The sequence below is a fragment of the Saccharothrix syringae genome, assembly GCF_009498035.1.
Classification (GTDB): domain Bacteria; phylum Actinomycetota; class Actinomycetes; order Mycobacteriales; family Pseudonocardiaceae; genus Actinosynnema; species Actinosynnema syringae.
Map to the genome: position 1 here is coordinate 7337232 of NZ_CP034550.1, position 57671 is coordinate 7394902.

General features: G+C 74.9%; 51 protein-coding genes (2 of these 51 cut by a window edge). 15 read left to right on the forward strand and 36 right to left on the reverse strand.

Going from position 1 to position 57671, the window contains the following annotated elements; translation table 11 throughout:
- From EKG83_RS31005 to EKG83_RS31070, 14 genes are all read right to left on the reverse strand, one after another.
- Positions 1-727, reverse strand: the 5' portion of a protein-coding gene (locus EKG83_RS31005) for an alpha/beta hydrolase (RefSeq protein WP_033432133.1). Its footprint begins 218 nt before the window's first position; 727 of the gene's 945 nt are visible here — the first part of the coding sequence; the start codon lies at positions 725-727; its stop codon lies beyond the left edge, outside the window.
- 14 nt (positions 728-741) lie between these two features.
- Complete coding sequence (locus EKG83_RS31010) at positions 742-1710, reverse strand: alpha-ketoacid dehydrogenase subunit beta (RefSeq protein ID WP_033432057.1); 969 nt, start codon at positions 1708-1710, stop codon at positions 742-744.
- Complete coding sequence (locus tag EKG83_RS31015; RefSeq protein WP_033432134.1) at positions 1710-2696, reverse strand: thiamine pyrophosphate-dependent dehydrogenase E1 component subunit alpha; 987 nt, start codon at positions 2694-2696, stop codon at positions 1710-1712. The genes EKG83_RS31010 and EKG83_RS31015 overlap by 1 nt, the downstream gene beginning before the upstream one ends.
- Positions 2697-2716: 20 nt before the next feature.
- Positions 2717-3625 carry a phytanoyl-CoA dioxygenase family protein gene (locus EKG83_RS31020; protein WP_033432058.1) on the reverse strand — a complete coding sequence of 303 codons (909 nt, stop codon included), beginning with the start codon at positions 3623-3625 and terminating at the stop codon, positions 2717-2719.
- Complete coding sequence (hppD, locus tag EKG83_RS31025) at positions 3622-4707, reverse strand: 4-hydroxyphenylpyruvate dioxygenase (RefSeq protein WP_033432059.1); 1086 nt, start codon at positions 4705-4707, stop codon at positions 3622-3624. The genes EKG83_RS31020 and hppD overlap by 4 nt, the downstream gene beginning before the upstream one ends.
- The gene (locus tag EKG83_RS31030; protein WP_228122283.1) at positions 4707-4982 is read right to left on the reverse strand and encodes a hypothetical protein; all 276 of its coding nucleotides are present in this window, start codon (positions 4980-4982) and stop codon (positions 4707-4709) included. Before EKG83_RS31030 ends, hppD begins: the two co-directional genes overlap by 1 nt.
- A gap of 7 nt (positions 4983-4989) precedes the next feature.
- Positions 4990-6396, reverse strand: a complete 1407-nt coding sequence (locus tag EKG83_RS31035; RefSeq protein ID WP_051766209.1) for a class I adenylate-forming enzyme family protein — start codon at positions 6394-6396, stop codon at positions 4990-4992.
- A gap of 85 nt (positions 6397-6481) precedes the next feature.
- A complete protein-coding gene (locus tag EKG83_RS31040) occupies positions 6482-7846 on the reverse strand; it encodes an aminotransferase-like domain-containing protein (protein ID WP_063741362.1) in 1365 nt (454 codons plus the stop codon).
- Between the two features lie 16 nt (positions 7847-7862).
- Positions 7863-10784 carry a condensation domain-containing protein gene (locus tag EKG83_RS31045; RefSeq protein ID WP_033432061.1) on the reverse strand — a complete coding sequence of 974 codons (2922 nt, stop codon included), beginning with the start codon at positions 10782-10784 and terminating at the stop codon, positions 7863-7865.
- A 3-nt stretch (positions 10785-10787) separates the two neighbouring features.
- Positions 10788-12434 (reverse strand): class I adenylate-forming enzyme family protein, encoded by a 1647-nt coding sequence (locus EKG83_RS31050; RefSeq protein WP_033432062.1) that lies wholly within the window; start codon positions 12432-12434, stop codon positions 10788-10790.
- Positions 12431-13195, reverse strand: coding sequence for an ABC transporter permease (locus EKG83_RS31055; protein ID WP_033432063.1), 765 nt, complete (start codon positions 13193-13195; stop codon positions 12431-12433). Before EKG83_RS31055 ends, EKG83_RS31050 begins: the two co-directional genes overlap by 4 nt.
- A gap of 13 nt (positions 13196-13208) precedes the next feature.
- Entirely contained in the window at positions 13209-14186 is a 978-nt protein-coding gene (locus EKG83_RS31060) for a daunorubicin resistance protein DrrA family ABC transporter ATP-binding protein (protein ID WP_033432137.1), read from the reverse strand.
- Positions 14187-14343: 157 nt separating this feature from the next.
- Positions 14344-15228, reverse strand: coding sequence for an alpha/beta fold hydrolase (locus tag EKG83_RS31065; protein ID WP_033432064.1), 885 nt, complete (start codon positions 15226-15228; stop codon positions 14344-14346).
- Between the two features lie 80 nt (positions 15229-15308).
- Positions 15309-16451 carry a glycosyltransferase gene (locus tag EKG83_RS31070; protein WP_033432065.1) on the reverse strand — a complete coding sequence of 381 codons (1143 nt, stop codon included), beginning with the start codon at positions 16449-16451 and terminating at the stop codon, positions 15309-15311.
- A gap of 57 nt (positions 16452-16508) precedes the next feature.
- Here EKG83_RS31070 and EKG83_RS31075 point away from each other — a divergent pair, with 57 nt between their 5' ends.
- Genes EKG83_RS31075 through EKG83_RS31090 form a run of 4 tightly spaced genes read left to right on the forward strand, consistent with a single transcriptional unit; the run spans position 16509 to position 19692 of the window.
- Positions 16509-17438, forward strand: coding sequence for a 3-oxoacyl-[acyl-carrier-protein] synthase III C-terminal domain-containing protein (locus EKG83_RS31075; RefSeq protein WP_033432066.1), 930 nt, complete (start codon positions 16509-16511; stop codon positions 17436-17438).
- A gap of 30 nt (positions 17439-17468) precedes the next feature.
- On the forward strand, positions 17469-17750 hold the full coding sequence (locus EKG83_RS31080) for a phosphopantetheine-binding protein (protein ID WP_033432067.1): 282 nt from the start codon (positions 17469-17471) through the stop codon (positions 17748-17750).
- A gap of 6 nt (positions 17751-17756) precedes the next feature.
- A complete protein-coding gene (locus EKG83_RS31085; protein WP_051766193.1) occupies positions 17757-18542 on the forward strand; it encodes a hypothetical protein in 786 nt (261 codons plus the stop codon).
- A gap of 31 nt (positions 18543-18573) precedes the next feature.
- Positions 18574-19692, forward strand: coding sequence for a DegT/DnrJ/EryC1/StrS family aminotransferase (locus EKG83_RS31090; RefSeq protein ID WP_033432068.1), 1119 nt, complete (start codon positions 18574-18576; stop codon positions 19690-19692).
- Positions 19693-19728: 36 nt separating this feature from the next.
- Here the strand turns inward: EKG83_RS31090 and EKG83_RS31095 are convergent, their stop codons facing one another.
- The 6 genes from EKG83_RS31095 to EKG83_RS31120 all read right to left on the reverse strand — a co-directional run bounded on the left by EKG83_RS31095 (position 19729) and on the right by EKG83_RS31120 (position 26827).
- Positions 19729-20736, reverse strand: a complete 1008-nt coding sequence (locus tag EKG83_RS31095) for a histidinol-phosphate transaminase (RefSeq protein ID WP_033432069.1) — start codon at positions 20734-20736, stop codon at positions 19729-19731.
- A 6-nt stretch (positions 20737-20742) separates the two neighbouring features.
- Positions 20743-22020 carry an FAD-dependent oxidoreductase gene (locus EKG83_RS31100; protein ID WP_051766194.1) on the reverse strand — a complete coding sequence of 426 codons (1278 nt, stop codon included), beginning with the start codon at positions 22018-22020 and terminating at the stop codon, positions 20743-20745.
- Positions 22020-23720 (reverse strand): prenyltransferase/squalene oxidase repeat-containing protein, encoded by a 1701-nt coding sequence (locus EKG83_RS31105; RefSeq protein WP_033432070.1) that lies wholly within the window; start codon positions 23718-23720, stop codon positions 22020-22022. The genes EKG83_RS31100 and EKG83_RS31105 overlap by 1 nt, the downstream gene beginning before the upstream one ends.
- Positions 23717-24736 (reverse strand): UbiA family prenyltransferase, encoded by a 1020-nt coding sequence (locus EKG83_RS31110; protein WP_033432071.1) that lies wholly within the window; start codon positions 24734-24736, stop codon positions 23717-23719. The genes EKG83_RS31105 and EKG83_RS31110 overlap by 4 nt, the downstream gene beginning before the upstream one ends.
- The gene (locus tag EKG83_RS31115; protein WP_033432072.1) at positions 24733-25749 is read right to left on the reverse strand and encodes a polyprenyl synthetase family protein; all 1017 of its coding nucleotides are present in this window, start codon (positions 25747-25749) and stop codon (positions 24733-24735) included. The genes EKG83_RS31110 and EKG83_RS31115 overlap by 4 nt, the downstream gene beginning before the upstream one ends.
- A 109-nt stretch (positions 25750-25858) precedes the next feature.
- Positions 25859-26827, reverse strand: coding sequence for a methyltransferase (locus tag EKG83_RS31120; protein WP_228122284.1), 969 nt, complete (start codon positions 26825-26827; stop codon positions 25859-25861).
- 137 nt (positions 26828-26964) lie between these two features.
- On the opposite strand from EKG83_RS31120, the gene EKG83_RS31125 reads away from it, so the two are divergent.
- Positions 26965-27843 (forward strand): TauD/TfdA dioxygenase family protein, encoded by an 879-nt coding sequence (locus EKG83_RS31125; protein WP_211269148.1) that lies wholly within the window; start codon positions 26965-26967, stop codon positions 27841-27843.
- Here the strand turns inward: EKG83_RS31125 and EKG83_RS31130 are convergent.
- Positions 27837-29003: a cytochrome P450 gene (locus tag EKG83_RS31130; protein WP_051766196.1), complete on the reverse strand. Its 1167-nt coding sequence runs from the start codon at positions 29001-29003 to the stop codon at positions 27837-27839. The genes EKG83_RS31125 and EKG83_RS31130 overlap by 7 nt on opposite strands.
- A gap of 88 nt (positions 29004-29091) precedes the next feature.
- Between EKG83_RS31130 and EKG83_RS31135 the strand changes: the two genes are divergently transcribed.
- Both EKG83_RS31135 and EKG83_RS31140 read left to right on the forward strand, forming a co-directional pair.
- Positions 29092-30237 (forward strand): nucleotide disphospho-sugar-binding domain-containing protein, encoded by a 1146-nt coding sequence (locus tag EKG83_RS31135; protein ID WP_033432074.1) that lies wholly within the window; start codon positions 29092-29094, stop codon positions 30235-30237.
- A gap of 212 nt (positions 30238-30449) precedes the next feature.
- On the forward strand, positions 30450-31553 hold the full coding sequence (locus tag EKG83_RS31140) for a cytochrome P450 (protein ID WP_084716615.1): 1104 nt from the start codon (positions 30450-30452) through the stop codon (positions 31551-31553).
- Between the two features lie 28 nt (positions 31554-31581).
- Here the strand turns inward: EKG83_RS31140 and EKG83_RS31145 are convergent, their stop codons facing one another.
- The 3 genes from EKG83_RS31145 to EKG83_RS31155 are packed head-to-tail and all read right to left on the reverse strand — an operon-like array spanning position 31582 to position 34470.
- Positions 31582-32985, reverse strand: coding sequence for a condensation domain-containing protein (locus EKG83_RS31145; protein ID WP_033432075.1), 1404 nt, complete (start codon positions 32983-32985; stop codon positions 31582-31584).
- Positions 32978-34213, reverse strand: a complete 1236-nt coding sequence (locus EKG83_RS31150) for a beta-ketoacyl-[acyl-carrier-protein] synthase family protein (protein WP_033432076.1) — start codon at positions 34211-34213, stop codon at positions 32978-32980. Before EKG83_RS31150 ends, EKG83_RS31145 begins: the two co-directional genes overlap by 8 nt.
- Entirely contained in the window at positions 34210-34470 is a 261-nt protein-coding gene (locus EKG83_RS31155) for an acyl carrier protein (RefSeq protein WP_033432077.1), read from the reverse strand. Before EKG83_RS31155 ends, EKG83_RS31150 begins: the two co-directional genes overlap by 4 nt.
- A gap of 138 nt (positions 34471-34608) precedes the next feature.
- Between EKG83_RS31155 and EKG83_RS31160 the strand changes: the two genes are divergently transcribed.
- From EKG83_RS31160 to EKG83_RS31185, 6 genes are read left to right on the forward strand one after another with little or no spacing between them, the layout of a single operon-like run.
- The gene (locus EKG83_RS31160) at positions 34609-36054 is read left to right on the forward strand and encodes an AMP-binding protein (RefSeq protein WP_051766197.1); all 1446 of its coding nucleotides are present in this window, start codon (positions 34609-34611) and stop codon (positions 36052-36054) included.
- On the forward strand, positions 36045-36821 hold the full coding sequence (locus tag EKG83_RS31165) for a hypothetical protein (protein WP_033432078.1): 777 nt from the start codon (positions 36045-36047) through the stop codon (positions 36819-36821). The genes EKG83_RS31160 and EKG83_RS31165 overlap by 10 nt, the downstream gene beginning before the upstream one ends.
- A complete protein-coding gene (locus EKG83_RS31170; RefSeq protein WP_033432079.1) occupies positions 36815-37324 on the forward strand; it encodes a phosphopantetheine-binding protein in 510 nt (169 codons plus the stop codon). Before EKG83_RS31165 ends, EKG83_RS31170 begins: the two co-directional genes overlap by 7 nt.
- A 2-nt stretch (positions 37325-37326) precedes the next feature.
- Positions 37327-38781: an AMP-binding protein gene (locus tag EKG83_RS31175; RefSeq protein ID WP_051766198.1), complete on the forward strand. Its 1455-nt coding sequence runs from the start codon at positions 37327-37329 to the stop codon at positions 38779-38781.
- A complete protein-coding gene (locus EKG83_RS31180; RefSeq protein ID WP_033432080.1) occupies positions 38778-39695 on the forward strand; it encodes a thioesterase domain-containing protein in 918 nt (305 codons plus the stop codon). The genes EKG83_RS31175 and EKG83_RS31180 overlap by 4 nt, the downstream gene beginning before the upstream one ends.
- Positions 39692-41452 (forward strand): condensation domain-containing protein, encoded by a 1761-nt coding sequence (locus EKG83_RS31185; protein ID WP_033432081.1) that lies wholly within the window; start codon positions 39692-39694, stop codon positions 41450-41452. Before EKG83_RS31180 ends, EKG83_RS31185 begins: the two co-directional genes overlap by 4 nt.
- 6 nt (positions 41453-41458) lie before the next feature.
- Here EKG83_RS31185 and EKG83_RS31190 read toward each other — a convergent pair whose 3' ends face one another.
- Positions 41459-41770, reverse strand: coding sequence for a hypothetical protein (locus tag EKG83_RS31190; protein ID WP_033432082.1), 312 nt, complete (start codon positions 41768-41770; stop codon positions 41459-41461).
- A 164-nt stretch (positions 41771-41934) separates the two neighbouring features.
- Between EKG83_RS31190 and EKG83_RS31195 the strand changes: the two genes are divergently transcribed.
- Entirely contained in the window at positions 41935-42840 is a 906-nt protein-coding gene (locus EKG83_RS31195; protein WP_033432083.1) for a trypsin-like serine peptidase, read from the forward strand.
- Positions 42841-42885: 45 nt separating this feature from the next.
- Here the strand turns inward: EKG83_RS31195 and argG are convergent, their stop codons facing one another.
- Both argG and EKG83_RS31205 read right to left on the reverse strand, forming a co-directional pair.
- A complete protein-coding gene (argG, locus tag EKG83_RS31200; protein WP_033432084.1) occupies positions 42886-44331 on the reverse strand; it encodes an argininosuccinate synthase in 1446 nt (481 codons plus the stop codon).
- Between the two features lie 183 nt (positions 44332-44514).
- Entirely contained in the window at positions 44515-45678 is a 1164-nt protein-coding gene (locus EKG83_RS31205) for a trypsin-like serine peptidase (RefSeq protein ID WP_153278560.1), read from the reverse strand.
- A gap of 164 nt (positions 45679-45842) precedes the next feature.
- Here EKG83_RS31205 and EKG83_RS49225 point away from each other — a divergent pair, with 164 nt between their 5' ends.
- The gene (locus EKG83_RS49225) at positions 45843-49250 is read left to right on the forward strand and encodes a BTAD domain-containing putative transcriptional regulator (RefSeq protein ID WP_153278561.1); all 3408 of its coding nucleotides are present in this window, start codon (positions 45843-45845) and stop codon (positions 49248-49250) included.
- Between the two features lie 30 nt (positions 49251-49280).
- Here the strand turns inward: EKG83_RS49225 and EKG83_RS31215 are convergent, their stop codons facing one another.
- The 9 genes from EKG83_RS31215 to EKG83_RS31255 all read right to left on the reverse strand — a co-directional run.
- Entirely contained in the window at positions 49281-50099 is an 819-nt protein-coding gene (locus tag EKG83_RS31215) for a hypothetical protein (RefSeq protein WP_153278562.1), read from the reverse strand.
- 156 nt (positions 50100-50255) lie between these two features.
- Positions 50256-50936: a glycoside hydrolase family 11 protein gene (locus EKG83_RS31220; RefSeq protein WP_033429329.1), complete on the reverse strand. Its 681-nt coding sequence runs from the start codon at positions 50934-50936 to the stop codon at positions 50256-50258.
- A 300-nt stretch (positions 50937-51236) separates the two neighbouring features.
- Positions 51237-52499: a hypothetical protein gene (locus tag EKG83_RS31225; RefSeq protein WP_033429328.1), complete on the reverse strand. Its 1263-nt coding sequence runs from the start codon at positions 52497-52499 to the stop codon at positions 51237-51239.
- 79 nt (positions 52500-52578) lie between these two features.
- On the reverse strand, positions 52579-55725 hold the full coding sequence (locus tag EKG83_RS31230) for a S8 family serine peptidase (RefSeq protein WP_051765021.1): 3147 nt from the start codon (positions 55723-55725) through the stop codon (positions 52579-52581).
- A 51-nt stretch (positions 55726-55776) separates the two neighbouring features.
- Positions 55777-56319 carry a hypothetical protein gene (locus EKG83_RS31235; protein ID WP_033429326.1) on the reverse strand — a complete coding sequence of 181 codons (543 nt, stop codon included), beginning with the start codon at positions 56317-56319 and terminating at the stop codon, positions 55777-55779.
- Positions 56320-56337: 18 nt separating this feature from the next.
- On the reverse strand, positions 56338-56478 hold the full coding sequence (locus EKG83_RS31240; RefSeq protein ID WP_153278563.1) for a hypothetical protein: 141 nt from the start codon (positions 56476-56478) through the stop codon (positions 56338-56340).
- Positions 56475-57014 carry a hypothetical protein gene (locus EKG83_RS31245; RefSeq protein ID WP_051765034.1) on the reverse strand — a complete coding sequence of 180 codons (540 nt, stop codon included), beginning with the start codon at positions 57012-57014 and terminating at the stop codon, positions 56475-56477. The genes EKG83_RS31240 and EKG83_RS31245 overlap by 4 nt, the downstream gene beginning before the upstream one ends.
- The gene (locus EKG83_RS31250) at positions 56989-57456 is read right to left on the reverse strand and encodes a hypothetical protein (protein ID WP_033429324.1); all 468 of its coding nucleotides are present in this window, start codon (positions 57454-57456) and stop codon (positions 56989-56991) included. The genes EKG83_RS31245 and EKG83_RS31250 overlap by 26 nt, the downstream gene beginning before the upstream one ends.
- Positions 57453-57671 carry the 3' portion of a hypothetical protein gene (locus EKG83_RS31255; RefSeq protein ID WP_033429323.1) on the reverse strand. Its footprint extends 489 nt past the window's final position, so only the last 219 of its 708 coding nucleotides appear in the window; its start codon lies off the right edge, out of view; it ends in the stop codon at positions 57453-57455. The genes EKG83_RS31250 and EKG83_RS31255 overlap by 4 nt, the downstream gene beginning before the upstream one ends.

Sequence of the window (57671 nt, forward strand, 5' to 3'; positions counted from 1 at the left end):
GCAGCCCGCTCAGATCCTCGGCCAGCAGCGGTGACACCAGGGGGTTGCGACCGTCCTCCGGGTCGGCCAGGTAGTGGGCCCAGTACCAGGCCACCGACCGGTTGTTGAACAGCGCCGGGTCGTCATTGGCGCGCATCGACCCGGTCTCGCCCCGGTAGTCGGTGTTGGGGTAGACCAGCACCTGGGCGACGAGCGCCGGCCCGCCGCGCTCGCGGGCCAGCAGGGTGACCGCGGCGGCCAGGTTGCCGCCCGCGCTGTCACCGGCGATCGCGAGCCGGCCGGGGTCGACGCCCAGCTCCGCGGCGTTCGCCGCGATCCAGGACACCGCCGCGTAGCAGTCGTGGACGGCGGCCGGGAACCGGTGCTCGGGCGCCAGGCGGTAGCCGACGGTGATCACCTGGCACGGCACGGCGTTGGCCAGCGCGCGGCAGATGCCGTCGGAGGTGTCGACGCTGCCCAGCGCCCAGCCGCCGCCGAAGAGGTAGACCAGGGTGGGCAGCGGGTCGGTGCCGTCGGTGGGGCGGTAGACGCGGACCGGCAGGTCGCCGTCCGGGCCGGGGACGTGGCGGTCGGTGACGTGGCGCACCGGCTCGCCCGTGCCGGCCGCGGCCCGGACGGCCGCGAGGTCGGCGGCCCGCGCCTCCTCCACGGACAGCGTGTAGAGCGGCGGCGTGCCTGCGGCGATCACGCGCTCGCGCATCGCGCGCACCTGGGGGTCGAGCGGCATGTCCGCCTCCATAGTCAGTGCCTCAACACCTTCTGCACCGCGGTCGCCAGCTGGAGGCGGTCGGGTTGCACGGCCCGGTCGAGCGCCGGGGCGAACGGGACCACCGCGCCGTCCGGCCTGGTCACCCTGGCCGGCGGGGCGAGCAGGGTGAACCGCTCGGCCGCGGTGGCCAGCACCTCGGCGCCGATGCCGCACGTGCGGTTCGAGTCGTCCACCACGACCAGGCGACCGGTCTTCGCCACCGAGGCGGCCAGGCCCTCCCAGTCGAACGGGTACACCGTGCGCGGGTCGAACACCTCGACCGAGACGTCGTCGGCCAGCTCGTCGGCGACCGCGAGCGCGTCGTGCACCAGGTGCCCGACCGCCACCACCGTGACGTCCTCCCCCGCCCGGTGCACCCGGCCGACGCCGAGCGGCACCGGGCCGAGTTCGGCGTGGTCGACGTCGACGCGCACGCCGAGCGCCGCCGCCGGCGCGAACACCACCACCGGGTCGTCGTCCCGGATCGCGGTGACCAGCAGGCCGTAGGCGTCCGCGGGCGTGGCCGGCACCGCGGTCTTGACCCCGGCGTGGGCGAACAGGCTGTACGGGTGGTCCGAGTGCTGCCCGGCCCAGCCGGTCCGCGAGCCCGAGCCGGTCACCAGGTAGGTCACCGGCACGCGGGCCTGGCCGCCGGTCATCAGGGAGAACTTGTGCGCCTGGTTGACGATCTGCTCGAACACCAGGAACAGCAGCGACGGGACCTGGAACTCGACCACCGGCCGCAGGCCGGCCAGCGCGGCGCCGGTGGCGAAGCCGGTGAACGCCTGCTCCGACAGCGGCGCGTCCAGCACCCGGTCGGGCCCGAACCGGCCGACCAGGCCCGCGGTCACGTGCGACACGGCCACCCGGACGTCCTCGCCGAGCACGAACACCGCCGGGTCGCGGGCCAGCTCGTCGCCCAGCGCCCGGTTGAGCGCCTTCTGGTAGGACAGCCACGGCATCAGCAACCACTCCCCGGCCGGGGGCGGGTCCCGTCGGCGTACAGGTGCTCCAGGGCGTCGGCCGGGTCCGGGTGCGGGCTGCCCAACGCGAAAGCCACCGCGGCATCCAATGTGGACTCGATTTCGGCGTCGACCAGGGTGCGGTCCGCACCGGTCAACCGGGAACCCTGGATCTCCACCGGGTCCCGCGACCGTCCACTGCGGACCTCCTCGTCGTCGCGGTAGCGGACCCGGGCCCGGTGCTCCCAGGTGTGGTGCGCGTCGAACCGGTAGGTCAGGCACTCCAGCAGCGACGGCCCGCCGCCGGCGCGGGCGCGGTCCACCGCGGTCCGCGCCGCCCCCAGCACGGCCACCGGGTCCATCCCGTCCACCGTCACCGACGGCACGCCGAACGCCTCGCCCCGACCGGGGATCGTGCCGGCCACCGCGTCGGCGACGGGCAGGGTCGTGGCGTACCCGTTGTTCTCGCAGACGAACAGCACCGGCAGCCGCCACAGCGCGGCGAGGTTCAGCGACTCCAGCAGCACGCCCTGGTTGACCGCGCCGTCGCCGAAGAAGCTCACCGCCACCCGGTCGGCGCCCGCCCGCTTGGCCGCCCACGCCGCGCCGACGGTGATCGGCGCGTTCGCCCCGACGATCGCGTTCGCGCCGAGGATGCCCAGCCGGAAGTCCGCGGCGTGCATCGACCCGCCGCGGCCCCGGTTCAGCCCGGTGGCGCGACCGGCCAGCTCCGCGAGCACCCGGGCCGGGTCGGCGCCCTTGGCGAGCACGTGCCCGTGCCCGCGGTGGGTGCTGGTGATCACGTCGTCGGCGCGCAGCGCGGCGCACACCCCGGCGGCGACGGCCTCCTGCCCGGTGCAGGGGTGGATGCCGCCGACGATGTCGCCGGTGCGCACCAGCTCGACCGCCCGCTCCTCGAACCGGCGGATCAGCCGCACCACCCGGTAGAGGCCGACGTGGCCGTCCGGCCCGTGGGTGCCCGCCATGCGCCGCGTCCCGCCGGCCGTCAGGAGCGCCACAGGGTGGGGCAGAACTCCGGGTCGGCGTAGTCCGGCCTGCCGTCCGGGGTGCGGCGCACCAGGGAGTCGTGGTTGTAGAAGGCCAGGCTGCCGTCGGACAGCGGGAACTCGCGGTAGGCGTTGTCGCCGTCCTGGAGGTGCAGGGAGATGGCCTGGCGCGGCCGGTCCGCGCGGTTGGGCCCGCTGCCGTGGTAGGTGCGGCAGTGGTGGAAGCTCATGTGCCCCTTCGGGATGACCATGGGCACCCTGGTGACCTCGGCGCCGTTGTGCGCGGCGTTGGCGGCCAGCAGGTCGTCGAGGTGCCCGGGTTCGCGGTCGGCGAAGTGCCGGGTGGTGCTGTCGTCGCCGCCGACCTCCTCCCACCGGTGGCTGCCGTCGACCATGGTGATGGTGCCCAGCCGCTCGTCGCAGTCGTGGAACGGGATGAACGCGGTGAGCATCCGCTCCGAGGACGACGACGACCAGTAGTGCTTGTCGAAGTGCCAGGGCACCACGTTGGACGGTTCGTCGGCCACCGGCGGCTTGAGGATCAGGGTCGACTGGAACACCCGGATCTCCGCGGCCCGCGCCAACCGCGCGGCCACCGCGCCGATCAGCGGCTTGAGCAGCACCTTGGCGATCGCGTCGCTCTCGTAGTGCACGTAGTCGTTGTGGCGCTGCACCTCGCCGTGGGACGGCTCCCAGTAGGCCAGCCGCGGCGGGCGCGCCGGCAGCAGGCGGCTGCGCTCGCCCTCGTAGTACCGCTCGGCCGCCGCGGTCAGCTCGTCGACCTCGTCGTCGGAGAGCAGCTTCCCGGACAGGTACCAGCCGTGCTCGGCGAAGAACCGCACGTCGTCGTCGGTCGGCAGCAGGGCCCGCTCCTGCTCGGTCAGCGTGAACCGGTTCACCCTGGTCACTTCCCCTTCCCCACGGCCGCCCGGTCCGCCAGCTCGCCGCGCTTGGCCTCGTACAACGCCTTGATGTTCCCGCTGCCGAAGGTCAGCGCGCCCCGCCGCTCGATGATCTCCAGGAAGAGCGTGCGGCGGACGTGCATGGACTCGGTGAAGATCTGGAGCAGCTGCCCCCAGTGGTCCCGGTCGACCAGCACGCCGAGCCGGCGCAGCTCGTCCACCGGCGCGTCCAGGTGCCCGACCCGCTCCTCCAGGGAGTCGTAGTAGCCCGCCGGCGTGCCGAGGAACCGGACGCCGTGGTCGGCCAGCGTGGTGACCGCCTTGACGATGTCGTCGGTGCCGAACGCGACGTGCTGCACGCCGGCGCCGGCGTGCCAGGTCAGGAAGTTGTCGATCTGGCCCGGCTGGCGCTCGGGGTCCGGTTCGATCAGGGTGAAGGTGACGTGCCCCGACGGGCTCTGCACCACCTTGGAGTCCATGCCCTGGCCGCCGACCTCCACGTACTCCTCGAAGATCTGCTCGAACCCGAACACGTCCACGTAGTACCGGGCGGTCGGGGCGAGACCGCCCGCGGGCACGCAGATCGCGATGTGGTCGATGGTGCGCAGCAGTTTGCCGTCGCCGTGCGGGTCGGGCTCGGTGACCTCGATCGCGCCGGGCAGGAACTCGCGCCCCGGGCCGTGCCGCTCCACCAGCCGGTGCGTCACGTCGGAGAAGCCGGAGACCTCGGCGACCACGACCCGCTGGTCGTCGTCGCCGAATTGGGCGGGCGGCGCCACGGCCTCGGCGCCGCGCCCGACCAGGGTGCGGTAGGCGGCCGCGGCGTCGTCCACGCCGATGCCGATCACCGCCACGCCGTCGCCGTGCCTGCGCACGTACTCGGTCGCGGGGTGGTCGGCGACCAGCCCGGAGGTCAGCACGACCTGGATGCCGCCCTGCCGCAGCAGCAGGGAGCGGCGGCCGGGCAGGCCGGTCTCGGGGCCGCCCTGCCCGCAGACCTTGAAGCCGAACGCGGTGCAGAGGTAGAACGCCGTCTGCCGCGCGTCGCCGACGTACAGTTCGATGTGGTCGATGCCGGAGATGTCCATCAGGTCGTCCCGATCGCTTCCCGCAGCACGTCGGCGGCCCCGGACACGGTGGTCATCCGGCCGTACTGGTCCTCGTCCAGTTCCACGCGCACGCCGTAGCGCTGCTCGACCTGGTGCACGAGCCAGGCCAGCTCCATCGACTCGATCCGCTCGGGCACGTCGTCCGCCGACCTGCCGTCCAGGCCGGCCAGGATGGCCACGATGTCGTCCCGACCGGGCGTCCCGCCCTGGCCCATACCGCCACCCCGTTCCTCTTCGGCGGGTTCCGCCCTCATCGCGAGATCACTTCCCCTCCCGCGCGGCCCGGCGCAGCACCGTGGGGTCGCGGACGAGCTTCCCGGTGGTGGTGCGGGGCATCGCGGGCAGCACGTGCAGCCGGCGCGGTCGCTTGTAGGCGGCCAGCCGCTCGGTCAGGCCGGCCTCGACGGTCGCCGCGGTGGCGGGCTCGGCCAGCTCCGCGTACGCGGTGACCACCTCGTCGTGCAGCACGACCGCGGCCACCACGCCCGGCAGGCCGCCCAGCGTGGCCTCGACCTCCGTCAGGTCGACCTTCAGGCCGCCGACCGAGATCTGGGAGTCCAGCCGCCCCTTGACGGTGACCAGCCCGGTGCTCGGGTCGACCGCGCCCGCGTCCCGGGTGTGCAGCCAGCCGTCGGCCCACCGGGTCGGGTCGGCCAGGCCGACGTAGGGCGACTCGGGCCGGCTCACCAGCAGCTCGCCACCGCGCTCGACGACCTCCAGGCCGGGCGCTGGGGTGAGCGCGGGCCGGTGCTCGCCGAACAGGTCGGTGGCGATCACGCCGACCTCGGTCATGCCCCACATGTTCCCCAGCGGCACGCGGTACTTCCCGGTGAACGCGGCCGCGGTCGCGGCGGGCACCAGCTCGCCGCCGGTGGTCATCCGCTTGAGCTGCGGCAGCGCGGGCGGGTCCACGACGGACGCGAGCAGGCCGATGTGGAACGGCACGCCCAGCACGGTCGCCGGGGTGGCCTCGGCCGCCACCGCCTCCAGCACGCTGTCCCCGGTGAGCCGTTCCGGCGGCCGGACCTGCACGCCGGCGTGCAGCCCGTACAGCAGGGCGCCGACGAGCCCGAGCACGTGCACCATCGAGGCCAGCACGACGATCCGCTCACCGGGCAGCGGCACGCCGTCGATCCGGGTGTACCGGTCGATCTCGGCGACCAGGTCGGCGGCGGTGCGACCGATCACCTTGGACGGTCCGGTCGAGCCGGAGCTGAGCTGGATCACCGCGTGCGGCGTCGCCGCCGGGCGACCCGGGTGCGGCGCAACGGTTTCCTCGACCTCGGCGAAGGCCCGCAGGGGGTTGCTGCGGACCCGTCCGGGCGCGACCACCACCTGCGGTGCCAGCCGCTCCAGCGCGAGGTCGACCTCGTACGGGGTGAGGCGGTGGTCGAGCAGGACCACCTGGGCGCCCGCGCGCCACCCGGCGAGCAGGTTCGCCACGTACGCCAGGGAGGGCGGCAGCCGCAGCGCCAGGGAGCCGCCGGGGCGCAGGCCCGCGGCGGTCAACCGCTCCTGCCGCTCGGCCACCATCGACCGCAACGCGCGCCGGTCGACCGGTCCGCCGGCGTGCAGGCACACGTCCCCGTCCGCACCGCGGAGCAGGACCTCGTCCACCCATTCCGGACCCGCGACCGCTCCGCCGGTCGCCGCCAGGCCAGTGGTCATCAGCACTCCCGCCCGGTTCCGCGCCTGGAGAAATACGGTTGCCGAGCCGATACCCGCCAACGAATTGAGCGGATCGAAGCGTACGTCACGGCTCACCCGCCGCACCATCGGCCAATCGGTCGCGGTTGATTACCGCGACCGCCGGTCGACCGAGGCGGTCATTGATCAATGCCGCCACCCGGTCCAGACCGGTGTCGATCCGGTCGGGAGAAACGGTGCTGAAGGAAAGCCGGAGCGCCCGGACGGCGGTGACGTCGTCGTAGAAATGCCCCATGGGTGTCCACAGCACGCCGTAGTCGCGCGCGGAACGCGCCAGCAGGTCGTCGTCGACCGGGAACGGGACGGTGACCACGACGAAGAACCCGCCGGTCGGCGCCGTCCAGGTGACGCCGTCGGCGGCGCTCGGGAAGCGCTCGGCCAGCCCGTCCAGCACGCGCCGCAGGTTGCGGGCGTACAGCTCCCGCTCGCGCGCGTTCGCCCCGGCCAGCCGGCAGCCGCTCGCCAGCAACCGGCCGCCGACCACGGCCTGCGCGATCGGCGAGGTGTTCACCGTCAGCATGCTCTTGATCTTCGAGAGCTGGTCGGCCAGCAGCCCGACACCGCCGCAGGCGTCGCGCACCCGCTGGTCGGCGACCGCGTAGCCGACCCGCGCGCCGGGCAGCACGGACTTGGCGAACGAGCCCAGGTAGACCACGCGGCGGGAGGTGTCCAGCGCCTTGAGCGTGGGCAGCCGGTCGGCATCGCCGTGGAACAGCCCGTAGGGGTTGTCCTCGATCAGCAGCAGGTCCTCGGCCTCGGCGACGGCCAGCAGCGCGCGCCGGGTGGGCAGGTCCATGCTCAGGCCGGACGGGTTGGCGAAGTCCGGCATGACGTAGCAGGCCCGGGGCCTGCGGCCGGCCGCGCGCTCCCGCCGCACGACCGCGACCAGGTCGTCCAGGTCGATGCCGCGCGCGCCGGTCGCCACCGGCCGCACCGGCAGGTCGACCAGCCGCGCCGCGCCGGTCAGCCCGACGTAGGTGGGCGACACCGCGAGCAGCACGTCCCGCTCGTCGGCCCGCAGGGCGCGCAGGACGAGGAACATCGCCTCCTGGCAGCCCGCGGTCACCACCACCGACTCCGGGTCGACCTCGGTGCCCTCGTCCAGCCGGAGGTTCTCCGCGACGAGTTCGTGGATGATGCCCTTGGTCCGGCCGTACTGCAATACGGTGCGCCGCACGCGTTCCCCGGAGTAGCCGAGTTCGTCGGCCAGGTACCGGCAGAACAATCGCAGATATCGGTGCACGTCGGCCAGGTCGAAGAACTCCTCGGTCGGCCGCCCGGCGGCGAGTTGTATCGCGTCCGGGTAATGCAGGGCGACCTCGTTCAGGAAATTCATCGAGTTCAACGCCGGATCGTCGAGCGCGCCGAACAGCGCGCTCGTGGCCAGGTCGGCGATTTCGTCGGTCTTCACGGGTCGAGCGCAATCATCAACCGTCACCCCGGGTGCTCCGTCGGCGGTCGCGGGCGGCCAGGACCGCGCGCAGCAGGTCGTCCAGTTCCTCGTCGGACATCTCCCCCAGCTCGTCGGCCGGGTCGTCGGCCGGGTCTTCGGCCGGGGCCTGGCCCAGCTCGGCCGAGACGATCCCGGCGAACGCCGCGATCGTGGGGGTGGCCACGAGCAGGTGCACGGGCAGGTTCACGCCGTAGGTGTCGGCGACCCGCGAGGCGAACCGGATCGCGGTCAGCGACCCGGCGCCGAGGGCGAACAGGTTGTCGTGCACCCCGATCGGCTCGGTGGTGCGCAGCAGCTCGGCCCAGATCCGGGCCATCTCCTCCTCCACCGGCCCGCGCGGCGGCACCAGGTCCGCCCGCGCGGCACCCCAGTCGGGCTCGGGCAGCCCGGCCCGGGTGGGCGGCAGCTCCGGCAGCACGACGACGAGCGCGGGCACCCCCGGCTCGGGCAGGACCGCCGACAGGTGGGGCCGCAGCAGCGCGGGCAGGTCGGTCCCGGCCCGCGCGTCCGGGTCGGGCACGACGTAGGCCACCAGCGCGGTCCCGCCGTCCCTCGGCACGCCGACCACCGCCGCCCCGCGCACCGCCCGGTGCGCCAGGAGCACGGCCTCCACCTCGCCGCAGTCGACCCGGGCACCGCGCACCACGACCCGCCGGTCGGTCCGGCCGAGCAGTTCGAGGCTCCCGTCCTCGCGCCACCGGCCCAGGTCGCCGGTCGCGAACCCGCCCCGGGCCACCCCGACGCCCGACACGTGCACCTCGCCCACGGCCCCGACGGGCACCGGCACCGACCGCTCGTCCAGCACCCGCACCCGGTTGCCGTCCACGGGCACCAGCCCGTCCGTCCCGGCCGCCGCCCACACCGCCGTCTCGGGGTGGCCGTAGAGGCGCCACACCGCGACGCCCGGAGCGGTGAGCGAGTCCGCGAGTTCCCGCGACAGCCCGGTGCCCAGCCGCAGCCGCACGCCCTCGGGCACGCCTCCCCCGGACACCAGCAGCCGCCAGGTCTCCGGGGTCGCGTGCAGGGCGGTCACGGCGTCCCGCGCCAGCAGCGACCGGAGCCGACCCGCCTCCCGGGCCTCGTCGGCGGCCACCACCACCAGGTCCGCGCCGCACACCGCCGGCAGCAGCAGTTCCGGCAGGACCAGGTCGAACGAGGTGGTGGTGACGGCCGCGAACCGGTCGCCGGCGCTCAGCCCGAGGTCCCGGCGCAGCACGGCGAGCAGGTTCGCCAGCGCACCGCGCGTGACGTCCACACCGGCGGGCCCGTCCGGAGTGGACGTGAAAGCCGTGTACGCCACGGCGTCCGCGGGCACCGGCACGGGTTCCCGCGGTTCGGCCGCCTCGTCCGGCACGACCACCGCCACGTCCCCGGCAATCGAACCGGCCAGCCCGGCGTGCTCGTCGTCGGCCACCACGAGCCCGAGCCCCGCGGTGCGTGCCACGACCTCCAGCCGCCGCAGGGGCAGGTCCGGTTCCAGCGCGACCGTCGCGCCGCCCGCCCACCACACCCCGAGCAACGCGGTCAGCAGCCCGACGCCGCGACCCACGCACACCCCGACCCGCGTACCCGGCCCCACCCCGCGTTCGACGAGCACCCGGGCGAGCCTCGCGGCCCGGTCGCACACCTCGGGCACCGGCACCGCCCCGGCCCGGTCGGTGACCGTCGCCGTCGACTCGCGCAACGCCGCCACGACGTCCAGCTCCACGGGCGGCGCCCCCACCGGGAGCGGCCCCTCCCCCAGCGGCAGCTCCGCCACCGGGGTGCCCGGCGCCCGTGCGGCGTGCTCCAGCACGGTCACCAGCGAGCACAGCAGCCGGTCGGCGAACGCCGCGTCGGCGCGGTACCGCAGCGCCAGGGTGCCGTCACGGCCCACGCCCAGGTCCACATCGGCTTCGACCGACGGGGGAAGCGGAAGCCGTCCACTCACGACCGCACCCGGCAGGTCCACCGTCGCGGCCACCGAAGGCCGGGGGTCGAACCGGGCGGTGAGGTCGGCGTCGAACCCCAGCTCCTCCGCGAGCTTGGCGAGCGGCAGCTCGTCGTGCGCCAAGGCGTCCTCGGTGGCCTCGCGCACCCGGTCGAGCAGTTCGGCGAAGGTCCCGCCCACGGACAGCCGCACCGGCACCACGTCGGCGAACGGACCCACGACCGGCTCCAGCTCCGCCCGGACGCGGCCGTCCACCACGACGCCGACCACCACGTCGGACTGCCGCGCGTACCGCGACAGCACCACCGCGTACCCGGTCAGGACCGCCACGTCCGACACCGGGTCGAGCACGGCCGTGACCGTCCCGGCGGCCCCTCCGGTGGGCAGCGCGAGCCCGAAGGACGCGCCCCGCAGCGGCTCCCGCCAGTGGTCCACCTGACGCGCCAGTTCCGCGCCGCGCAACCGCTCGCGCTGCCACACCGCGAAGTCCCCGTAATCCATCCACAGCTCCGGCAGCGACGCCGCGTCGCGCCGGTACGCCGCGGACAGCTCGTCGAGCAGGACGCCCAGCGCGGCCTCGTCGAGCACGAGCCGGTGTGCCACGAGCGCGAACAGCCACCGGTCCGGGGCCACCTCCACCAGGCACGAGCGCAGCAGCGGACCGCGCGCCGGGTCGAACGGGCGCGCGGCGAGTTCCGCGACGACCGCCTCCGCCTCGGGAGCACCCGCGACGACGTGGTCGACCACCACGCGGCCCGCGTCGTCGACGACCTGCTCGGCCCCGTCGAAGGTCGAGCGCAGCACCGGGTGCCGCGTGACCACCACGTCCACCGCCCGTTGCAGGGCGACGGGGTCGAGCACGCCTTCGAGCCACCACGCGCGGGCCAGGTGCGCCGCGGGGTCGCCCGGCGCGACCCGGGAGCGGTCCCACAGCTGCTGCTGCGCGAACGAGAGCGGATACCGCACGAGCTACCTCCCGCGGGGCACGTCCGCCAACACCCGTTGCCGCATCACGAACTTGCGCACCTTCCCGGTCGGTCCGAACACCACCCCGTCGTCCGGGACGACCTCGACCCGCCGCAGGGTCCGGGCCACCGCCTCGCCGAGCGCGGCGCGGACCGCGTCGCCCCGGTCCAGGTCGGGGTCGGCGCCCTCGTGCAGCATCAGCAGCACGTCGGTCACCGGCGGCCCGTCGCCCTCCGCGGCGGCCAGCACGGTGCAGTCCCGCACGTCCGGGCAGCGGGCCAGCACGCGTTCCTCGGACAGCGCGGTGTAGAGCCAGTTCCCGCCGCCGAGGTCGACCGCGTCGTTGACCCGGTCGACGTGGTAGTAGTAGCCCTCCTCGTCCCGGTACATCAGGTCGCCGGTGAGGTAGTAGCCGTTGAGCCGGGTGCGGTAGGTCGCGGTCGAGTCGTTCCAGTAGCCCGGCGCCAGCGTGGGCGACCTGAGCCCGCACTGCCCGACCCGGCCCACCGGCACCTCCTCGCCCGTGGTCACGTCGAGCAAAGCCACCTCCGCGAACGGGTACGGCTTCCCGACGCACCGGTCGTAGCGGTCGCTGCCCGGCCGGTGGCTGATGAAGAACGCGCTGTGGCCCATCTCGGTCGAGCCGAGCATGTCGACGAACTTGGAGCCGGGCGCGTCGACCAGGCCCTCGCGGGTCCAGGTCGGGGTGCTGCCGACCGCGACGAGCCGCCGGATGTGCGTCTCGTGCGCGCAGTCGCCGGTGCTGGACCAGTTGCGCACCGAGCCGAGGTCCCGGGTGGACAGGTCGTGGCGGGCCAGCTCCGACCACGTCACCGCGAAGCCGTAGACGCCGGTCGGCCGCCACCGCTCGATGGCGTCCAGGATCACCTCGCCGCTGCGCTCGAACCGGCCGCCCTGCGCGGACAGGCACAGGATCTCGTAGCCGTTGCACAGCGCCTGGTTCACCACGATGAGCCCGGCGGCGTGCGCGGCGGGCAGCGCGGACAGCTCGCGCACCGGGCCGTGGGGCCGGGCCTCGGTGAGCCGCACGGCGCGGATCGCGGCGAACAGGCTGTGGTGCGAGTGCACGACCGGGGTGGGCGTGCGGGTGGTGCCCGAGGAGTGCGTGATCGCCACCGGGTCGTCGCCGTGGTGGCGGTAGTGGGCGGGGGCGCGGGTCGGGTCGCCGGTGCCGGTCTCCGCCGCGTCGCCCAGGACCGGCACGCCGAGGTCGTGCTCCCGCAGCGCCGCGTGGTCGGCGTCGAGCAGCACCCCGACCCCGCGCAGCCGGCGGACGAACCCGGCCGCGACCTCGATCGGCATGTTGCCGTTCATCAGCGCGGGGATCGCGCCCAGCCGGTTGAGCGCGAAGTAGTTGAGGAACACGTCGGCGGCCGAGGTCACGAAGATCGCCACCGGGTCGCGCCGCCCGATCCCCTTGCGGGCGAACCAGTCCGCCCGCGCGGCGACCCGCTCGGTCAGGTCGCGCAGGGACAGCGGCGTCCACGCCGGGATGCCGTCCACGTCCACGTCGAAGCTCAGCCGGGGCACGTCCGGGTCGGCACCGTGCTCGGTGAGCATCAGCGGCACGTTGCCCGCCCCGACCCGCATGTCCCGCGCCAGCGCGGTGCGCAGGTTCGCCGGACTCATGAGACCTCCCGGTTGAAAAGGCGGACGGACCACCCGACGCTCACCGCGCAGGCCGCGACCATGACCAGCGCGCCCTGCCAGACCGCCGGGTCGGTGAAGCCGCCGGTGAACAGGGCGCGCAGGCCGTCGGTCGCCCAGGCGAACGGGTTCCACCGCGACACGTCCTGCACCCACAGCGGGGCGAGGGCGAGCGGGATGACCGCGCCCGCGAGCAGCGACACCGGCTGGCCCACGGTGTTGATCAGGGTGCCCAGGCTGTTCTCGTTGCGCACCAGCATGGCGATGCCGTAGGAGACGGAGATGCTGAGCAGGATCACCAGGGACAGCAGCGCGTAGGAGACCGCGAGGTCCAGCGGGCTCACCCGCAGGCCCAGCGGCAGCGCCGCGAGCGTGATCACGGTGGCCTGGAACTCCAGCAGCGCCACGTGCATCAGCGCCCGGCCCAGCACCAGGCCGGTGCGGCTGACCGGGGTGACCCGGCACCGGTCGATGACGCCCGCGCGCAACGAGCTGAGCAGGCCGTAACCCGCGTACAGGCCGCCGAACAGGCCCATCGCCACGAACAGGCCCGGCACGTAGACCGCGTAGGCGTCGCCGTAGTCGTCGACGCCCCGGGTGGCCATCGCGGCCTTGAGGAACGGCGCGAAGAAGACGAGGTAGGCAATCGGCTGGGCGAGCGTCAGCGCGATCAGGCCCGGGTTGCGCGCCATCACCTCGGTCTCGTGCCGGAAGATCAGCCAGGTGTCGCGGAGCACCTTCACGCCCTCGGCTCCTCTAGTCGCGCAGGGAACGGCCGGTCTTGGCCAGGAAGACGTCGTCGAGGCTCGGCCGGCGCGACTCGATCGCACCCGCCCGGACCCCGGCGCGCAGCAGGGCGCCGATGATCGGCGGCACGGCGGTCGCCGCGCCGTCGACGTAGAGGCGCAGCGTCGTGCCGACCGCTTCCACGCCGTGCACGAAGGGCTGCCCGGTCAGCACGGCGACGGCCGCCTCGGTCGTCGCCCCGTCCACCAGCCCGGCCGTGCCCGGCGCGGCGAGGTCCACGGTGACCACGTCGCCGGAGATCTCCCGCTTGAGGTCGGCCGGCGTGCCCTCGGCGACGATGAGCCCCCGGTCGATGATCGAGATGCGGTCGCACAGCGCGTCCGCCTCGTCGAGGTAGTGCGTGGTCAGGAAGATCGTCATGCCGTTGTCCCGCAACCGCCTCACCTCGCGCCACATGCGCGCCCGGCTCTGCGGGTCGAGCCCCGCGGTCGGCTCGTCGAGGAACATCACGCCGGGTCGGTGGATCACCCCGATGGCGAAGTCGAGCCTCCGGCGCTGCCCACCGGAGTAGGTCTTGATGCGGCGGTCGGCGAACTCGGCCAGGTCGAAGGACTCGACCGCCTCCTGGGCCAGGCGCAGCGCCTCGGCCTTGCCGCGCCCGTGCATCCGCGCCTGCACGACGAGTTCCTGCCGGCCGGTGGCGTCGTCGTAGGTGCCGCTGCTCTGCGCCACGAACCCGATCGCGTCGCGCACCCGCGCCGGTGCCCGCAGCAGGTCCGCGCCGCCGATGGTGGCCCGCCCGCCGTCCGGCCGGACCAGCGTGGCCAGCATCCGCAGGGTGGTCGACTTGCCCGCGCCATTGGGCCCGAGGAAACCGAAGATCTCACCGGCGCGCACGGCGAAGTCCACGCCGCGCACCGCTTCGACCGCCTCGGCCCGGCGACCGCGCCCCCGGTAGGTCTTGCGCAGACCACTGGCCTCGATCACCAGTTCCCGCTGCGCGGGCGCGGCCGGTCCGGGCACGACGGCGTCGTGCTCCGGCACCAGCGGTCGCAGGCTCATCAGCCCAGGCTAGGTTCGCGTTTTCCACGTGGCAATCATGCTTTCGGACGCGTTCTACTTCGGTCCGCAGGCATTTTCCACCTCAGGGTCGCGCACCCAGCCGGGCGGAGATGGCGGCGCCGAACCGCGCCACCGGCTCGGGCAACAGCATGTGCTCGTGCCGGCAGTCCACCTCGACCACGTCGACCGGCCCGGCCACGTGGTCGGCCCACGACGCCAGCTTCGCCGCGGTGGTGTCCTCGGTCCGGGTCGCGGCCAGGAACAGGACCGGGGCCCGCACCCGGCCGGGCCGATGGCGTTGCGCCACCGCGATGTTGTTGCGGATGATCCGCGGCAGGGCGCGCACCCGCCGGTCCGGCCACTCGTGCAGGCCCAGCCCCGGCCGGCCCCGGACCACCTCCAGCATGCGGCCCACCGGGTCCGGGTCGTCGGGCTCGACCACCGGCTGGTAGCCGAACTCGCGGAGCACGAAGTCGCACAGCAGCCACACGTTGTCGTCGGCCACGCTGATGTTGTCCGGCAGGCCCGGGGTGGCGTCCCCGATGACGAGCGAACCGACCTCGTGGCCGCGCCCCTCCAGCTCCTCCGCGATCGCGTGGGCCATGTTGCCGCCCAACGACCAGCCGAACAGGTGGTACGGGCCGTCCGGTCGGGTCTCGGTGATCCGGTCGGCGAAGTCGCGCGCCAGCTCGGCCATGTCCACCGGCAGGGGTTCGGGTCTGCGCAGTCCCCGCGACTGGAGCGCGTACACCGGGTGCGCGGTCCCGAGGTGCGGCAGCAGCGCGAGGTAGCACCAGCCGGCACCGACCAGCGGCGGCGCGCAGAACAGGGCCGGCCCGTCACCGCCCTCCCGCAGCGGCAGCACCAGGTCGAGGATGCCCCCCGCGGCGCGGATGTCGGCCCGCCGCTGCCTGGCCCACGCGAACTCCTCGGCGGCGGGCAACGCCTTCGTCCTGGACACGTCCACGCGCCCATCCTCGCGGGCGGGTGCGGCCGGGCGCCAGCCTCCACCGCGACCGGGCAACCCCGGACCGTCCGCGCGGGCCCCTACGCGCCCGCCAGCGCCACCAGGTGCGCGGCCGCCGCCGGCGCTCCCCCGGCCGCGGCGAACTCGTCGGCCAGCCACCGGGCCCGCCCGCGGTAGCCCGGCTCGTCCAGCACGGCCCGCACCGCCGCACCGACCTCGTCCACCGAGGCGTCGGAGATCGAGATCTCGACCGCCGCGCCCGCCGCCGCGACCTGGCGGGCCAGGGCCACCTGCTCGGCCCGCACCGGCGCCACGACCATCGGGACCCCGCACGCCAGCGCCTCGTTGACCGCACCGCCCGCGTGGCACACCACCGCGTCCAAACGGGGCATCAGGTCGAGCATCGGCACCAGTTCGGCGGCGATCGCGTTGTCCGGGAAGGACTCCGCGGGCACCCCGGAGGTGACGAACACCGCCTGCACCTCATCCGCCATCGGCGCCAGCGCCGCCGCCGCCCGCCGGTAGAAGTCGCCGACCATGTGGCCCACCAGGGTGCCCACGGTCACCAGCACGTGCCGCTTGCCGGGGTCCCAGGCGTGCCACGGGAAGTCGGGCGCGTTCGGCCGCACGCCCAGCGCCGCGCCGGTGAGCACGCAGCGCGGCGGCAGCACCGCGTCCCCCATGAGCCCCTTGGTGCTCAAGGCGATCACCAGGTGCGGCGAGAACCGGGGGTCGACCGGCTCACCGGCGGGCAGGCCCGCCATCGCCACCACCCGGGCCACCCGGTCGGCCACGAAGTCGTCGAACCCGGCCAGCTCCGCGGGCGGCGCCAGCTCCAGCGCACCGGTGCACAGCGAGGCCCACGGCACGCCGCGCCGGTGGGCGACCAGCCCGCCCGCCAAGGCGTACTGCTCGGCCACCACGACGTCCGGCCGGTGCTCGGTCACGGCCGCGTCGACGGCGTCGAGCACGAAGCGGGTGAAGGGGATCAGGTAGCCGTCCCACATCGCGCGCACCCCGGCCATGCCGGTCTCGCCGTAACGGCGGTAGGCGCGTACGCCGGTGGGGTGCACCGTCGCGTCCGGACCGACCAGCGGGCGCAGGGTCCGCTCCGGACCGCACCACACGACCTCGTGGCCATTGCGGACGAGTTCCTGCCCGACGGCGAGCATGGGGAAGAGGTGGCCTTGCAGCGGCAGCACTACGAGCAGGAACCGCGACACCGCACGATCATGGCACATCGTTGACGGTGCCGGAACCGCGTGGTGAGATCCGGGATCGTGACCGCCCTCGACGCGGTGTCCGTGTACACACCGGCCCACCGCGTGCCGATCGAAAGCCTCGCCGAACCGCTGGAGCTGACCGACGTCCAGGTCCGCCTCTTCCGGCGGTTCCACGGGCTGGGCGAGGTCCGGCTGGACCCGGACCGGTCGCTGGCGGACCTGTTGCGCGCGGCCCTGGACGGGCTCGTCGAGCTGCGCGGGCGGGAGCACCGCGTCCGCTACGTCATCCACGGCCGGGCGATGCCCGTAGTGGTCCCGTACCCGCACAACCCGCTGCACGAGGTGTGCCGCGAGTTCGGTTTGGCGCACGCGCTCGCCTTCACCGCGACGCACCAGAGCTGCGCGAGCGGTCTGCTGGCGGTCGAGCTGGCGGGCCGGCTGCTCGCGGCGGACGCGGACGACGACGCGCTGGCGCTCGTCCTGGCGGGCGAGAAGGCGTTCACCCGGGATGCGCGGCTGCTGCCGGGCACCTCGATCTTCGGCGAGGGCGCGTCCGCGTGCCTGGTGAGCGCGAACGGGCGCCGCGACCGGTTGCTGTCCTACGCGTGCGACCAGCGCGGCGAGTTCGACACCGAGTTCGGCGAGCGCACCGAGCTGTTCCAGCGCGAGTACCGCCCGTCGCTGGCCGGGGTGATCCGCCGGGCGGTGGCCGACGCCGGCCTGGGGCTCGACGACATCGCCCTGGTCCTGCCGCACAACGTCAACGTCGTGACCTGGCAGCGGTTGTGCACGCTGATGGGGTTCCCGGTGCGGCGGGTGCTGCTGTGCAACGTGCCGGTCAACGGCCACTTCTTCTGCGCCGACGCGTTCGCCAACCACCGGACCGCCGTGGAGCGCGGGCTGCTGCGCGAGGGGGACCGCTACCTGGTCGCGACCGTCGGCGCCGGGGCCGGTGCGACGTTCTCCGCGATGGTGTTCGAGCACTGAACGAGATCCCGTCCCACCGAGGAGGCTGGCATGACCGCACCCGATGCCCAGGTCGACGTGGAGTTGCGGCAACGCGTGGTCGACACCCTGTCGACCGTGCTGGTGCGGCTGCTGGAACGCGACGAACCGGTCACCGAGGACATGAACATGGCCGACGAGCTGGGGGTCAGCTCGTCGCTGGGCCTGGAGCTGCTGCTGGAGGTCGAGGAGCAGTTGGGCGTCCAGATCGACGTGGAGACCATGCACACCGACGAGCTGCGGACCGTGGGCGAGCTGGCCACGTTCATCGCCGGCCACAGCCGGCCCTGGTAGTCCGGGGTGCACCTGATCCGCGCCGAGCGCGGGACCTTCGCCGGCCCGGCGGCGTTCCTCGCCGACGAGCGGCGCCGCGCCGACGTGGCCGCGTACCTCGCGGACATGGTCCGGCCGTTCGGCGCGCGACCGGGCCCCGAGCTGTCCGGCCACTCCTACGGCGAGATGGCCGCGGCGCTGGTGGCCGCGACCGTGCCGGAGGACGAACCGGTCGACCTGCTGGTGCTGGCGTTCGCCGTCCACGACATGTGGCCCGGCCGGGCCACCGCCACCTACCTCAGCCACCTCTGCCCGGGCACGCCGCTGTCGTTCGCCGTGTGCGACCAGGGCACCGCCGCGCCCTTCACCGCGCTGCGCCTCATCCGCGACCTCAAGCCCCGCAAGGGCTTGCTGATCGCCGTGGAACAGGCGATGCTGCCCTACGACTCGGCGGTCCCACCCCCGGTGGAACACCGCGGCGTCGCCGTGCTGTGCGGTGACGGCGCGGGCGCCCGGGTCACCGACCTCCGCCAGTACCCCGACGTGGCCCCGGACTCCGTGCCGGGGCAGGCTTCCCTGCGGATCGCCGAACTCACCGCCGGTCACCCCGGTGCGCGCCTCGTGCTGGGCGACGCGCTCGCCGAGGCGTGGCCGGACCACCCCGACTGCGTCCGCGTGCCGGCGGGCCGGCCCACCACGGGGGTGTGGTGGCACCTCGCCGGGGCGCTGCGCGGTCCGGCCGGTCCCGTCGTGGTCGCCGACTACGACCGGGACCTGCGCTACCTCTGCCTCGCCGCGATCGAGGTGCGCTGAACCAGCAACCCCGCACGACGAAGGAGCACCCATGATCCCCCTCTTCAAGGTCTCGATGTCGGACGCCGCACCGGCGGAGGTCGAGAAGGTGCTGCTGAGCGGCTTCGTCGGCCAGGGACCGAAGGTGGACGAGTTCGAGCGCGCCCTGGCCGCCCGGATCGGCAACCCCAGGCTGGCCACGGTGAACAGCGCCACCTCGGGCCTGCACCTCGCCCTGCACCTGGTGACCGGCGGCCCGGGCGGCCCCGGTGGCGAGGTGCTGACCACCCCGATGACGTGCTCGGCCACCAACTGGCCGATCCTGGCCAACGGCCTGAAGATCAAGTGGGTCGACGTCGACCCCGGCACCATGAACGTCGACCTGGACGACCTGGCGCGCAAGATCTCCCCCGCCACCAAGGCCATCGTGCTGGTGCACTGGTCCGGCTACCCGGTCGACCTCGCCCGGCTGCGGGCGGTCCTGGACCAGGCGGAGCAGGCGTTCGGCTTCCGGCCGGTGGTGATCGAGGACTGCGCCCACTCCTGGGGCGCGACCTTCCAGGGCGAGCCGCTGGGCAACCACGGCAACATCGCGGTGTTCAGCTTCCAGGCCATCAAGCACCTCACCTGCGGCGACGGCGGCCTCATGGTGCTGCCCGACGAGGAGCTGCGCCGCCGGGCCCGGTTACTGCGGTGGTACGGCATCGAGCGCGAGACCAACGCCAGGTTCATGTTCAAGAACGACATCCCCGAGTACGGGTTCAAGTTCCACATGAACGACATCAACGCCAGCATCGGCCTGGCCAACCTCGACCTCGCCGACGCGAACCTGCGCAGGCACCGCGAGAACGCGGCCCACTTCGACGCCCACCTGGCCGACGTGCCCGGCCTGGAGCTGACCGAGCGGTCCGCGGACCGGGAGCCGTCGTTCTGGATCTACACCGTCAAGGTCGACGACCGGGACGGGTTCATGCGCAAGATGGACGAGGCCGGCGTGATGGTGAGCCAGGTGCACGAGCGCAACGACGTCTACAGCGGCGTGCGCGAGTTCGCGACCCTGCTGCCCGGCCTGGACAGCGTCAGCGAGCGGATGGTGTCGATCCCGGTCGGCTGGTGGCTCACCGAGGACGACCGCGACCACATCGTCTCGACGATCAGGTCCGGCTGGTAGGCCGGGTGGACCGGCGGGCCCGCACCCGCCGGTCCGCTACCCGAGGTGGTCCCGCGCGAACGCCAGGAACCGGTCGTTGGCCTCGTCCGAGCCGACGGTGACCCGCACGCCCCGGCCGTCGAGGGCGGCCACCAGGATGCCGGCGGCCCGCGCCGCTCCGGCGAACGCGCCGGCCCGCTCGCCCAGCGGCAGCCACAGGAAGTTCGCCTGGCTGGGCGGCACGGCGACACCGGCCTCCCGCAGGCCGTCGGCGAGGCGGTCCCGCGCCGCCACCACCGCGGCGCAGCGCCGCTCCAGCTCCCCGGTCACGTCCGGCTCCAGCGCGCGCAGCGCCGCGGCCTGGCCCAGTGAGCCGGGGAAGAACACCATGCCGACCACGCGCACCGCCATCGCCAGCGCGGGCGGCACGACCGCGTAGCCGATCCGCAGGGCGGCCAGGCCGTACGCCTTGGAGAAGGTCCGCAGCACGCACACGTTGGGGTAGGCGCGGTAGAGGTCCATCGCGTCGGGCACGTCCGGGTCGGTGACGAAGTGCCGGTACGCCTCGTCGACGACCACCGGCACGTCGGCCGGGACGCGGTCGAGGAAGTCGACCAGCTCGGCGCGGCGCAGCGCGGCGCCGGTGGGGTTGTTCGGGTTGCACACCAGCACGCACCGGGTCCGCGCGGTCACCGCCGCCGCCATGGCGGGCAGGTCGTGGCCGTGGCCGTCCATCGGCACGGGCACGGCGGTGGCGCCCGCGTTGCGCACGATCAGCGGGTAGCCCTCGAACGACAGCGCGGCGTGCACCACCTCCGGCCGGGGCCCCAGGGCCTGCACCAGGTGCTGGCACAGGCCGGCCGAGCCGGGGCCGACCAGGATCGACCCCGGGTCGACGCCGAGTTCGCGCGCCAGGCCGGCGGTGAGCGCGCCGGCGAGGCGGTCCGGGTAGCGGTGCAGCCGCGCCGCGCCCTCCTCGACGACCCGCCGCAGGCTCGGCAGCGGCGGGTACGGCGTCTCGTTCATCGACAGGTCGTCCAGCCGGTCGGTCTCGACGGAGGTCATCGGGCCTCACTTCACTCCGGGACGGGCGCGGTCGGTGGTGCCGGCGTTGCGGTCGACGAGCAGCCCGAGCTGGTAGAGCCGGTCGACGAAGGTCAGGGGTCGCACGTCGGTCCCGGACAGGTTGCCCGCGGTCCGCCGCAGCAGCCGGGGGTTGGCCGCGGTCCGGCGCATCATCCGCGCGCCGAGCAGCCGCGGCGCGCCGGACAGCGCGGTGATCATGCGGGCGGCGTTGTGGCTGACCGTGGCGATGTGGTCGAGCCGGGGCCCGCGGGCCTCCTGGTAGGACTCCAGGGCCGCGTCCACCCCGGTTTCGCGGTCCAGCGCGGCGGCCAGCGCCTCGGCGTCGGCGAGCGAGCTGTTGACGCCCTGCGCCGCCATGGGGTGCACGGCGTGCGCCGACTCGCCGACCAGCGCGAGACCGGGCACGGCCAGCCGGTGCGCCCGCAGCCGGTGCACCGCGAACAGCTGCCTGCGGTGCAGGCTCGCCCGCAGGGGCCCGGCCAGCGGCGCGATCGCGGGCACCTGGGCCAGCAGCGCGTCGCACCACCGGTCCAGCTCCGCCGTGCCGGACGCGCGGAACTCGTCCGGGCGCACCTGGACGTAGAGCCGGCAGCGCCGCCCGGGCAGCGGGTAGACCAGGCACAGGCCCCGGCCGGTGCGGTAGGCCGACAGCTCGGCGTCGACGTCCGCCTCCGCCACGTCGAAGGCCAGCAGGCGGTGCGGGTACTCGTCGCGGTCCACGGCGATGCCCGCGTCCTTGCGCAGCGCCGAGGACATGCCGTCGGCGGCGACCACGAGCCGGGCCCGGACCTCGGCGCCGCCGTCACCCCTCCCGCCGGCCACCCGCACGCCGGCCACCCGGCCCGCGTCGTCGCGCAGCGCCCCGGTCACCCGCACGCCGTGCCGCACCTCGACGGTGCCCGGCAGGCTCCGGCCGATCGCCTCGCGCAGGTCCGCGTAGTCGGCGCAGAACACCTGCCGGTACGGGCCGGGCAGCTCGGCGTAGTCGATGGCCAGCAGCTCCGCGCCGGTGTGGTCGCGGATGGCCAGGCGGTCGACCGGTCGGGCGTCGCCGGCCCTGAGCGCGTCGAGGGCGCGCCACTCGTCGAGGACGCGGATCGACTCGGGCTGGAGGATCTCGCCCTTGGCGGTGGGCCCGGGGACGCGCTGGCGGTCCAGCACGAGCACCCGCAGGCCGGTGGCGCCCAGCGCCCTGGCGGCGGCCAGGCCGCCCGCGCCCGCACCGGAGACCACGACGTCGACCGAGGCCGGGAGGTCCGCCATCAGGCGACCATACCCGGCTCGTCGGCGACGTCGGCCGCCCTGGCGGTCCGGTACTCGGCGAGCGCCTTGAGCGCGACGCCCTGGGTGACCACGGCGTTGGCGTAGAGCATGTGGTGGCGGATGTAGTTGCAGACCCGGGTCGGCGCCCAGCCGCCCTCGGGCCGGGCCGCGGCCACCAGCCAGGCGGCGCCCCGGTCGACCGCGTGGTCGACCCCGGTGCCGCCGCCGGCGGCGAGCAGGCCCTGCACGGCCCAGCCGGTCTCCTCGGCCGAACCGGCGGTGCCGTCGCCCGGGCCCCACGAGCCGTCGGCCAGCTGCGTGTCGCACAGCCAGGTCACGGCCCGGCGCACCACGGCGTGCCGGGCGTGCCCCGCCCGGGACAGGGCGCCGACCACCACCGCGGTGCCCGAGGTGTGGTCCCGGTACCACAGGTTGTCGAACGTGCCGTCCGGGTTGGCCGCGGACAGCAGCCACCGCGCGGCGGCGGCGACGGCCGGGTGGTCGACGGGCAGGCCCGCGTCCAGCAGCGCGGTGACCGCCTGGCTGGTGATCGCCGGGCACGGCCCGTCGTTGGCCAGCCTGGTGTCGCGCACCCACAGGCTCCACGAGCCCCGCGAGTCCTGGCGGCCGACCAGCCAGTCCAGGCCGCGGCGCAGCACCGGGTCGGACCCCGCGCCCGGGAGCCCGGCCAGCGCGCTGAGGATCTCCGCGGACTCCAGGGTGGCCGGCCAACCGCGTTGGTTGGAGAAGCTCCAGCCGCCGGGCGGCACGTCCAGCACGTCGAACCGCTCGGTCTTCTGCGCGGCGTGGAAGAACCCCTTCGTCGCGGCCAGCCGGGGGTCGTCGGCGAACCCGGCCGCGACCAGGCCCGTGGCGGCGTAACCGGAGCGGGTCAGGTCCAGGTTGGTCACCGCGTCCCACGCGCCGTCCGGCCGGACCGCGCGGCGCAGCCAGCCGGCCACGTCCCGCGCCACGTCCGGTGCCTCGCCCGAGCGGGCCAGGCCGAGCAGCACCAGCGCGGCCGGCCACGGGTCCTCGCTCATCGCGCCGGTCCGGCCCTCGTGCTCGTGGACCGAGCGCAGCAGCCGCAGGGCGGCCGGCCGGGCGCGGCGCAGGGTGAAGCGGCGCAGCGGGCCGGCGGGCAGCAGGTCGGCCTGCATCAGGGCCAGGCCGACGAACGGCGTGGTGCGGAACGAGATCAGCCGGCGCCGGACCCTGTCCAGCAGCACGATCTCCAGCGGCAGCCGGCGCAGCGGGCCGGCGTCGCCGGTCAGCCCGGCCATGGTGAGGAACTGGCGGCACATCAGGGCGATCGCCCGGTCGGTCACCGCGTCCACGCCGCCGAGCGCGGCCAGCCGGGCGCGGCCCGCGTCGATGGCCTCGGCGCTGACCTCCGGCGCGGTCATGGCCAGGGCGGCGACCGCGATCGCGGTCGGCACCACCCCCACGGGCGCGCCGGTGACACCTCCCCACCCGCCGTCCGGGAGCTGGTGCGCGCGCAGCCACGCGGTGCCCGCCTCGACCAGGTCGGCGTTGCCGTCGGGGTCGGCGGCGTGCAGCGCGGCCACGGTCCCCGCCGTGCCCAGGACCGACGCCAGCGGGTCGTCGCCGAACGCGCCGTCCGGGCGTTGGCGCGCCCACAGGGCCTCGGCGCCGCGCTCCACGGCCCCGGCCACCTCGACGTCGGACACGGCTGTCATGAATCGCCCTCCCCGTGGACCCGGCGGTGGGCGGCGACCGCGACCGCCCTGGTGGTACCCAGCTCGTGCCTGGTCCGCATGGCGGTCTGCGTCCACCAGGTCAGCGCCGCCGCCGGCACCAGCAGCCCGAGCTGCCAGCCGACGCCCAGGCCCACCCCGACGGCCGCCGAGGCCAGCACGAGCCGTTCGACGACCAGCACCTCGTGGGCGCGCAGCGACAGCACGACCGGCGGGTCGGCGCGGTGCGCGACCAGCGGGGCCAGCGCGACGACGCCCAGCACCGCGGCCACGCCGACGGTGACCGGGTAGGCCGGTCGGCCACCCGCGCCGAGCAGCGCACCCGCCACGAACGCCGCGCCGATCACCGCCGCGTACAGGCCGACCGCGGTCCACACCGCGAACGGCAGGCCGCGCTGGACCGGCAGCGTGCGGAAGCCGCCCGCCCGGTCGCCCGCCACGTCGCGCAGCGTGCCCACCAGGTTCGAGGCGGTGTCGTGCAGCCAGAACACGGCGGCCAGCACCAGCAGCGGCGCCACCGCGCCGGGCGGCCACGGGCCCGCGGCGCACGCGCCGAACAGCAGCGCGACCGCGCCCAGCGCGCCCCGGACCAGGTTGCCCGCGATGCCGCGGGCCTTGAGCCAGCGGCTGTAGGCGACGATCCCGAACACCCCGAGCACCGCGGCCAGCGTGGTGCGCCAGCCGCCGGCCAGGGCCAGCCCGATCAGCACGGCGATGCAGGCGTTGCCGCACACCAGGGCGGTCCGCAGGCCCAGCCGCCCGGACGGGATCGGCCGGTGCGGCTTGCTGCCCGCGTCCAGGTCCCGGTCGAACCAGTCGCCGAGGTAGTGGCCGCCCAGCCAGGCCGCGGTGGGCGCCGCCCACGCCGCGACCAGCCGCCACGGCTCGCCGTCCGCGCCGACCAGCGCCGCGCCGCCGAGGCCGACCAGCCCCACGTACCACAGCGTGTACGGCCGCCAGGTCTCCACGTGCGCCCGCAGCGCCACCCCGATGCTCACTGCTCTTCGCTCGTGATCCAGCGGGCGATGTCGGTGAGGACGGTGGTGCTCGGCGAGGGCGCGAGCACCGCCAGCTCGGCCAGCGCGCGCCGGACGTGGGACGCGAGCTGGGCGCGCGCGCCGGCCACCGCGCCGTACTCGTCGACGAGGCGGTGCACCCAGTCCACGTCGCCGTCGCGGGCGGCGCGGCGGTCGAGCACGGCGCGCAGCTCGTCCCGCTCGGCGTCGCCCGCCGCCTGGTAGGCCAGGACCAGCGGCAGCGTCGGCCGCCCGTTGAGCAGGTCGCTCGTGCCGGGCTTGCCGGTCTGCTCCGGCGTGGCCACGAACGACAGCAGGTCGTCGCGGATCTGGAAGGCGATGCCGACGTGCTCCCCGTAGGCGGCGAGCCCGGCGCCGACGTCGGCACCCGCGCCGCCGAGCGTCGCGCCGATGCAGCAGGCGGCGCGGAACAGGGCGCCGGTCTTGAGCCGGACCACCTCCGCGTACCAGCGCGCCCCCTCCTCCAGGTCGCCGACCAGCCGGGACTCCAGGGCCTGGCCGCGGCACAGGTCCCGGCCCGCCTCGGCCAGCTCCCCGACGGCGGCCACCACGCGGGCCGGCGAGGCCACCCACGGTTCGTCCACCAAGGACTCGAAGGCGCTGAAGATCAGGTGGTCGCCCGCGACGATCGCCGTCGGGATCCCGTAGGCGGCGGGCACCGAGGGCAGGCCGCGCCGGGTGTCGTCGCCGTCGATGATGTCGTCGTGCACGAGGGTCGCGGCGTGCAGGTACTCCAGGCCCAGCACGGCGGAGATCACGTCGGACGGGTTGCCGCCCACGGCTTCCGCGGCGTGCAACGCCATCAGCGGCCGGAGCATCTTGCCCGCGGGCACCAGCACGTAGCGGTTGATGTCGGCCAGCTCGTCGGTGGTCTCCGGCCAGCGGTGGCGCAACTCCTGCCGCAGCAGGCGTCCCGACGTGCTCTGGGCCAGACCGTCGATGAAAGTCCTCTGCGGCGATCCCGAGACGGTCATGCGCGTCCCCCTCCGAGCAGGGAATTGGTCCGGCGCCTAGCGAGGAACGGTACGGCGCGGCCATTGCACCGACAAGCCGACGATCAGCCGAACAGCGGGCGCGCCGGCGTTACGGTGAACGCTGCGCGGTGAACTCCAGGAGCGCCAACCCGGCCTTGCCCGACCAGGTGCGCGCGGGCGCCAGGCCCGCCGCCGCGGCGAGCGCCACGTGCGCGTCGTGGTCGCGTTCCCGGCCACCGACCTCCACGAGCATCCTCAGGTCGTACGGGGACAGGTGGGGCACGTGGGGTTCGGTGGGCAGCACCTCGACCACCAGCACCCGCCCGGTCGGCCCGGCCGCCTCCGCGCAGCGGGCCAGCACGGCGGTCGCGGCCGCGTCGTTCCAGTCGGTCAGCGCCCGGGAGACCAGGTAGACGTCGGCCCCGGTCGGCAGGGCCCGGAAGAAGTCGCCGACCACCGCCTCCGCCCGGTCGGCCAGCCCGCGCCCGGCGAAGGCCCGCGCCGCCGTGGCCACCGGCTCCGGCCGGTCGACCAGGGTGCCGCGCAGGTGCGGGTGCGCGGTCAGCAGCTCGGCCAGCAGCGCGCCGGAACCACCGCCCACGTCGGCCACCCGGCCCACCTCGTGCCACGGGTAGAGCGCGGCCACCTGGGGCGCGGTGTCGGCCTGGAGGCTCGCCATCAGCTCGTCGAAGTGGCTTCGGTATCCCGGGTTGGCGTCGAGGTCGGCCCACAGGTCGCGGCCGTGCACCTCGGCGTAGCCGGGCCCGCCGGTGCGGACCGCGTGCGGCAGGCCGAGGATTGCGAGGTCCATCCGGGCGGCGAAGCCGTCGAGGTCCAGCCGCGTCCCGTACCCGCCGTCGGTGCGGTCGCACAGCAGCTCGCCGATCCCGGTCAGGCCGAACTCGTCGGGCGAGGACTCGGTGAAGACCCCGCGGTGCACCAGGTAGCGCAGCAACCGCCCCAGGGAGTCGCGGTCGGCCTCGCACGCCACCGCCAGGTCGTCGAGCTCCGTCGTGCCGGACGCGATCCGGTCCGGCACCCGCAACGTGACCGCCGTGCGCACCGCCAAGGGGGTCACCAGATCAGTGAGCTCGTCCAGCCGTGCGGCTGCGTTCCCGGGTACCACGTCGTCCGACACCACCGACGCAGAGTCCCGAACGGCCGCACCGCAGTCAAGCCGTGGACCTTTCCGTTGTCTTGGCGCAGACTGGGCCGATGCAGACCGGGCAGCTGACCAGTGCCACCGCGCCGGAGATCCGGCTGTCGTCGGGTGCGCTCGGCGCGGAGATCCGCGGCATCGACCTCAACGCGTTGACCGACGAGCAGTTCGAGCTGATCCACGACACCCTGCTGCGCCACCAGGTGATCTTCCTGCCCGGCCAGGGGAACCTGGAGCCCGAGGCGCACATCGCGTTCGGGCGGCGCTTCGGCGAGGTCGAGCTGCACCCGTACCTGCCCCGGCTGGAGGGGCACCCGGAGATCGTCGTCATCGACTCCGACGAGGGCGCCAAGGTCGACATCTGGCACACCGACATGACCTTCCACCAGAGCCCGCCGATCGCCTCGGTGCTGCACCTGGTCGAGCTGCCGCCCAGCGGCGGCGACACCATGTGGACCAACCAGTGCCTGGTGTACGAGTCGCTGTCGGCGCCGCTGCGCGACCTCGTGGACGGGCTGACCGCGATCCACACCATCCGGGTCGGCACCGAGTTCTCCAGCCGCGCCGAGCACCCGGTGGTGCGCGTGCACCCGGAGACCGGCCGCCGCTCGCTGTACGTCAACCGGCTCTTCACCTCGCACATCCCGCAGCTGACCCGCAACGAGAGCGACGCGCTGCTGGAGTACCTGTTCCGCTTCTCCGAGAGCCCCCAGTTCACCTGCCGCTACCGCTGGTCGCGCGGCGACGTGGCGATGTGGGACAACCGGGTCACCCAGCACTACGCCGTCAACGACTACCGGGAGCGCCGGCGCGGCCAGCGCATCACGGTCCTCGGCGACCACCCGACCGGCAACGAGCCGCGGTGGGAGCACCACGTGCCCGCGCCCGGCGACCGGTACTGGCCGGACCGGGTGAACGCGGTGGAGGGCTACTGATCGTCCCGCCACACCACGGGGAACGACTCGATGCCGCCGTTGATCCGGTCGTGCCGCCAGGGCAGCTCGTCGATCGGGACGGCGGGCGCCAGGCCGGGCAGCCGGCGCAGCAGCGTCGTGATGGACAGCTCGACCTGGAGCCTGGCCACCGCCGTGCCCAGGCAGAAGTGCGGCCCGTAGCCGAACGCCAGGTGCGGTGAGGTCGGGGTCCGGTCGATGTCGAACTCGTTGGGGTTGGGGAAGATCCGCGGGTCGCGGTTGGCCACCCACGGGATCGCCATGACGCGCTCGCCCGCCCGCAGCTCCACGCCGCCCAGCACCAGGTCCTCGGTCACCACCTGGACCCGGAACATGCTGCTGACCGCGGTGTAGCGCAGGATCTCGTCGATCGCCGCGGGCGCCTTCCCCGGGTCGCGCACCAGTTCCGCCATCTGCTCCGGGTGCAGGAACAGCGCCCGCACGCCGGCCGCGGTCGAGTTGACCTCCAACCCGCCGCGCAGCAGGCCCATCGCCAGCACGACCAGCTCCTGGTCGGTGAGCCCGTGCTCCTCCTGCCCCTCCAGCCACACCGACAACAGGTCGTCGCCCGGCGCGGCGCGCTTGGCCGCCACCTGACCGGACAGGTACACCCACAAGCCCTTGGCGGCCTCCGCCGAGTTGTAGGTGAGCACCGAGTTCAGGCCGGCCAGCCAGCCCTCGAACTGCTCGCGGTCCGGTGCGGGCACGCCCAGCAGCTCGCAGGTGACGCGCACCGGCAGCGGCGCCACCAGCGCGGCCACCAGGTCGGCCGGGCGCGGTCCGGCGACCATCGCGTCGACCAGTTCGTCGACCACGGCCTGGATTCGCGGCCGGTAGGACTCCACCCGGCGCCCGGTGAACGCCCGTCCGCCGACCCGGCGCACGGCGGCGTGCGCCGGGCCGTCCATGTTCAGGTCCCGCGGGCGGTCCGGGGTGACCGCCCCCGGCGGCAGCCGGGCGAACCGCGGGTCGGCCAGGACCGCGCAGCAGTTGGCGTAGTCCAGCACCAGCCAGGCGGGTTCGCCGTCGGGCAGCAGCACCCGGCTCACCGGGTCGGTCTCGATCATGTCGAGCAGTTCGCCGGGCAGGTCGCCGGTGAACGGCGTGAAGGGGTACCGGCGCAGCTCGGGGACGACGGCCATGGACGACAAGGCTCCGGCAGAAACCCGTTGGCGTCAACGGATTCCCCCGCACCCGTGGTCGGGGTTAGCATGCGAGGTGCGCATTCTGATGTCGACCTGGGGCTGGCGTTCGCATTTCTACAGCTTGGTGCCGCTCGCGTGGGCGTTGCGGTCCGCGGGGCACGAGGTGCTGGTGGCCGGGCACCCGTCGATGGCCCCGATCATCACCGAAGCCGGTCTCGGCGCGGTGCCGCTGGGCGAGGACATCGACTTCGAGTCGGTGTTCACCGGCCGCATCGGCAAGGTGACCCCGTCCGGTGGCGCGGGTTCCCTGGAGCCGGCGATCACCCCCGACGGCGGGGTGGTCCGCATGGCCGAGGCGCTGCTGGACGACCTGGTCGCGTTCGGACGGTCCTTCCGGCCGGACCTGGTGGTCTGGGAGCCGTTCAACCTCGCGGCCCCGGTGGCGGCGGCCGCGCTGGGCGTGCCCGGCGTGCTGTCGCTGTGGGGACCCGACCACATGTCCGAGCTGAGCCTGGACCACGAGGCCGTGGTCGGCCCGCTGGCCCGCCGGTTCGGGCTGGGCGCCGACGAGGTCTCGCTGACCGGCCGGCTGACCCTGGACCCGGTGCCGCCGCCGGTGCAGGTCCCGCTGGGCGGTCCGGTCCAGCCGATCCGCTACGTGCCCTACAACGGCGCCGCCGTCCTGCCGCGCTGGTTGCACGAACCGCCGCGGCGCCCGCGCGTCTGCGTCACCGGCGGCACGGTGGCCGGTCCCGGCCTGTCCGCCCGGACGGACCTGCCGGCGGTGGTCCGCGCGGTGGCGGAGCTGGACGTCGAGGTGGTGGTGGCCGTGATGCGGGCCCACCGCGACCTGTTCGGGTCGCTGCCGGACAACGTCCGGCTGACCGACGGCCCGCTGGCGCTGCGCCTGCTGCTGCCGTCCTGCTCGGCGTTCGTCCAGCACGGCGGCGCGGGCACGATGCTGACCGCGTTGGCCTGCGGGGTGCCGCAGCTGATCCTGCCGCAGGTCGGCGACGAGCACTTCCTCGCCGAGCGGCTGGCCGTCTCCGGTGCCGGGACGTGGCTGGACGACCCGGACGCGGCCACCGTCGGGGAGACCGTCGCCGCGCTCGCGCAGGACGGTCCCTGGCGCGCGGCGGCCCACGTCATGCGCGACCGGGTGCGGGAGATGCCGGCGCCCGCCGAGGTGGTCGGCGCGCTCGTCGCGCTCGCCGAGGGGGCCCGCACGTGACGGCACCCGACCCGGCGACCCCGGACCCGACGACCCCGGACCCGACGACCCCGAGCCCAACAACCCCGAGCCAAACAACCCCGGACCCAACAACCCCAAGCCCAACAACCCCGAGCCCAGGGCCACCGGCCCCCATCGGCTTCCCGCTCCCCCCGGCGCCCACGATCCACCACCCGTCACCGGAGTACGCCCGCCTGCGCGCGGAGGACCCGGTGCCGAGGGTGGCGCTGCCCGACGGCACGATCGCCTACCTCGCCACCCGGCACGCGGACGTGAGCCGGGTGTTCACCGACCGGCGCTTCAGCCGGGCCGCCGCGGCGGGGCCGAGGGGCCCGGAGTGGGAGCTGGGCTCGCTGGCCGACGACTCCCTGCTGGGCATGGACCCCCCACTGCACACCAGGGTCCGCCGGGTGGTGGCCAACGCCTTCACCGCGCGCCGGGTGGAGGGGATGCGCGCCGAGGTGGCCCGGCTCGTCGACGGGATGATCGACCGCCTGGAGGCCGCGGGCCCGCCCGCCGACCTGATCGAGCACGTCTCGGCGCCGCTGCCGATCCACGTCATCAGCAGGCTGTTCGGCGTGGCCGAGGAGGACCGGGACCGGGTCAGGGAGTGGTCCGACGCGCTGGTCGGCGACTGGCGCGCCGACCCCGGGCCGCCGCGGGCCGCGCTGGCCGCGTTCGGCGAGCTGGTCGAGCGGCGGCGGGCGGACCCCGGTGACGACCTGATGAGCGCGCTGGTCGCCGCGTGGGACGAGCAGGACGACCTGACCGAGCGGCAACTGGTCTCGGTCACCGCCGGCCTGCTGGCCGGGGGCCACGAGTCGACCACCAACCAGATCAACCTGTTCCTGCTCGTCCTGGCGCGCAACCCGGACCAGCTCGCCGGGCTGCGGGCCGACGACCCGGGTGCGGTCGCCCGCGCGGTGGAGGAGCTGACCCGGTACGTCCAGTTGGGATCGACCGGCATCCTGCTGCCCCGGGTGACCACCGAGGAGGTCGAGCTGGGCGGCGTGACGATCCCGGCGGGCTCGGCGGTGCTGCCCGGGGTGGTCTCGGCCAACCGGGACGCCGCCGTGTTCGACGCCCCCGACCGGCTCGACCTGGACCGGCACCCCAACCCCCACATCGGCTACGGGGTCGGTCCCCACCACTGCATCGGTGCGGCGCTGGCGCGGATGGAGCTGCAGGAGGCGCTGGGCGCCCTGCTGCGCCGGCTGCCGGGGCTGCGGCCGGCCGTGCCCGAATCGGAGCTGCGCTTCAAGCCGGGGGTGGTGGTGCGCAGCCTGGAGGAGCTGCCGGTGACCTGGGACCGGTGAGGGGGTGCTCCGCCCGCGCGGTCGGGGATCAGCCCACGACCACGCCGGGCACGTCCACGCGGGTCGGCACGCCCGCCTCGAACGCGGCCTCCACGGCCACCTCCTCCACCCCCCGGAGCACGGCCTCCACCTCCTCCGAGGTGAGCACCGCCATGTCGAACAGGCACTGGAGGTGGACGACGTCGGGCCGGTCCTCCACGCTGATGAACAGCTGGTCGGGCGCCCGGGTGTGGTCCAGGTAGCCGTCCCAGGACAGCAGCGTCTCCGGCAGCGCCGCCCGGACCGCCTCCCGCGTCACCGCCGCACCGCGCGCCGCGGCCTCCGCCCTCGGCCTGGTGCTGAACCGCCGGTCGCTGATCCGGCAGGTGACCTCGGCCGGGTACCCGCGCTCGGCGTCGAGGCGCGCGATCAGCTCATCCAGCTGGTCCGGGTCGTAGTAAGCCTGCATCCACGCGCGCGTGGTCTCCCGCCGCGCCCGCCCGACCACGTCGTCCACGGTGCCGTCGAGGTCCAGCGTCAGCACCGAGTCCTGGCTCAGCGAGGCGATCACGTCGGACAGCCCGGGGCGGAACCGGTTGCTCACGATCACGCTCGTGGTGAGCGGGGTGATGCCGGTGACGCGGCCGATGGCCGTGGCGATCACGGCCAGCAGGACGCGCGAGGTGTCCGTCCGGGTCCGCTGGGCCAGGGCGACCACGGCCAGGTGCGCCGCGGGCGAGATGAACCGCCCGTGCCAGTACCGGTGCCCCAGCCGGCCGGGGTGCTTCGGCTCGCCGAACGTCGTGGGCGGCAGGGGGCGCAGCTGCTCCTCCCAGTAGCGCATGGCCCGGTCGCTGATCCGCCGCAGCGCCGGGGTCTGCTCGCGCCGCGCCAGGTCGACCGTCCACACCGCGTTCGGGTCCACCTCCTGGTCGGCCAGCTCCCCGATCCCGAGGTCGGTCATGAGCAGCAGCGTGCCCACCCCGTCGGCGACCAAATGCCCGACGGTGAGCACCAGGTACACCGCGGCACCGCGGTGCTGCATCACCGCCATCCGCAGCAGCCACGGCGACAGCGGTTCCATCATCCAGTCGAACCAGAGCCTGTTGCCGAAGTCGACGGCGGCGCTCCGGTCGAGGTCGTCGGCGAAGGTGAAGACCTCCAGGTCGATCTCCCCGGACCCGACGACCTCTTGGCACGGCCTGCCCTCGTCGTCGGTGCCCAGCCGCATCCGCAGCGCGGGGTGCTTGCCCATCAGCCGGCCCAGCCGCTCGGCCACGTCCGCGACGGTGAGCCCGTCCGGCAGCGGGTGCGCCCCGCTGTTGTTGTGGGTCCACCCGGTGACCCGCATGTCCTTCATGATCGCCTTCTGCCCCCAGGCCAGCGGCGCGGTGCCCGCTCCCGGACCGGAGAACGGCACGGCGATCCGCTCGGAGGTGAAACCCTCATCCATTGGCACGCCCCAGGATCACGCTGACGTTGTGGCCGCCGAAGCCGAAGGAGTTGGACATGACCGCGTCCACGGCCGCGGCGGCCGGTTGTTCGAGGACGTGGTTGAGGTCGCAGGCGGGGTCCGGGTCGTCGAGGTTGTGGGTCGGCGGGAGCAGCCCGCGGCGCAGGGCCACCACGCCGATCGCGGCCTCGATCGCGCCGGAGGCGCCGAGCAGGTGGCCGGTCACGCCCTTGGTGGAGCTGACCGGCGGCATGGCGTCGCCGTACACGTCCCGGATCGCCGCGGCCTCGGCGGCGTCGCCCGCCTTGGTGCCGGTGCCGTGGGCGTTGAGGTAGCCGACGTCCCCGGTGGACAGCCCGGCGTCCCGCAGGGCGATGCGCATGCTCTCGGCCGCGCTGGAGCCGTCCGGTCGCGGGGTGGTCGGGTGGTAGGCGTCGCTCGTCGCGCCCCAGCCGAGCACGTCGGCGTGGACGGTCGCGCCGCGCGCCCGCGCGAACCCCGGCCGCTCCAGCACGAGCACGCCGGCCGCCTCGCCGAGCACCAAACCGTTGCGGCGCCGGTCGAACGGGCGGCTGGCGGTGGTCGGGTCGGCCCAGCCGCGGGCCAGCGCGAGCGCGTTGCCGAAGGCGTCGGCGAAGGTCGGGAACAGCGGTGCCTCGGTGCAGCCGCACACCACCACGTCGGCCTCGCCGGAGCGCAGGATGCGCGTCGCCTCGCCGATGGACTGGCCGCCCGCCGCGCACGCCGTGCCGACCGAGGAGGAGTAGCCGCGGACGCCGAACTTGATGGCGATCCGCGCGGCCGCCATGTTCGGCAGCACGCCGGGCAGCATGAACGGGCTGACGCCGAGCCTGCCGCGCCGGGACCGCTCGACCGCCTGGTCCGCGAGCGTCGCCAGGCCGCCGACACCGGAGACGACGACCGCGACGCGGTACGGGTCGACGTCCCGGCCGACCTCGATGCCGGCGTCCGCCAGGGCGTCGCCGGCGGCCCGCACCGCCATCACGATCGAGCGGTCCACCACCCGCGCCTCCTTGGCGGGGATGACGCTCGCCGCGTCGACGGCTGGGCTGAACGCAGCCACGTCCACGACACCGTGCAGCGCATGGCCCTCCGGCGGCCGCACCAACCCCGACCGCCCGGCGCAGACCGCGTCGAACACCTCGTCCACCGCCGTGCCGACCGGGCTGACCAGCCCGATGCCGGTCACGGCAACGCCGGTGCTCACGTCGCGGAGGTCGTCCGCACCCGTTGCGCCACCGCGGCGCAGAACTCGCCGACGGTCATCGCGGCGAAGGTCTCGGCCTCGTCGGCGTCGAACCGCACCCCGTACTGGTCCTCCACCCGCATGGCCAGCTCGGCCAGCGCCAGCGACTCCATGTCGATCCCGGCCGGACCCAGGACCGTGTCGTCGCCGAAGCCGTCGGTGTCGTACTTCATCTCCGTCAACGACTCCAGCAGGAACTGGCGGATCTCCGCGGTCATGGCGCACGCTCCACTTCGCCGGCGAGTCCACGAATCTTTTGCCATCGGCCTCGACACCGTCAAGCGCGTCGCTTCGCCACCGGCGCGCGGACTGCGGACTATGGACCGCGATCCGGTCAGGACCCCAGAATGTGCCCCATGGCGCCGGCGACGCTCGACCTCGTGACCCACTCGGGCGCACCGCCGCGCTCGCCCGCCCTCCACCTGCCCGGCGCCGGGGAGATGACCTACGCGGAACTGGCCGGGCTCGTCGACGAGGTGGCGCGGTCGCTGCGCCACGACAACAAGGCGCTGGTGCTGTGCGCCGGGGACCGCGACCTGCCCACGCTCCTGGCCTACCTGGCGGCGCTGCGCCTCGGCCACGCGGTCGCGTTCCTGCCCGCGTCCGCGGAGGTCCTCGCCGCGTACCGACCGGAGTTCGTCGTCCCGGCCCCCGGCGCCGGGCCGGACCCGACCGGGTCCGGCTACCGACTCATAGGCGAATCACCATGCGGTACAAAGATCTTCCGACGCCACAGCGGCCATCCGGCCGATGACGTCGATGAGCAGACGGCCCTGCTGCTGGCCACCTCCGGCACCACGGGCAGCCCCAAGGCGGTGCGGCTGTCGTACGCCGGGGTGGCCGACAACGCCGACGCCGTGATCGAGGTCCTGGGCATCACCGCGGCCGAACGCGCGCCGACCACCCTGCCCATCACCCACGCCTACGGGCTGTCGGTGCTCAACACCCACCTGCGCGCGGGCGCGACCGTCGTGCTGGACGACCGGTCCCCGCTGGCGCTGGCCACCTGGGACCGCCTCGCCCGCACGGGCGCCACCTCGTTCGCCGCCGTGCCGACGACCTACGCGGCGTTCGGCCCAGCGCACGTGAACCTGTTGGGCCGCACGGCGATCCGCACCATGACGCAGTCGGGCGCCCGCCTGGGCGACGAACTGACCATGCGGTTGGTGCGGATGATGGAGCAGCGCGGTGGCCGGTTCTTCCCGATGTACGGCCAGACCGAGGCGACCTCCCGGATCGCCTGCCTGCACCCCGCGGACCTGCCGGACCGCCTCGGCTCGGTCGGGCCGGCCGTGCCGGGCGGCACCATCACGATCGGGCCCGCGCCGGCGCACCACCGGGCCGTGCCCGGGGAGGGCGCGGTCCTCTACCGCGGCCCCGGTGTCATGCTCGGCTACGCGACCTGCCGCGCGGACCTGGCCCGAGGCGCCGAAGTGGACGTCCTGGACACCGGCGACCTCGGCTACCTGCGCGACGGCTACCTGTACCTGACCGGCCGCACCAAGCGGATCGTCAAGGTGCTCGGCGTCCGCACGAGCCTGGACGACCTGGAGCGCGTGGTCGAGCACCCGGACCACCCGGCCGCGGTGGTGTGCGGCGCGGACGACGTGGTGCACCTGGTCGGCGCGGGCGACCCGGCCGTGCACGAGCGGCAGCGCGGGCTGCTGGCCGAGGCGCTGGGCGTGCCGGTCCGGCACGTGCTCTTCCGCCCGGTGGACCACCTGCCCCGCACCCCCGGCGGGAAGGTCGACTACCGGGCCCTGGCCGGAATCGTGGACGACCGGGAGGTCCGGTGGAGCTGACGAGCTGGCGGTGCCTGGCCGACCGGGGCACCGACCTGGTGCTGTGCCTGGACTTCCCGGGCGGCCGCGCCGCGGCGGGCTTCGCGGAGCTGGCGGCCGGCGTACCGGTGGGCGCGTGCTTCCTCCACATCGGCCGGACGGGTCCGGGCCCGCTGGAGGAGGCCGTCGACCGCTGGGTGGCCGAGGCGCTGGGCACCGGCCGCCCGGTGCGCGCGGTGCTGGGGTACTGCGCGGGCACGGCGCTCGCGACCCGGGTGGCCGACGCGGTCGCCGAGGCGGCGGCGCCACCGGTGGTCCTGCTGTTCGACGCGGTGGCCACGACCTCCGGTTCGCTGGCCCACCAGTTCACCACCGCGCTGGAGACCTCGGCCGCGCACCTGACCGCCGACGAGCTGGACGACGCCCGCCGGCTGGCCGACGAACTGGTCGAGGCGCACCCGGACGACCCGGCGCCCGTCGCCGCCGGCCTGACCGGGCGCTACGACCGGTTGATGGGCGCGGTGGCCGCCCGGCTGTCCTTGAACGACTTCTTCCGGCAGGAGCTGACCTGCGGGTTCACCGACTACGCGGACTACCTGCTGCTGGCTGCGCAAGGCGGGTTCGCCACGCGCGCCGGCGAGCCGCTGTTCCTGTCCTCGAAGGACCACGAGCCCCCGGTGGCGGGCGCGCGGGACCTCGCGCTGGCCGTCGAGCACACCGACCTGCTGCGCGATGCCGAAGTGCACGCGCTCGTCGCCGAACTGCTGAGAGGAGAGCGCCCGTGGTGACACCGGCGGAGATAGCCGAGGTGCTGGCGGCCCACCCCGGGGTGGGCCGGGCCGAGGTCGCCGTCGTGCGCCACGACGGGCGCGACGTCACCGTCGCGGTGGTCGAGCCGACCGAGTACCTGAGCGGGCCGCTGCTGCGCAACCACGCGCGGCGGGAGCTGGGCGACGACGGCGCGCCGGCCGGGGTGCTGATCGTCGACCGCATCCCGACGGCGGGCGGCGCGGTCGACGCCGACGCGGTGGCCGCGGCCGTCGCGGACGGCCGGTGCACCCTGTTCGAGGACCCGCGCGACGACGTGGAGCGCCGGGTGGCGGAGATCTGGGCGGCGCAGATGGACGTGCGGTCCGTCGGCGCGAACGACGACTTCCTGGAGCTGGGCGGCGACTCGCTGTCGGCGCTGGGCATCATCGCCGCCATCGAGGCGGAGTTCGACCGGTCGCTGGACGTGTACGAGTTCATGAGCGCGGCCAGCGTGCGGCGCCTGGCCGAGATCCTGCGGTAGCCGTGGCGCTGCCCGTGCACCGGCGGATCGACGAGGTCGCCCGCGCCGAACCCGACCGGACGGCCCTGGTCGGCTTCGACGCGGACCTGGTCGAGCACACCGTGTCCTGGCGCGAACTCGCCTCCCGCGTGGCGGACGCGGCGGGCGCGCTGCGCGTGGTGGGCGCGGGTTCGTGCGTCGTCGTGGAGGCGGCCAACACCGTGGCCGCGGCGACGGGCATCGCGGCGGCGCTCGCGGCCGAGGTCCCGGTCTTCCCGCTCAACCCGGCCACCCCGCCGGCCGAGCGGGACCTCCTGCTGGGCCTGCTGGGTCGGCGCTTCGACCGCGTCCACCTGCTGGACGAGCGGCACCGGCCGCGACCGGTGGACGTGCCCGGCGGCCCCGCGCGCCCGGGTGGCCCGGTGGCGTACCTGTTGGCCACCGGCGCGAGCACGGGCGTGCCGAAGATCTCGGCCCGGCCCGGCCCGCTGCGCTACGACCCGGCGCGCACGCCGTCGCTGGTGATCCGGCAGACCGGCTGGCGGACGGGCCAGCGGCAGCTCGTCGTCGGCCCGCTGTACCACGCCGCGCCGTTCACCGCGTTCGTGGACGCCCTACTCGACGTCAACACCGTTGTCCTGCAACCGTTCTTCTCCCCCGCGTGGACGGTGGAGCTGATCGCCGGGCACGGCGTCGAGTGGGTGCAGCTCACCCCGACGCACATGCGCGAGATCCTGGCCGCGAACCCCGCGCCCGGGAGCTTCGACAGCCTGCGCGGGATGCTGCACACCGCCGCGCGCTGCGACCCGGCCACCAAGCGCGGGTGGCTCGACCTGCTCGGCCCGCACCGGGTCTTCGAGCTGTACGGCGCGACCGAGGGCATCGGCGTGACGCTGGTCCGCGGCGACGAGTGGCTGGCCCGCCCCGGCACGGTCGGGCGCGGTTTCCTGACCCAGATCAGGATTCTGGACGACGACGGCGCGCCGGTCCCGCCGGGCACCACCGGCACCGTGTTCATGCGGACCCCGCAGCGGGTCGGCCGCTCCGACTACCTCGACGGCCTGGTGGTGCGCACCACCCCGGACGGGTTCGCCACGGTGGGCGACCGCGGCCGGCTCGACCCCGACGGCTACCTCCACCTGCAACCCCGCGACCACGGCACCATCAACGTGGGCGGGGAGAAGGTCGACCCGGACGAGGTGGAGGCGGCGCTGCTGGCCCACCCGGCGGTGGCCGACGCGGTGGCCCTGGCCGTGCCGCACCGGACGCTCGGGTCGGTGGTCGGCGCGCACGTGGTGCTGCGCCCCGACGCGACCGTCCGCCGCGCCGAGCTGGCCGCGCACTGCGGGCGGCGGCTGGCCGGCTACAAGATCCCCAAGCACTTCACGTTCGTCGACCAGGTGCCCCGGTCGGCGGCCGGGAAGGTGCAGCGCTGGCGTCTGGCTCCCAACCCCGAGGACGGTGCGACCCCGCGATGAACCCGACCGTCGACCTGACCGACACCGGCTACTCCCGCCCGAGGGACCCGGTGGAGCTGTGGCTGGCCCGGCAGTGGCAGGAGGTGCTGGGCTTCGGCGTCGGCATCCGGGAGAACTTCTTCGGCGTGGGCGGCAACTCCCTCGACGCCGCCCGGGTGATCAACGCGGTGCTGGAGGAGTTCGGCGTCCAGCTCCCGCTGAACGTGCTGACCGAGCACCCGACCGTGGCGGGCCTGGCCGGTCGCCTGCGCGCGCAGAACGAGCGGCTGACCGGTCCGCTCGTCCCGGTCCAGCGCGGCGACGGCACCCGGCCACCGCTGTTCCTGGTCCACCCGGCCGACGGGCGGGTCGGCGCGTACTGCCCGCTGGCCCAGGAACTGGGCGAGGAGCACACCGTCTACGCCCTCCAGGCGGTCGGCCTGTACGACGAGGAAGACCCCCTGCCCGCGCTGCCCGCGATGGCACGGGCCTACCTCGACGCGATCCGCGCGGAGCACCCCACCGGCCCCTACCTCCTCGGCGGCTGCGCGGCCGGCGCGGCGATCGCCCACGAGATGGCCGCCCGGCTCGTCGAGGAGGGCGCCGAGGTGCCGCTGCTGGCGGTGATCGACGCGGACCTGGTCGAGCCGGTCGGCCTGTGGGCGGAGGAGCCGCGGGAGTTGGACCTGCCCGGCACCCTGGCCGACTGGAAGGCGCGCGACCTGGTGCCGGAGGACGCGACACCCGGGTTCGTGGCGCGCTCGCTGCGGGTGTGGCGGGCCAACCGGGACGGCGTGCGCAGTTGGCGACCGCGGCCCTACCCCGGTGCCGTGGACGTCTTCGGCGCCGTGCGGACCGAGGACTGGCCCGCGGGCGAACGACGGCTCCACGACGGCGACCGCTGGGTCGACGCGCTGCGGGAGCTGGTCCGGTGAGCACCGGCACCGGTCCGCACCGCAGGCGGCGGGTGCAGCTGACCCCGCTGCCGCCGGTCCCGGTCGCGTTCACCGGGCGGCGCCAGGGCGAGGGACCGCTCACCCTCGGCCAGCTCAACATCTTCCGGTGGCTGGACCGGACCCCCGACCACTTCTACGCCGTGCTGGCCGTCCCGCTGCCGGTGCCCGACGGCGCGTCCGTCGACGACGTGGCCGCGGCGGTCGCCGTGCTGGTGGCCCGGCACGAGGCCCTGCGCACCAGCTACTCGGGCGGTGAGCGCCCGCGCCAGCGCGTCGCGGCGTCCGGCGTGCTCGCGCTGGAGGTGTTCTCCCTCGGCGCGGGCCGGTGGGGGCCGCGCGACGGCACCGCGGTGGCCGACGCGCTGGTCCGGGTGCTGCGCGAACCGCCGCCCGGCCCGCGGCGGCCCGAGGTGCGGGTGGCCGTGGCCACCGCGCCCGACGAGGGCGACCGGGTCGTCGCCTGCGCCGCCGGGTTCTCGCACCTGGCGGTGGACCACGGTGCGATCGAGGTCGTCCGGCGCGAGTTCGCCGAGCTGGTCGGCAACCCCTCGCTGCGGCAGGTGGGAGAGCCCCGCCACCACCCGCTGGACCAGGCGGAGCTGGAGGCCCGGTCCGTCGAGCGGCGACGTGCCGAGGCGTCGTTGGACTACGTGCTGGAGCAGTCGTGGCGGATACCGCGGGTCCTCTACGCCCTGCCGGGCGGGCGGGCCAGCGGCGAGTCGCTGGCGGTGGAGCTGTCGTCCGTGGCCGCCGCCATGGCGGTGCGGCGGGTGGCGGCCCGCACCAGGGCCAGCCGGTCCAGCATCGTCCTGGCCGCCGTCTGCGCCGTGCTCGCCCACCGCACCGGGTACCGCGAACTGGTGCTGCCCCTGCTGTCGGGCAACCGCTTCGAGCGCCACCTGGTGAACTACGTCGGTTCCCTGGCGCAGGGCTGCATCGCCACCGTCGAGGTCGGCGAGGGCAGCTTCGACGCGCTCGTCAAGCACACCTGGACCGCCGTGCTGGAGGCCAGCAGGCACGCCCGCTACGACGCGGCCCGGCGGGCGGCCGAGGACGCGGTGATCGAGCGCGAACGGGGCCTGCGGTTCAACTACGACCCGCTGTTCAACAGCCTCGTCCCCGAGTCCTGGTCCGGTGTCACCGCGGGCGTCGGCTTCCGGCCCGAGGAGGTCGAGGCCGCGCTGGGGCGGACCGAGCTGCGCTGGCGCCCGGTGCACCGCAACGGCACCCCGGTCCGCTTCGGCCTCAACCAGGTCGACGGCCGACTGGTGCTGGACCTGTGGAGCTCCGACACCGGCCTGGTGCCCCGGGCCGACATGGAGGCGTTGCTGACCGCGGTCGAACGCCTGCTGGTGGCCGCCTCCCGGGCCGACCTGGACGCCGGTCGCGTCCGGGAGGCCATCGCGCTGGAGCCGATCGCCCGTCCCCCGGACTGGGTCCTGGTCGACTCCTGCTGGGTCGACCCCGCCGAGGTGCGGCGGTTGCTGGACCAGGCGCTGGCGCCCGCGGTGACCCGGCTCTTCCCGTCCCTGGGCGGCCGGCCCCTGGTCGCCCACCTGACGGCGACCGACGCGGTCCGCACCCCGGAGGAGGCCCACGCCCGCTGCATGGACGCCCTGGCCGACCACCACACGGCCCTCACGCCCCGGCACTACGTGATCTGCCGGACGGCCCCGGACGACCCCGACGACCCGCGCGCCTGGACCCCCCTCGTCAGCGGCAGCGGCAGGAGCTGACCGGGATCAGGTCTCGGCCGCCTTCCGGCAGCCCTCCTCGGCGATCGCCGCGGGCACACCGGCGATCCGGAGCGTGCCCCGGCAGATCACCGCGTCGCCGCCCGCGCCCGAGGCGCAGCCGATGTCCACCAGCAGGCCGGAGTAGCCCTGCGAGGCCAGGTAGAACGCGCAGGCCCACTGGTTGGCGGCGGTGACCCGGCCGGCGGTGCCGGCCGGGCCGGCGGCGTTCGCCCGGTCGGCGGCCACCGCCGTCGGTCCGGGGCCGAGCACCGCGGCCGCGACGGCCGCCACCACCACGCCGAGCCGGAGCAGCACCACCCCGCCACGGTGCCGCGCCGCCGCCGCGACGGCAAGACCGCGTTCGGGGCAACGCGGTGGCAGCCGGTTTCCCACCCGTTTGCCGGAAACGGTCGCGGGTTCCGCTGAGTAACTTCCACTCCACGGTCCCCTGCCGTTGATCGACCCACGAGAGGTGGAAGATCATGAACCGTACCGCGAGGAAACTGGTCACCCTGGCGAGCGCGCTCGCGCTGTCGCTCGTCGCCGCACCGGCCGCGCAGTCCGCACCGGCCGCCCAGTCCGCGCCGGAGACCTACTGGACCCCCGACCGGATGCGCTCCGCCGTCCCGCTCGACGCGCCCACCGTCAGCCCGTGGCGGGTGCGCGCCACCGTCCCGACCGGCGAGCCCGCGACCGTGGCACCGCTGGCCTTCCCCAACGGCGGCAGCGCGTGGACCGGCGGCGGCGCGGTCGTGACGACCGCGGGCCGCGTGTTCTTCACCTACCAGGGCCGCAACGCCTCGTGCAGCGGCAACGCCGTCACCAGCACCAACAAGAGCACGGTGATCACGGCCGGCCACTGCGTCAAGCTCGACGGCGCGTACCACACGAACGTGGTCTTCGTCCCGGCCTACGACAACGGCAACGCCCCGTACGGCACGTGGAGCGCCCGCGCCACGAAGTCCACCCCGCAGTGGGAGGCGACCGAGGACATCAACTTCGACGTCGGCGCCATCGTCGTCTCGCAGCTCAACGGCCAGTCCCTGACCGACGTGGTCGGGGCGCAGGGCATCGCGTTCAACCAGCCGCGCGCGGACAACATGTACGCCTTCGGCTACCCCGCCGCCTCGCCGTACGACGGCACCAAGCTGATCTACTGCAGCGGGCGGACGTTCAACGCCTTCCTCAGCACCGGCATCGGCATGACGTGCAACATGACCGGCGGCGCCAGCGGCGGTCCCTGGTTCCGGGCGTTCTCCGAGGCGACCGGCACCGGCACGCTCACCTCGGTGAACAGCTACAAGATCAACCTGATCCCGACCTGGATGTTCGGCCCGTACTTCGGCGCGGACGCCCAGAACCTCTACAACCTCGCCCAGGCGCTGTAGACCCGCGCGGGTCCGGGGGCGGAGCACCGCCCCCGGACCACCGGGTCAGTCGTTGCCCGCCTCCAGGGCGGCGTGGTCGAGCAGTTCGTCGTCCACGGCGCGGCCGCGGGAGGCGATGGCCTCGGCGCCGCCCTCGGGCATCGAGCCGATCAGCTTGGTCGGGGCCACCCGGGCCGCGCTGATCAGCGACGAGTGCCTGCTGCCGACCAGGCCGAGCCCGGCGTACTGCTCCAGCTTGGCGCGGGAGTCGGCGATGTCGAGGTTGCGCATGGTCAGCTGGCCGATGCGGTCGACCGGGCCGAACGCGGAGTCCTCGGTGCGCTCCATGGACAGCTTGTCCGGGTGGTAGCTGAACGCGGAGCCGGTGGTGTCCAGGATCGAGTAGTCCTCACCGCGCCGCAGGCGCAGCGTCACCTCGCCGCTGATCGCCGTGCCGACCCAGCGCTGCAGCGCCTCGCGGATCATCAGCGCCTGCGGGTCCAGCCAGCGGCCCTCGTAGAGCAGCCGGCCCAGCTTGCGGCCCTCGTTGTGGTAGGCGGCCAGGGTGTCCTCGTTGTGGATGGCGTTGACCAGCCGCTCGTAGGCGATGTGCAGCAGCGCCATGCCCGGCGCCTCGTAGATGCCGCGGCTCTTGGCCTCGATGACCCGGTTCTCGATCTGGTCGGACATGCCCAGCCCGTGCCGGCCGCCGATGGCGTTGGCCTCCAGCACGAGGTCGACCGGCGAGCCGAACTCCTTGCCGTTGATGGTGACCGGCCGGCCCTGCTCGAAGCAGATCGAGACGTCCTCGGTGGGGATCTCCACGGCGGGGTCCCAGAACCGCACGCCCATGATCGGCTCGACCAGCTCGATGCCCGCGTCCAGGTGCTCCAGCGCCTTGGCCTCGTGCGTGGCGCCCCAGATGTTGGCGTCGGTGGAGTACGCCTTCTCCGTGCTGGCGCGGTAGGGGAGGTCGCGGGCCAGCAGCCACTCGGACATCTCCTTGCGACCGCCGAGCTCGCGCACGAAGTCCGCGTCCAGCCACGGCTTGTAGATCCGCAGCGAGGGGTTGGCCAGCAGGCCGTAGCGGTAGAACCGCTCGATGTCGTTGCCCTTGTAGGTGGAGCCGTCGCCCCAGATCTGCACGTCGTCGTCGAGCATGGCGCGGACCAGCATGGTGCCGGTGACGGCCCGCCCGAGCGGGGTGGTGTTGAAGTACGCGCGACCGCCGGACCGGATGTGGAAGGCGCCGCAGGCCAGTGCGGCGAGCCCTTCCTCGACCAGCGCCGCCCGGCAGTCGACCAGGCGGGCGATCTCCGCGCCGTAGGTGTGGGCGCGGCCGGGGACCGAGGCGATGTCGGGCTCGTCGTACTGGCCGATGTCGGCCGTGTAGGTGCACGGCACCGCGCCCTTCTCGCGCATCCAGGCCACCGCCACCGAGGTGTCGAGGCCCCCGGAGAAGGCGATGCCGACGCGTTCGCCGGCGGGGAGGGAAGTAAGCACCTTGGACACGTCGGAAAGTATGCACCATGTCGTATGATCATTCATAGTCGGGTGGCACCGAATCTGGTCACACCACTCTGACCAGCGCAGATGTTCGTCGGGTCAGGTGTGGTGACGTCCGGGGCACCGCCGCGCGAACCCGACCTCTCCCCCGACTACGACGCCGGGGGCCGCGAGGCCCCCGGCTCCCCCTCACTCGCAGGGGTGGTCGTTGAAGGCGCTGGGGAAGGCGTGGATCCAGGCGCAGAAGTTGTCGGACCGGGCGCCGGTCACCCTGGTGCCCCAGTTGCCGTGGTAGGCGAGGACCGCGATCACCCGCCGGTCGCCGCCGTTGTACTGGTAGATCGGCGACCCGCTCTGACCGGTCTGGGCGTCGGCGTGGGTCTTGATCTGCTTGGCCAGCACCAGTTGCGTCGAGTTGTCGTCGCCGTAGAGGTAGTTGTCGCACAGGCCGCCCGGCGAGGGGGACGCGGCGCACGCGTGCGACCAGCCCGGGTAGCCGAACGTCCAGTGCCCGCCCCAGTGCCCGCTGGAGCGCCACCCCAGCCAGCCCAGGCCCGCGGTGGACGGCAGGTCCTGGAGCACGATCATCCCGTAGTCGTAGGCCGGGTCGGCGTGGTCGAACCAGCCGACCACGCTGAAGTACCAGGAGTGGTCCTTGAGGCCGTTGGGGTAGGTGCCGATGCCGCGCTGGCCCGGCGCGACCTCGCGGTCGGGGTACCAGCCCGCGTCCGCGCCGGTGCCGCCCACGTGGATGCAGTGGCCGGCGGTGAGGAAGTGGCGCGGCCCGATGAGCGAGCCCGAGCAGTTCGACGTGGTGGAGCCGGGCGCCGAGACCGAGCCCATCACCCGCCACGGGTAGTTCGTGGTCGACAGCCGCAGCACGCGGTCGTCCGGGCCGAACACCGTCCGGGTCCCGACCTCGCCGACCTGCCCCGTGCCCGCCAACTGCCCCGTGCCCGCCGACTGCCCCGTGCCGGTCGGCTGCGGTTCGCCCTCGGGGTCGGCGTCCGGCGGGGTCGGGTTGACCGGGCGCACCTGGTCCGGCCCGGTCGGCGACGGCGCGGTCTGCCGGTACAGCCGGCCGTCCGGGGAGACCGCGACCCCCAGCTCCCAGCTCGCCGGCCTGGTCACGTCGAGGCGCCGGGCCTGCTCGTCGGTGAGCCCACCGTCCCGGGGCTCGGCCTCGGGGTCGGCGTAGGTGGCGAGGCCGACGCAGCGCCAGTCGCCGCGCCGGTCCAGCTCGGTCGGCGCGCGGTCGGCGCACGGGTCCTCGGCCCGGGCGAGCGGCGCGGCCACCAGCGGTGCCAGTGCCGCGACCAGCAGCAGCACCACCGCGCGGTGTGCCTTCTTCATCGTGTCCCACCTTTCGGACGTGGTGGAGGATCGGTCGCGCACCACGGTCGTCACGGCCCTTCGGGTGGCCTTAACGCCGGCATAAAGCGCCCGGTCGGCTGACCACATCGGGTGAATCCGCCCGCGACGCGGTACGCACCGGCGCGGTGCGGGATCGGGAACGTGTGAGGACGTCCCGGTCCACCGGCACCGTCGCGCGGCCACGCCTGGACCACCTGCTGGTCGCGGCGCGCTCGAACCGGGTCACGACGGTGGTGGCGCCCGCCGGGTACGGCAAGACCACGCTGCTCGCCGGGTGGACCGGGCGGGCCGCGGTCGCCTGGCACACCCTGACCGAGCAGGACCGCTCCGCCCGGCGGCTGCTCGACCACCTGGCCGGCGCCCTGCGCGCGGTGCTGCCCTCGCTCCGGTTCCGGCCGCCCGACGTGCTGGCCGACGACGAGGCCGCGGGCGAGGCCGGGCGGACCGACCGGGCACGCGCCCTGGCCGCCTCCCTGTGCGACGCGGTCGCCGAGGCCGCCGCCGGGCGCCGGGAACTGCTGTTGGTGCTGGACGACCTGCACGTCGTCGGCCGCGACGACCGGGCGTGCGCCCTGCTGGAGGCCGTGTGCCTGCACGCTCCCCCGGCCCTGCGCGTGGTGCTGTCGAGCCGCGAACCGCCACCGTTCCCGGTGCGGCGCCCGGCCGGGCCGGGCGGGCCGGTGGAGGTCTCCGCCGCCCACCTGGCGTTCACCGCGCGCGAGACCCGGGAGCTGGTGCCCGACGGTGCCGCCGCGGAGGTCCACCGCCTGACCGGCGGCTGGCCGGTGGCGGTGCGGATGGCCGCCGAGGCGCTGGGCCGGGACCCCGCGCACGGCTGCCCGCCGCCGCACGACCACACCCCGCCCCACACCCACACGCCGCACTCCGCGCCACCCACCCCACCGCCCCACAACCACACGCCACACCCCGCATCACCCACCCCACCGCCCCACACCCACACACCGCACCCCGCGCCACCCACCCCACCGCCCCACAACCCCCTCCCCCCACCGCCAGGCCACAACCAAGCGCCACCCCACGCCCCCTCCCCCCACGCCCCCTCCCCCAGCGCCCCCTACGACCACGCCTTGTACGACTACCTGGCCCACGAGGTCTTCGACCGCGAACCACCCCCGGTGCGGAACCTCCTGTCCGCCGCGGCGCTGTTCGACCGCTTCGACGCCGACCTGATGACCGCCCTGGGCTTCACCGACGCCGCCGGGGTGCTGGCCGACCTGGCGACCCGCGGCCTGTTCGTCGAACGCCTGGTCGCACACCCGGGCCGGCTCGCCCTGATCCCGCTGGCTCGCGCGTTCATCACCAGCCGCGCCCCGCTGGGCGCCGCCGAGCGGCACCGGCTCGGCACGGCCGCCGCCGCGTGGCTGGCCGACCGCGGTCACCTCGCGGAGGCCGTCACCGCGCTGACCGACCACCGGGCGGTCGGCGCCCTGCTGGCCGCCCGGGGCGAGGAGCTGCTGCAACGGGGCGGCGCGGACACCGTGATCACCGCCGTCGCCGGCATACCGCCCGAGCAGCGCACCCCGGCCACCTGGCAGTTGGCCGGCGTGGCGCACCAGGTCCGCGGCGAGTGGGGCCGGGCCCTGGCCTGCCTGCGCCGCGCGACCCCGCCGGGCACCCGCACCCCCGCCGCCCTGGCCGCCCGCATCGCCGCCATGCATTACTTCAGCGGTGCGCCGGACCGCGCGCTGGCCGCGTGCCGGGAGTGCGCGACCACGGGCGAGGACCCCGCGGCCGAGGCCCGCCTGCACGCCTTCGCGGCGAGCGCGCACTGGGCGCGCGGCGACATCGCGGCGAGCCGGACCGCCCTCGCCACCGCCACCGCCCTGGCCGAGGAGTCCGGTGACGACGCGGCGCTGGCGACCGCGCACACCGTGCTGGCCATGGTCGCCGAGGCGGAGGGCGACCGCGCGGCGATCGCCGACCACTGCGCGCGGGCGCTGGCGCACGCGCGGCTGGCCGGCGACGTGCTGGCGGAGATCAGGATCCGGGTCAACCGGTCCGCGCACCTCGTGCACGAGGCGGACCACCGGGAGGCGCTGGCCGAGCTGGAGACCGCGCTGCGGCTGGCCGACCTCACCGGGTTCACCGGCTACCGGGCGCTGGCGCTGAACAACCGGGGCGCGGCCTGGCTCGGCCTGGGCCGGCTGGACGAGGCCGCGGCCGACCTGGCCGCGGCACGACAGGTCTACGCCGAGACGGGGTCCCGGCTGGCGAGCCTGGTGCTGGAGTCGCTGGGCGAGGTCCACCGGCTGCGCGGCGAACCGGTGCCCGCCCGGCACGCCTTCGCCGAGGCGGTGCGGCTGGCCGAGGAGAACGACGCGGTGCCGCAGCTGGTGCCCGCGCTGGCCGGGCTCGCCCGGGTGCTGGCCGACGAGCGGCCCGAGGCCGCGCACGACCTCGTGCGCCGCGCGTTGGCGCGCGGTCCGGGCCACCCGGCGGCGCTGCTGGCCGCCGCCCGCCTGGCGCTGGCCGGGGGCGACCCCGAGGAGGCGGCCGTCCACGCGGGGCAGGCCCGGGAGGTGGCGGCCCGCCGCGGCGACCGGGCCGCCGTCGCCGCGGCCCTGGAACTGCTCGGCCGCGCGTGCCCCGGGCGCGACGAGGCGCTGTCGCTGCTGGACCGGGCCGCCGCGGCGTGGGCCGGGATCGGCAACCCGATCGGCGGCGTCGAGGTGTCGATCGCCAGGGCGCGGGTGCTGGGCGGCGCGGACGGGCTGGCGGTGGCCACCGCGGCGGGCCGGGACGCCGCCCGGGTCGGGGCGCGCGGGCTGGTCGCGGAGGCGGCGGCGGTCGCCGAGACCTGCGGCCGGTCGACCGGGCCCGCGGTGTCGATCCGGACCCTCGGCGGGTTCCGGGTGCTGCGCCGCGGCGCGGCGGTGCCGGCCACGGCGTGGCAGTCGCGCAAGGCGCGCGACCTGGTCAAGATCCTGGTCGCGCGCCGGGGGCGGCCCACGGCCCGCGAGGCGCTGATGGCGCTGCTGTGGCCGGGTGAGCCGCCGGAGCGGGTGGCCAACCGGCTGTCGGTGGCGCTGTCCACCGCGCGCCTGGTGCTCGACCCCGACCGGAGCGACCGGCACGGCATCGTCGCCGACGCCGACCAGGTGCGCCTGGACCCGACCGCGGTGGACGTGGACGTGCTGCGGTTCCTCGACGGGGCCAGGGCCGGGCTGGCGGGCGGGTCGCCGGCGCTGCTCGCCGCCGCGGAGACCGCCTACAGCGGTGACTTCCTGGAGGAGGAGCCCTACGCCGACTGGGCGGCCGAGCTGCGCGAGGACGCCCGGCTGACCTACCTCCAGGTCGCCTCGGCGCTGGCCGGGCACGCCGCCGCGGGCGGTGACCACGTGGCGAGCAGCCGGTACTGCCTGCGCGTGCTGGAGCGCGACCGCTACGACGAGACCGCGCACCTCGCGCTCGTCCGCGCCCTGACCGCGGCGGGCAGCCACGGCGAGGCGCGCCGCCGCTACCGGGCCTACGTGGCGCGGATGCGCGAGATCGACGTGGAGCCCGGCCCGTTCCCCGGCACCGGGAGATGACAGGGCCGGCACCCGGCGAACAGCACCCCCTCACACCCCGGTGAGGCAGATCGCGTAAGCCTTCATGCCCCACGGGCTGGCCCCCTTCACCCCGGTGGCCGTCACCGAGTCGGTCACCGGGTCCGGTTCGAGCCCCACCAGGACCGCGTCGGCGTCGGGGGTGTTGCCGAACGCCGACCCGCCACCCCCGACCAGCTCGTCCCCCTCGGCGCACGTCGCGGTGACCGACTGGAGGTACGCGCCGGACAGCGCCCCCGTGCCGACCTCGACCCGCACCAGGTCCCCGACCAGCGCGGCGTCGCAGATCGCCCACGCGTCCACGTCCCAGTCCGCGTCGGTCGGCCCGGACGCCCTCGCGGTGGCCGCGGCCAGGCCGGCGTCGGGCACCAGCCCGAACAGCGCCGCCCCGCCGACGACCTCGCCGCCCACGCCGGTCAGCCCGCCGGCCACCGGGCAGGCGGCCGAGTCCTCGTCGAGGTCGACCAGCTCCGCCCGGAACCGGACGCCGCCCGAGAGCACCGGCGAGCCCGCGGCGCACAGGGCGCGGGCGGTCACCGCCCACGGGGTGGCGGTCCGCCCGCGCACGGCGGCGCTCACCACGACCCCGGACAGGTCCGCCAGTGGCCGGACGGCCTCGACCGCCACGCGCCCCGACCGGTCGTCGACCCCGGCGCCCGCCGAGTGCAGCTTCGTGCCCCCGGGGCACCGGGCCGTCACGGACTTGTCGAGCAGGTCGGACGCGCTCACCCGCTCCACCAGCCGGACGTCGACCGCCGCCCGCGCGGGCGTCACCGCCCCGCCCAGCACCACCGCGCACCCGAGCAGCGCCACCCACGTCGTCCTCGCCATCGCACTCCCACCCTCCTGCCCGCGGTCCGCGCCGCGGCGCCGCGGACCAGGGTGGGTGCCGGGATTACGGTGGCCTTAAAGCAGCGCCGCGGTGCGACGACCCGAAGTCGTCGCACCGCGGCGCGTGAACGGCCCGCCGTTCCCCGAGCGGCCCGCTCAGCTCACCGTGACGTTGGAGCTGCCGCTGCTCTGGTAGCCCTCGGTGGCCATGATCATGTAGTAGTTGAAGCTGCCCAGCCGCATGTTGTACCGGGCCCACGCGTCGAAGTGGTTGCCCGTGGTGATGCTGCCGCCGACCCGCTTCTGCTGCCGGACGCTCCAGAACTGGGGGAAGGTCTTGGTGCCCTCGACGGACGGCGCGTTGTACCGCATCGTCTGGTACACGTCGTAGGTGCCGCCGTCGCTGGTGACCGTGCCCTTGTACGTCCCGGTCGGCCGCCAGGAGCCCCAGCTGTCGACGATGTAGTACTCGACGAGCGGGTTCGACGTCCACCCGTACAGGGTCAGGTAGGCGTTGCCGGACGGGTTGAAGCTGCCCGAGTAGTTCACCGTCCGCCGACTGCCGTTGCTCCAGCCCTTGCCCGCGACGAAGTTGCCGGTGTTGCGCCAGGAGGTGCTGTAGTTGCCACCGTTGTTCAGCGTCATCGAGACGGTGCCCTGGCTGTCGGTCCAGAACGAGTAGTAGTACCCGCCGTGGGTTCCGGTCCGGTTCGTGTTGATCGTCTCGGCGTTGGCGGTACCGGGCAGCGCCAAGGCGGACGTCAGCGCCAGGGTGCCCGCGCCGCCGAGGAACAGCCTGCGGTTGATCGGGCGGGCGGGGACGTCTTCCGAGTCCATGCTTCCTCCTCGTTGAGGCCGGCGAAGCCAGGCAGCGGGTGGCCGAGCCGATGGGCTTGTTGACGCCGATGAGTGTTCGTCCGACTGCGCAGAGTTGTCAACAATTATCGGAATGTTTCGAAAGAATTACCGTGAAATTGCGAAAATTCGCCCGGCGCGAGGCTTCACCGGTAAAGTACCGCGTCCGGTGCCCATTTGCTGGACAACGGGGCTTCCCGACCGGTGAAGAAAGCGACCGCGCCGCTCCCGGGTGGTGGGGACGGCGCGGCCGGGTGGTCCGCCTGGTCCGACGGGCCCAGGTCAGAGGCGACCGGACGGGCGACGCCCGCTGGTCAGCTGCTCGACCTGCTCGTCCGTGAACGGCGGGTCGAACAGGTCCGCGCGCTGCGCGTGGCAGCGGAACATGTCGGCGATGTAGTGCATCCGGTCGGGCAGGTCCGACCAGTCCCGCGCGGCGGTGTCGAGCAGGCTGTCCTTCGTCGGGTCGACGGTCGCCAGCAGCGCCAGCAGCTCGGGGTTGACGAGCTGGGCCAGCAGCGGCGGGAACCGGGCGGGCAGGTCCTCGCCCAGGTCGAGCACCTCGCCGCCGGGCAGCGCCAGCGTCATCAGGTGCTCGGTGACCACGCGCCGGGCCAGCGCCCGGACGTGGTCGGCCAGCTGCTCGCCCGCCAGGCGCACCGGGGTCCGCCTGCCGAGCACGGTCAGCAGCGCCAGGCGCAGCCACCTGAGCACCCGGTTGTCCGGCAGGACCAGGTCGAGCAGGCGGCGCTCCAGCTCGCGCGGGTCGACCACCGGGCCCTCCAGCGCGGCGGTGATCTCCGGCTGCAACCGGGTCTGCTCGTGCAGGCCGACCTCGATGTTGGCCAGCAGCAGCAGCTCGGCGCGCTGCTTGGGGTCGTCGGTGACCATCGCCCGGTGGTAGCGGGCGAACGCGTAGCGCAGGTAGCGCTGCCCCTCGGGCGGCTCGCCGGGCCGCAGCGCCTCGCAGAACTCCGCGACCCGCCGGTCCTCGCCGACTCCGTCGCCGGAGCCGGAACCGGAGCCGGAACCGGAGCTGGAACCGGAACCGGGGAACTCGCGCCCCGGGAACTCGGCGAGGAACCGGGCGAACTCGCGGGCGATCTCCTCGAAGACCTTCCGGTTGCCCCGGGCCGCCGCGTCGCCGACCGCGTCGAGCCGCGCGGTCGCCACCACGACCCGGCGCACCAGCCCCTCGGCGTCGGCCACCGCGCGCCCGGGCACGGCCCGCCGCAGCCCGCGCACCACCAGGTCGACCCCGGCCGCCACCTCGGGCGAGCCGGCCAGCAGCCGCTCCAGCGCGCGGGCCAGGTCCTCCTGCCGGATGGTCTGGCCGACCTGCTTGGACGCCCACACCGCGAAGGTGCACCAGTTGGCGGCACCTCCGGTGCGGGCGGCCAGCGCCCGGGACAGCTCGGCGTAGCAGTGGGTGATCTGGAGGTTGCGGACGACGGGGTCGGGGTTCGCGGCGATCCGGTCGACATCGGCGACCGCCGGCGGGCGGCCGCTGCCGGTCTCGCGCACGTCCGCGCTGGGTTGGTTCACGGGATGTCGACCTCTCCTGTCCGGGCTTGCACCACCTTCCTGATCGTCGCGGGGCGCGCGGATGTGACAGGGCGTCGGTTCAGCGCGTCTGGTAGGCCCGGACCACGGTCTGGGTCACCGAGTTCCCGTCGGCGTCGCGGGCGGTGATCCGCAGCGACGTGAAGCCGGGCGCGGCCGGGTGGGTCACCAGCGCCACGCCGGTGCCCGCCGGGGTGAGGGCGGTCGGCGCGGTGCGCCACGTGACCCCGTCGTCGGACGACGACTCGACCCGCAACGCCACCACGCGGGCCGCGGGCGCCCCGGGCTGGTGCCGGGCCACCAGCCGCACCGGGAACACCCGGCCGGCCGGCGCGCGGCCCTGCTCGTCGACGTCCGCCGCGGCCCGCACCAGCAGCAGCGGCGCCGGGCCGCCGGACTCGCGGAACGTCCACGTCACGTCCGCCGCCGTGCCGATCACCGACCACGGCACGGACCGCCGCGCGGTCGACCGCAGCGTGTAGGTGCCGGGCTCCTCGGGCACCTCGAACAGCCCCGCGCCGGGCAGCTCGCTCACGCCCAGCGAGCGGCCGTCGCGCAGCAGCTCGGTGGTGCCGGTCATGCCGTACGGGGGCATGGTGAAGTGGTCGGGGTCGCCGCCGGAGAGCAGCGTCAGGTTCACCGACATCACCCCGCCGTCGCGCCGCACGCCGAAGCCCAGCTCCGCCTCGCCGAACGCCGGGCCCAGCGGCGCGCTGTTCCAGTGGGTCTCGTAGCGGCCCGGCCGGTAGGTGCGGTAGGTCGCCAGGTTCTCCGCGTCCTCCACGCCCGGCGGGAACACCGCGGTCAGGTGCATCCACCGCACGCCCGGCGCGGCGGTGTAGAACTCGGTGCGGCGGCTGGGGATCTCGTGCTCCCGCGCCTCCTGGATGCCGCTGTTGGCGCCGGGGTCGTCGAGGTAGGCGTAGTCCAGCCGCAGGCTCTCCGCGGGCGCGCCCTGCGCGTGGTACCGGGCGTCCACCCGGGCCAGGTCGCGGTCGTGCGCGGTGAACCGGCCGTCCGGGATGGCGCCCCGGGACAGGAACGCCAGGTGGTACTCGGCGTCCGGAGCGGTCAGCTCGACCCGGTAGGACAGCGAGAACACGTGGTCGGTGACCTTGCCGGGGGTGGCGACCAGGTGCACGCGCTGGCCGGGCCGGGCGAACCAGCCCAGGCCGGAGGTGCGCCCGGCCGTGCCGGAGACCAGCAGCAGCTCGCTGACGACGAGCCGCGCGCCGGGCTGGTCGACGGTGGTGGTGACCGGGGTGCCCGCGGTCGCGTCGAGCGCGACGGTGGTGGCCCGGTCCACGGTGACGCCGGTCTTGGCGAGCACGGTCACGTCGTTGCGGTCGGACTGCTCGACGGCGTTGACGTCGTAGCGGCCCTTGGGCAGGCGGACCGTGCCGACGCCGTCGACCACGCGGATGCCGTAGGCCGCGCCGGTGGCGTTGTCCACGGCCTTGACCACGGTCGACGCCGACGTGCCGGTGCGGCCGCGCAGCGTGACCCGCAGGTCGTGGGTCTCGGCTTCGAGCACCGCGGTCAGCGCCGTGCGCACGACCACGCCCGGCGCCTCGCCGGTCAGCCGCGCGCCCAGCCGGCCCGACGCGCCCGCCGGGTCGAGGCGCACGGTCACCGACGCAGTGCCGCCCGCGGGCACGTGCACGCTCGGCGCGGAGGCGGTGAACCGCGGCGAGTCGGTGGTCAGGGCGAGCGTCACGGGCGCCGCGCCGTCGTTGCGGTAGGTCACGGTGCGCTCGACCGGGGCGTCGTGCGGCCAGCGCAGCGCCCCGAAGCCGACGCCGCCGGACGCGCTGACGTCCTGCGCGACCGCGCGTGCCGCGTCGACCCGGCCGGCGCCCTGCTCGAACACGTCGGCCGTCGGCCGCGCGGTGCTGACCAGCAGCGGCTTGAGCCGGTCGGCCGACCAGCCGGGGTGCCGCTGCCGCAGCAGGGCGGCGGTGCCGGCCACGTGCGGTGCGGCCATCGACGTGCCGGACAGCGACGCGTAGTGCTCGTCCACCGGCGCGGTGTCGCCCGCCGGCGTGCCGGGCACGCGGGCCGAGACCACGTCGGCGCCGGGCGCGGCGACGTCGGGCTTGACCGCGAGGTCGCCCCGGCGCGGCTGGCGCGGGGAGAACGGGCTGGTGCCGCCGTCCCGGTCGGTGCTGCCCACGGCGAGCGCGGCGTCGGCCGCGGCGGGCGAGGTCACCGAGGCCAGCGGGTCGGGCTGGCCGAGGGCGCGGTCGTTGCCGGCGGCGACCACGAACAGGGTGCCGTGGCGGGCGGTCAGCTCGTTGAGCGCGCGGGAGACCGGGTCGTTGCCGTCGCTGTAGCCGCCGCCGAGGCTCATGTTCACCACGGGCGCGCGCGGCGCGATCCACTCCATGCCCGCGATCACCGCCGAGTCCGGGCAGCCGATCGCCGTGCACACCTTGCCGCTGACCAGGGTCGCGGCCGGGGCGACACCCCGGTAGCGCCCGCCGGAGGCCGCGCCGTCCCCCGCGATGATCCCGGCGACGTGCGTGCCGTGGCCCACCTGGTCGGCCGTGCCGGTGCCGGTGAAGTCGGCCTGCTCGACCACGCGGCCGGCCAGGTCGGGGTGGCCGGCGTCGACACCGGTGTCCAGCACGCCGACCGCGACGCCGGCCCCGGTGAACCCGGCGGCCCAGGCGGCGGGGGCGCCGATCTGCGGGACGGTGACGTCCAGGGTGGGCCGGGACACGCCGTCCAGCCACGCCGAGGCCGTGGAGCGGGTGAACCAGTCCCAGAAGCCGTCGGCGGGGCGCAGGGCCGCGCCGCGCACGCTCGGCAGCTCCCGCACGTCGGTCGCCGGCACGGCCGCGGCGGCGACGCGGGCGTCGGCCTGCTCACCGCTCGCGGTCCCCAGGTCCGTCACGATCACCGGCGCGGTCCGGTCGCGCGGCAGCAGCGCCGGGTCGAACAGGCGCGGGTCCAGGCGCCCCGAGTCGATCAGCGGCAGGGCGTCCGCGGGCACCACCCGGTCACCGTCGCGCAGGAACCCCACGTGCTCGCGCCCCGGCCCCGGTCTCACCCGCACGACCGATCCCGGCAGGAGTTCCAGCCGGTCGCCGGTGACCAGCGCGACCTCCTGCCCCGTGACGACCCCGGTCCCGGTCCGCCCGGCTTCCGCGGTCGGCGCGCCCTCGGCAACGGGCGCGGTCAGCAGGCCGGCTACCAGCAGGGGCACCAGAACGAGCTTCGGCGAACGCACGTCCGCCCTCCTTTCGCACTTTCGCGGTCAGCCGGCCAGGAACGCGCCCGCCAGCGCCGCGGTGAACGCGCCGCCGAGCACGACGGCCAGGCGGGTCGAGTGGCGACCCCACAACGCGTGCCAGTCACCCGGGTGGCGCAGCGCCGCCGTCGTCATCAGCGCCCGCCCCAGGCCGAACCCGATCCCCGCCAGCAGCGCCGCCACCGGCGGCGCGGTCAGCAGCACCGCCACCGCCGCCACGTGCGGCAGGCCGCTGGGCAGGTACGTCCGGACCCCGGTGCCCATCTCCACGCCGAACTGGAGCGGACCGAGCAGCCGCCCGAGCCGGAACACGCTCTCCGGCACCAGCCGCCGGTTCTCCGGCAGCGGGAACCGCAGCACGCGCAACTCCTTCAGCAGCACGACGAGCAGCGCGAGCGCCACCGCCGCCCACCGCGCCCAGACCGGCAGCGGCGCGCGCAGCAGCGAACCGACCACCAGCAGGACCGCGGCGCTCAGCGCGCCACCGAGGAGCAGGCCGGCGCGGAACGCCAGCGCGGGTGGACCTCGCCAGACCGGCGAGCTCAGCACGTGGGCCGAGTTCCGGCTTCAAGTGGAGCCGGACGTGGCGAACCCGGCCGTGACGCCGACCAGCAGCCACGGCGCGAACTCGGTGCCCCCGAGGGGGAGCACGGCCAGCGAGGCGATCGCGAGGACGCCCGCCAGCAGGAACGGGTGCCAGCGGGTCACACCGGCGCCCGGCAGATCGTCAGGTAGGTCTGCCCGGTGTAGCCGGCGCCCCAGTAGGTGCTGAACCCGTCGGAGCAGCGGTACACCCGGCCGTCCGGGGTGGTCCAGCGCCACGCGTTCTTGGTCGTGGTGGTGCCGCACGCGGTGGCGATGGGCATGTGGTCGACCTGCACGTCGCCGACGTTGACCGTGCCGTGCTTGTGCCAGCCGGCCTCGCAGAAGTCGCTGCCGCGCCAGGCACCCGCGTAGCAGGCGGCGTAGGTGCCGGTGTACGCGCCGCTGGTGTCCCCCTCCTCGGGGTAGCCGTTCGGGTAGGCGTCGCGGCAGTCCGCGCGGTCCCACCCGTTCAGCGCGTTCGGGCCGACCTCACCGCGCGCCCGGCGCGGCGGCGTCAGCGCGGCCGCCCCGACGGTCAGCGCGCCCAGCACCACGGCCTTGAGCACGGTGCGGCGGCGGCGCGGCGCCTTCAGGTCGCGCAACGCGCGGCTGCGCCCCGTGCCCGCGTCGTGGTCAGGGATCAAGTCGAACGCCAGCACCGCGCACCCCCCACTCGTCGAGCACCTCGTCCACCTGCTCCTCGCGCACCGGCAGCACCAGCCGCGCCACCCGCCCGGTCGCGTCGACCCGCATCAGCACCGGCGGCGCCAGGTGCGACACGGCCCGCCACGCCTCGCGGTCGCTGACCACGTCCAGCGGCGTGTCCCACACCTCCGGCCGCTCGTGGGTGAGCAGCACGGCGTCGGTCAACCGCCGCGACACCGCCAGGCACAGCGGGCACCCGGAGTCCGCGGCCAGCACGACCCGGTTCGCGAACCGCTCGCCCAGCACCACGTCCGGCTGCGCCGCCGAGAACCCCCGCGGGTCCCGCGCCACGGCCGCGCGCAGCAACCGGACCTCGCGCAGCACCGCCGCCAGGCCCAGGAACAGCACGACGATCGCGGCCCAGGTGATGACCAGGAACGCGGTGCCCGGGTTCACGCCGCCTCCCAGGCCACGCCGATGCCGTCCAGCCAGTCCAGCCGCTCCCGGTCGGTGCGGTGCGGCGAGGAGGACAGCCGCACCTCGGCCACGCCGGCCGCGCAACCGAGCACGAACGTGTGATCCGCCGGAGCCCTCGACGCCCCGGGCAGGGCCACCTTCCACACCTCGCCGTGGCGGGTGGGCGCGCCCGCGTGCGCGGGGACGTGGTCGTG

Coding starts and splice junctions, on each gene's coding strand:
- EKG83_RS31155 (WP_033432077.1), bottom strand. CDS start 34,470: ATGACCGCGGAGATCCGCCAGTTCCTGCTGGAGTCGTTGACGGAGATG.
- hppD (WP_033432059.1), bottom strand. CDS start 4,707: ATGGACATCTCCGGCATCGACCACATCGAACTGTACGTCGGCGACGCG.
- EKG83_RS31010 (WP_033432057.1), bottom strand. CDS start 1,710: ATGCCGTGGCTGTCCTACCAGAAGGCGCTCAACCGGGCGCTGGGCGAC.
- EKG83_RS31135 (WP_033432074.1), top strand. CDS start 29,092: ATGTCGACCTGGGGCTGGCGTTCGCATTTCTACAGCTTGGTGCCGCTC.
- EKG83_RS31095 (WP_033432069.1), bottom strand. CDS start 20,736: ATGACCTCCGTCGAGACCGACCGGCTGGACGACCTGTCGATGAACGAG.
- EKG83_RS31115 (WP_033432072.1), bottom strand. CDS start 25,749: ATGACCGTCTCGGGATCGCCGCAGAGGACTTTCATCGACGGTCTGGCC.
- EKG83_RS31130 (WP_051766196.1), bottom strand. CDS start 29,003: ATGGCCGTCGTCCCCGAGCTGCGCCGGTACCCCTTCACGCCGTTCACC.
- EKG83_RS31220 (WP_033429329.1), bottom strand. CDS start 50,936: ATGGACTCGGAAGACGTCCCCGCCCGCCCGATCAACCGCAGGCTGTTC.
- EKG83_RS31030 (WP_228122283.1), bottom strand. CDS start 4,982: ATGAGGGCGGAACCCGCCGAAGAGGAACGGGGTGGCGGTATGGGCCAG.
- EKG83_RS31195 (WP_033432083.1), top strand. CDS start 41,935: ATGAACCGTACCGCGAGGAAACTGGTCACCCTGGCGAGCGCGCTCGCG.
- EKG83_RS31100 (WP_051766194.1), bottom strand. CDS start 22,020: ATGGCGGACCTCCCGGCCTCGGTCGACGTCGTGGTCTCCGGTGCGGGC.
- EKG83_RS31205 (WP_153278560.1), bottom strand. CDS start 45,678: ATGAAGAAGGCACACCGCGCGGTGGTGCTGCTGCTGGTCGCGGCACTG.
- EKG83_RS31050 (WP_033432062.1), bottom strand. CDS start 12,434: ATGAGTCCGGCGAACCTGCGCACCGCGCTGGCGCGGGACATGCGGGTC.
- EKG83_RS31145 (WP_033432075.1), bottom strand. CDS start 32,985: ATGGATGAGGGTTTCACCTCCGAGCGGATCGCCGTGCCGTTCTCCGGT.
- EKG83_RS31180 (WP_033432080.1), top strand. CDS start 38,778: ATGAACCCGACCGTCGACCTGACCGACACCGGCTACTCCCGCCCGAGG.
- EKG83_RS31125 (WP_211269148.1), top strand. CDS start 26,965: ATGCAGACCGGGCAGCTGACCAGTGCCACCGCGCCGGAGATCCGGCTG.
- EKG83_RS31035 (WP_051766209.1), bottom strand. CDS start 6,396: ATGACCACTGGCCTGGCGGCGACCGGCGGAGCGGTCGCGGGTCCGGAA.
- EKG83_RS31090 (WP_033432068.1), top strand. CDS start 18,574: ATGATCCCCCTCTTCAAGGTCTCGATGTCGGACGCCGCACCGGCGGAG.
- EKG83_RS31215 (WP_153278562.1), bottom strand. CDS start 50,099: ATGGCGAGGACGACGTGGGTGGCGCTGCTCGGGTGCGCGGTGGTGCTG.
- EKG83_RS31105 (WP_033432070.1), bottom strand. CDS start 23,720: ATGACAGCCGTGTCCGACGTCGAGGTGGCCGGGGCCGTGGAGCGCGGC.
- EKG83_RS31160 (WP_051766197.1), top strand. CDS start 34,609: ATGGCGCCGGCGACGCTCGACCTCGTGACCCACTCGGGCGCACCGCCG.
- EKG83_RS31080 (WP_033432067.1), top strand. CDS start 17,469: ATGACCGCACCCGATGCCCAGGTCGACGTGGAGTTGCGGCAACGCGTG.
- EKG83_RS31015 (WP_033432134.1), bottom strand. CDS start 2,696: ATGGCGGGCACCCACGGGCCGGACGGCCACGTCGGCCTCTACCGGGTG.